Source organism: Bradyrhizobium sp. USDA 4486 (assembly GCF_054057995.1).
Genome location: NZ_JBSRZV010000001.1, coordinates 4,452,085 through 4,508,709, shown reverse-complemented (window position 1 = coordinate 4,508,709; position 56,625 = coordinate 4,452,085). Strand labels below are relative to the sequence as shown.

Here is a 56,625-nt window from a genome sequence, read left to right as displayed (position 1 = left end):
TCGAGCAGGATCAGTGCCAGCGTGCCCCCTGCGACATTGTCCAGCTCGGCTTGCAGGCGCGCTTCGAAGGCGCGGCGGTTCGAAAGCCCGGTCAGCCAGTCGTGCGAAGCTTGAAAGGCGAGGCGCTCCTTCTCGGCATGCAAGGCGTCCTCGAAGGCCTGTCGCTGCAGCAGCAATCGCCGCGTGTGCCAGACCAGGAGCACGATCAGCATCACCGCGGTAACGATGTTGATGCCGGTCAGCGTCACCTTGATGGCGCGGGAGCCTTCGCCGAGAACGGTGGAGAAGCGGTTGGCATGTACCGTGAATTGAGCGTTGAGGTCCGAGAGCCGCGACGACAGGAATTGCAGGCGGCCCGTGTCCTGAACAGGGCCGTTGTCCAGCTCGGACCGGATCATCTCGCCGAAGACGCTCAGCTCCAGCAGCATGGGGTTGGTGGCAGCCCACTCGCGGATCGCTTCCCGGACGAAGCTGACGCCATTGAAGTAGCGAAACAGCCAGATCAATCCCGGGACGTCATCGGGGTGGTTGCCGCCTTGCAGGAAACCGACGCGGGCGGCTTCGACGTCGACCGGATCGCGCTCAAGCGCCCAGCGCGCGAATTCGTCGCCGATCGGCACGGCGAGCGAGGCCTGATATTGCGCGAACTGGCTGGCCTTGCCCGAATGCAGATAGAGATTGAGGAAATAGACGGCGTTCTTCTGCGAGCGCGACCACAGCGCTTCGCCTGCGACATAGGCGCGGACCGAGGACATCACTTCGAGACTGAATCCCGCGATCCCCGCCTGGAGCACGACGACCATCACGAAAGGCGAGACGAGCTTGATGACGTGAAGGAAGCTGTTTCCCTTCGTCGAAGACGCTGTTCTGCGGAGCACCCTGCATTCCCCAAATCGATCAACGACCCCAGCGGAGCGTTGCGCCTGCAACGCCAAGTAGAGGAGATGGTTGCTTAACTCGATCTGAAAGAGACAGGGGACTGCGTTGCAGGGTGAAGGCGCTGTGAAGCGGATGGGCGCAGATCGCTTCAAATGCCGGAAGATCGCAACTGGCCCTGTTTCGGCGAGCCGATGACTCGCATTCGTCGCCTGCGATTTACCCGATCGAGAGAATACTAGACCAGCACCGGCTTGCGCACACGACCGGCGTCGCCGAACACGCGCAGATAACGCTCGATCTCGGAGGGCATTCCGGTCGCCTTCTCCGGATTGTCGGAGAGCTTGACGGCCGGATGGCCGTCGACCGACGACACTTTGCAGACCAGCGAGATCGGATCGAGACTGAACGAGCCATCCGGCGTGCAGCCGACGAAGTCATTGGTGAGATTGGTGCCCCAGCCGAAGGAGAGCCGCACGCGGCCGGCGAAGTGATGATAGGTCTCCTCGATCGAGCCGACATCCATCGCGTCGGAGAACACCAGCAGCTTGTCCCTGGGATTGCGGCCCTTCTTCTGCCACCAGGCGATGATTTCCTCGCCCGCCTGGATCGGCGGCGCGCTGTCAGGACGGAAGCCGGTCCAGTCGGCGACCCATTCCGGCGCATCGCGCAGGAACGCCTTGGTGCCGAAGGCGTCAGGCAGCGCGATCAGGAGATTGCCGCCATAGGTCTGGCGCCACTGGTCGAGGATGCGATAGGGCGCCCAGCGCAATTCCTCGTCGTCCTTGGCGAGCGCGGCCGCGACCATCGGCAGTTCGTGCGCGTTGGTGCCGATGGCTTCGAGATCGTTGTCCATCGCGAGCAGCACATTGGAGGTGCCGATGAAGGACGAACCCAGGCCTTCCTTCACCGCCTCGACGCACCAGCGCTGCCACAGGAAGCCGTGGCGGCGGCGGGTGCCGAAGTCCGACAGCCGCAAATTCTCCAGCTTGCGCAGCCGCTCGACCTTGGTCCACAGCTTGGCCTTGGCGCGCGCATAGAGCACGTCGAGCTCGAAGCGGCCGCGGCCCTTCATCGCCGAACGCGAGCGCAACTCGTTGAGGATCGCGAGTGTCGGGATTTCCCACATCGTGGTGTGGGTCCAGGGTCCGTGGAAATGCAGCTCGTATTGACCCTCGACCTTGCGCAGCTCGTATTCGGGAAGGCGGAATTCGGCGAGCCAGCGGATGAAATCCGCCGAGAACATGTGGGTCTTGCCGTAGAAGGTGTTACCCGCGAGCCAGATCAGCTCCTTCTTGGTGAAGCGGATGGTGCGGGCATGGTCGAGCTGGGCGCGCAGCTCGCCCTCGTCGATGATCTCGGCGAGGCGCACATGGCGCGAGCGGTTGATGACCGAAAATGTCACCTGCTGATCCGGGTAATCCTCCCGAATCATCTGTAACATCAACAGCTTATAGAAGTCGGTATCGAGCAGGCTGCGGATGATGGGATCCAGCCGCCAGCTGTGATTGTAGGTTCGGCTCGCAATGTCGGTCACTGTCATGACCGAATTCTAGCGTGGCCGCCCGCGCCCAACCAGTGGGTTTGGCGAGGAGCAGGCCCCCCGCCGCACGTTCCGCGACGGCTTCTACATCGCGTCGAACTGTCCCGTCAGCGTGACGCGCGGACCGTGGGTGTAACGGTCCGGCGTGAAGCCGTTGTTGGACGAGCCGGCCTCGTTGAACACGTTGACGAACGCATCGAGCCGGTAGCTGGCGCCAAGCTTCAGGTTCTGGGTCAGCCAATAGGAGATGCCGACCTGGATGTCGGCGCTGAGCGAACCGGCAAAGATACGATTGCTGTCCGTCGTCACATGTTCGAAGGGTGGTGGAGGGTCAGACAAGCTCCTCACAGTGCGCTGCTGCTGCTGCCGGCCCACCAACAAGGCGACGTCGCCGTGATAGTCGAACGACCATGTGCCGGCGAATGGGACCGAGCCTTCCAGACCGATGAGTGGTCCCGCGCCCAGGAAGCTCGCGCGCGTATCGACGAAATTCGATGTCGTGTAGGAGAGGCCGAGGCCGGTGAGAGTCTCGGCATTCGGGTCCGAGCTCCGGGCGGTGAATTCGGCAATGCGAAGACCAGCCTTGAGCTGAAGTGCATCTGGGCCGCGCCCGGCGATGTCGTGCCCGATCGCAAGATCAGCAAGCCAGTGAGTTTCCTTGTACGCGGCCCCGAAGGTTTGTGTTCCTATTACGCCGAGGGGGAAGGCGAAGTTGATCGTTCGCGTACCGTTGGTCTCGCCGCCTTCGCCGTAGCGGAATTGACCGTTGATGTGCCAGGGAGATGCGGCGAAGCGATGGTCGAATCCGATGGCTGTTTCCCAGCCGACTTTGGGGGTCAGGGCGAAGACACCGGTGACGCCAGTGATGTCGAAGTAAGTATGGAGCACGGGATCCCCGCCGCTCCAGATTGCGCCGCCTTCCACCCAGGCTCTGAACAGTGCCGGGCCGGCCAGCGGCGGCGCCTTGACCGGGAAGTCCGCGGCATAGGACTGCAACGGATTCTTGGCCTGTCGCGAAGCCGCCGATACGGCCGAGAACGTACCGTTTTCCCCGTGCGATCGGGCGCCGGTCCTGGCGGATTCGACCGAAGCCTGCGCGCCCTGCGATTTCAGCCGTATATTCCCTTGGTGCAGCCGCTGGTTCTCGCGTAAGGCAGCGTTTTCCTTGCGGATCGCGGCATTCTGACGTTCCAGCCGTTCGAGGCGCGCATTGACGTCTTCGAGTTCCCCGGCAGCGGCACCTGACGCCGTCAAGGCAGCAGTTGCGCCGAGCATGAGCGCAAGAATTGTCTTCATTGTATTCACCTCATTCCACCAGTGGCGCGACCGTGGCGAGGAGTCGGGGATTGCGCATCGACCGTTCGGTTGAACTCGGCCGGTTGCTACGCCTGGCGCGACATTTCCGGACGTTGGTGTGGCCGATCGGCCGCAGCGGCGCCGACTTCTGGATCAGCCGCCTGATGCGGTCGCTGCGACCGTCTCGAGCTGACTCCTGAGCCAGCGATGTGCCGGGTCTTTCTGATAGCGCTGGTGCCAGACCATGAACATCGGCAGCTCGGCCAGCGTGCGCGTGGGTGAGGCCAAGGGAATTCGCGCATACGCGAAACCGTGCATCACGCCGGACGCGAGCAGGCTCGGCATGCTCGCCAGCATCTGCGAGCCGCGCAGGAACGACGGCACGCCGGAGAAGCTCGGCACGGAAATGGCGATGTCGCGGTGGAAGCCGCTCGCAGCGAGCCGGCGGTCGAAGTCGAGCCGCTCGTTGTCGGTATAGACCACGGTGATATGTCGCGCGGTCAGATAAGCGCTCCGGCCTGACGGTGCGGCGCGTGCCTTGGGATCGAAGTAACAGACATAGTGATCGCTCAGCAGGCGCTTCTGCACGATGTCGACGCCCGACGGCGGTAGCGGCGTGATCAGGAGATCGCAGCGGTTTTCGCGCAGCATGGCGGGCGAGGGCGATTGCGACGGGATCACGCGCAGGTTCAGGCTCTTCACCTGCGCGGCGACATGATCGAAGAACCGCGGCAACAGCAGGTCGCGCTGAAAATCATTGGCGGCGATCGTCAGCGAAAGCTGCGCGCGCGCCGGCTCGAAGGTCACGCCGCCGGCAAAGCTGCGCATCTCGTCGATCAGGGCGCGCGCCTTCGCGGCCAGCGCCTGGGCATGGGCGGTGGCGACGATGCCGCGGCCGGACTTGGCGAACAGCGGATCGCCCGCGATCCGCCGCAGCTTGTTCAGGCCGTGACTGACCGCCGACTGCGTCAGGCCGAGCCGCGTCGCCGCCGCAGTGACCGAACCTTCCTCGAGCACGGCGAGAAACAGCTCGACGGCGTGGCCGTCCAGCGACAAATGATCGATTTTTTTCATGCAATACATTATAATCGATCTATTTATCTTGAGAATAGACCGGCTCATGATCTCCCGATAAGCCGCGTGCCCGACCCGGCGCCACAGAGGGAGAGACAACGCCGATGAATGCCCAGGCCCCGATGCCAGCCTTGCAGGATCCTCGCCTCAACCGTCCCGAACCGTTCACGCCTCGCGATGGCGGCTTCTTCCAGCGCGACCGCTCGATCCATCCGCCGGCACATGCGCCCGGCTACAAATCCTCGGTGCTGCGCTCGCCGCGCCAGGCGCTGCTGTCGCTGGAGAACTCGGTCTCGGAGATCACGGGGCCGGTGTTCGGCCACAACGATCTCGGCCCGCTCGACAACGACCTGATCCGCAACTACGCCAAGGACGGCGATCCCGTCGGCGAACGCATCATCGTCCACGGCCGCGTGCTGGACGAGACCGGCCGCGGCGTGCCGAACACGCTGGTCGAGTTCTGGCAGGCCAATGCCGGCGGCCGCTACCGGCACAAGAAGGATACGTATCTGGCGCCGATCGATCCCAATTTCGGCGGCTGCGGCCGCGCGCTGACCGACGACACCGGCTATTACTATTTCCGCACCGTGAAACCAGGTCCCTATCCCTGGCGCAACTTCGTCAACAGCTGGCGTCCCGCCCATATTCATTTCTCGGTATTCGGCTCGGGCTTTGCGCAGCGGCTGATCACGCAGATGTATTTCGAAGGCGATCCCTTGATCCCGGTCTGCCCGATCCTGACGACGATCCCGGACAAGGATGCGCTGGATCGCCTGGTCGCACCGCTCGACCTCAACGCCTCGACGCCGTTTGATTCGCTCGCCTATCGCTTCGACATCGTGCTGCGCGGCCAGCGTTCGACCTATTTTGAAAATCGCCCCGAAGGGAACTGAGCCCAGGAAACTGAATCATGCCGCAGCCGCTCAACTACCTCAAGGAAACCGCTTCGCAGACCGCCGGGCCCTACGTCCATATCGGCCTGATCCCGGCCATGGCTGGCTTCGACATCTTCGAGAAGAATTTTTCCAACGTGCTGGTGACGCCAAACACGTTGGGCGAGCGCATCACGCTGGAAGGCAAGGTGCTCGACGGCAGCGGCACGGCGCTGCGCGACGTCCTGCTGGAGATCTGGCAGGCCAATGCGGCCGGCCGCTACAACCATCCGGCCGATCGCTCGCCCGGCGCGCTGGACGAGGCGTTTCGTGGCTGGGGCCGCGCCGGCTCCGACTTCGAGAGCGGCCTCGTCACCTTCGAGACCATCAAGCCCGGCGCCATCACCGACAAGGCGGGGCGCAAATGCGCGCCGCATGTCAATGTCTGGATCGTCGCGCGCGGCATCAATATCGGCCTCAATACGCGAATCTATTTCTCGGATGAAGAGACCGCCAATGCCGCCGATCCCGTGCTCAACCTGGTCGAACCGCCGGTGCGCCGCAAGACATTGATTGCGACGCGCAGCGAACGCGCCGGCAAGGTCGTGTACTCCTTCACGATCAACTTGCAGGGACCGGAGGAGACGGTGTTCTTCGACGTGTGAAATCCGGCATTCGTCTCGCAGGGTCACTCTACCCGGTCGTCGCGTTTGATCGTTCCGCGCGTGAGGAATTGCGGTGACTGCCGCAGCTCCCGCGGCCGGTCGGCCGGATCGCGCCCCACTTTCGGTTTCAGGTCTGCCAAATCGATGAAGACGTCAGCCTGTCGGCGCAGCTCATCTGCGACCATCGGCGGTTGGGTGGAGAGAGTGGAGACGACCGTCACGCAGACACCGCGGCGTTGCAGGCTTTCCACCAGTGAACGAAAGTCTCCATCGCCGGAGAACAACACGATCTGATCGACGTGCTCGGCGAGCTCCATCGCACTTACGGCGAGCTCGACACCCATGCTGCCCTTCACCTTGCGGCGGCCGGTGGTGGCGTCGACGAACTCCCTGGTGAGCTTGGTGATGACGGTGTATCCGTTATAGTCGAGCCAGTCGATCAACGGGCGGATCGACGAATACTCCTGATCCTCGATGACGATCGTGTAGTAGAACGCGCGCAACAGCGTGCCGCGGCTCTGGAATTCGCCGAGCAGACGCCTGTAATCGATGTCGAACCCGAGCGCCTTGGAGGTGGCGTAGAGATTGGGGCCATCGATGAAGAGCGCGATCTTCCCAATTGAAGACATTATGCACAAATCCCCAGTTCCGCACGAAAGCTGGACGGTCCAGCCGAAATGGTGCGGTGTGTCGGCCGGAAACTCTGAAGGCGCCGATGGCTTGGCGAAAAAGGCGGCGCAGACGACCGGACAGGGGTGGCCGCCTTGCGCCAAGGTTAGGGAGGATTCATGCCACAGGCGCCAGGGCGCCGAATGCAGCCACGCTAAGGCGGGCGCAGTTCTGGCTCAATTGTACGGAGGTAAACAGCCCCTATCCGAAAGGATGGGACGGCATATACGAAGGTAAGTGGCTGCGTCGGCAACAGGCGCAATCGCGGTCCGCGGCGTGGCCCGCGACCGTGGGCGCGCTGGGTTCTTCGCGCCTGTGTCAGTCTTGATTGCGATACAGCCGCGCGCGGAATGCCCGCGGTGATGCGCCGGTGGCAGCGGTGTAGACCCGGCTGAAATAGGCGGGATCCTCGAAGCCGAGCGCATAGGCGATCGTCGAGACCGGCAGATTGGTGTAGACGAGGTTGCGCCGCGCCTCACGGATCAGCCGGTAGAGGATCAGGTGCGAGGCGGTATCGCCGGTCGCAGCCCGCGTGATCCGGTTGAGATGGGTCGGCGTGATCGACAGAGCCTTGGCGTAGTCCGCAACGCTCCAGCGCTCCAGATGATGCTGCTCCAGCAGCGCCTCGAAGCGGCGGAACAGTCCGCTTTCCGCCGTGCCCGCGCCGCCGCTCTCGCCGGTGAGCGCGCGTGCCACCAGCCCGATCATGGCCGACGACAGAGCGCGCAGCACATGGGCCCGGCCGAAATCGCGTGCGGCGTGCTCGGCAAAAATCTGCTTCATGGTCGTGCGGATCTGCGGCGTGCCGCGCACCACGGCCGATCGCGACAGCGCCCCGCGCAGGCCTTCAGCGGCGAGCAGCGCCTCGTCCAGAATTTCCGCCGCGATGGTCAGCACCCAGCCTTGCGTATCGGGCTCGAAGCGAAAGCCGTGGACATGGCCGACCGGCACGTTGACGATCTGCATCGGCCGGAGCGGCACCACCCGCCCGTCGAGCGTCGCCTCGCCGCCGCCGCGCTCGATCAGCAGCACCTGATGCAGCCGGGCGTGGCGGTGCACCGCTAGCGTCCAGTCGTGCAGCGCCGAGCGGGACGCGATCGTCTCGCAATGCACGACGTCGGGCAGATCGCCGGATTCGCCAAACAGATTATAGACCCGGATCGCCGGGACAGGGGCTGCGCGTCTCATGTTCGAATAGTACAAGACAAAGACGAAACCCTCCATCGGTTTGCGGGATCAGATCTGCAAAAAAGTGCCGACGCAAAAATGAAAGTTCAGATCTGCATCATCGGCGGTGGACCGTCCGGGCTGTTGTTGTCCCAGCTCCTTCATCTGAAGGGCATCGACACGATCGTGCTGGAGAAATACAGCCGCGATCATGTGCTCGCCCGGATTCGCGCCGGCGTGCTCGAGCATGGTTTTGCGAAACTGATGCGCGAGGCGCAATGCGGCGAGCGGATGGACCGCGAGGGTGAGATCCACGGCGGATTCGAGATCGCCCATGACGGCAAGCTGTCCCACATCGACCTGCACAAGCATTCCGGCGGCAATTCGGTGCTGGTCTACGGCCAGACCGAGCTGACGCGCGACCTCTACGAGGCGCGCGACCGGCTCGGCGGCAAGGTCGTGCACAATGCCGAGGACGTCACGCCGCATGATCTGACGTCCAACCGGCCTTACGTGACGTACCGCTCGAACGGCGAGACTGTCCGCGTCGATTGCGACTACATCGTCGGCGCCGACGGCTTTCATGGCGTCAGCCGCAAGTCGATCCCGAAGGACGTGCTGCGCGAATACGAGAAGGTCTATCCGTTCGGCTGGCTTGGTGTGCTGTCGCGCACGAAGCCGGCGTCGCCGGAACTGATTTACGTGAAGCACGAGCGCGGCTTTGCGCTCTGCTCGCTGCGGTCTCAGGTATTGAGCCGCTACTACGTCCAGGTGCCGCTGACCGACAAGGTGGAGGACTGGAGCGATGATGCGTTCTGGGCCGAGCTGAAGCGCCGCCTGCCGGACGAGGTTGCCGGCCGCCTGATCACGGGGCCCTCGATCGAGAAGAGCATCGCACCGCTGCGCAGCTTCGTCGCCGAGCCGATGAGCTATGGCCGTCTGTTCCTCGCCGGAGATGCTGCGCACATCGTGCCGCCGACCGGCGCGCGCGGGCTGAACAGCGCTGCCTCCGATATCTACTATCTCTATCACGCCATGCTCGCGCACTATCGGCGCGGCGATGATTCGGGGCTTGCGGGCTATTCCGCCAAGGCGCTGGCGCGGATCTGGAAGGCGCAGCGCTTCTCCTGGTGGATGACGATGATGTTGCATCGTTTCCCCAATCGGCTGGAATATGAGGACCGGCTGCAGCAGACCGAGCTGGAATATCTGCTCTCGTCCGAGACGGCGCAGCGCCTGCTCGCGGAGAATTATGTGGGGCTGCCGTTTTAGCGCGATCTCTCTTCCGCTCCCCTGGAGAGGAGGGTGAGAGAGGTTACTTCCCTTCCAGCGTGTTGACAGGGACCCAATCCAGCGGCGGAGGATTGACCGTCAAAGCTTTCGCGCGCTTGGCGAACAGCGCCGATGCCGGGTCGATCTTCGCAACGCCTTCGAAGGCATCAGCCGCCTTCGCGAACTCCCGCGCCCGCCAGCACGCCAACCCCTCCGCATACGCCGCGGCCACCTTCGCCTGCTCAGCGCTCTCTGCGCCCCTCTCGGCGAGCGGCTCGAACACCTTGATCGCCTCGCCGCGTCCCAAGACCCTGATCGCATCGAGCTCGCGCCATTCAAAGGTGTCGCCGGTCTGCGCGACGGTTGCCTCCGAGGCCATGATCGCGGTGCCGTAATATTTGTTGGCGCCTTCGAGCCGCGAGGCGACGTTCACGGTGTCGCTCATCACGGTGTAGTTGAAGCGGCGGCGGGAGCCGATATTGCCGACCACGGCTTCGCCGCTGTTGAGGCCGATACGGTGCGACAGACGGTGGCCGACGAATGTGGCATTGTGAGCATTCAGCTCCGCGAGCTTCTCGTGACACTTCAGCGCGGCGTGGACGGCGTTGCGCGCGTGGGCGGGATCGTCGGCCGGCGCGCCGAACATGGCGACGATGGAATCGCCGATATATTTATCGACATAGCCGCCATGGCTCTCGATGATATCGGTCATGGCGGAGAGATATTCGTTCATCAGCTTCACCAGCTCGCCCGGTGTCATCTTTTCGGCGATGGAGGAGAAGCCGCTGAGGTCGGAGAAGAACATGGTGACGTTGCGCATCTCGCCGCCGAGCTCCGGCATCTTGCCGGAGGCGACCATGGTCTCGATGATTTCGGGGGCGAGATAGAGCGCAAAGCTCTTGCGCAGGAAACGTTCGTCGCGATCGGCCAGCACGAAGCGGTAGCCGATGATCATCGCGAGCGCGGCAAGGCTCGCGAGCGCCGGCTCGGTCAGCGGCAGCGCCAGGGCGTGGACGAAAGCCCCGACGGCCACGGCGGTGTAGATGGCGGTAAGGCCGAACCATGCCATCACTGCGCCGCCCGGCGCGAGCAGGCAGGCCGCGCAGGCGATGATCGCCGCGAACACGATCGTGAGAATGGCTCGCATGGGAAAACCGAGCTCGGCCACGGCATCGCGCTCGATCAGGTTCCGCACCACGGTGGCGTGCACGAAGACGCCGGCGACGTCGCTGCGAGCCTTCCGCGCGGTGCTTGCGGGTGCGGGCAGGGCGCACCGCGCGCCCGGCGCGCCGTCATAACCGCCCGCAAGGCGCATCGATGTCAGCTTGCGGTCCTCGAAATTGAGGATAGTGCCGAGCAGCACGACCTTGCCGTCGAAGGCACGGCGGAAGAAATCGGTGTCGCCTTTCTCGACGCAGGCGCGCAGATCAGCGAACGAATAGGTCGGAACGTCGCGAGCCATCCCGCGAAAGTTTAGCGACAGTGTATTCGGCACCGCGCTCGGGATCGTGTAGCCGGACAATTCGGCTGCGCCGGACGGCCCAATTTCGACCTTTGCTCCGAGCGCACGGGCGGCGAGCTCGACCGCCATCGCGGGCATCGCCTTGCCGCCGACGGAGAAGCTGAGCGGCATCCGCCGGATGACGTCGTCTGCGTCGGTGTGGACGTTGAGAGCGCGGATATTGCTTTTCGCCGCCACTTGTTGCGCGCGGTCGGGCCGTTCCGGATGGTTATTGCTCAGGATCTCACCGAGCACCAGCTTGCCGCTATCGGAAAGCTTCCGCAATGCGATGAGGTAGTCCCGATCGAATCCCTTCAAGCGGCTGCCGAATGGCGCGTCGCCGAATGGAATCTCCGACTGCTCGATCGAGCTTTGAAAGATCACGTCGAAGCCGATCACCTTGGCTCCGCCCTCGGTGATGCTGCCGAGCACCCGGCCGATTTCGCGCGTCCAGGTTTGTGTCGGCGATCCCTTGAACGGCGAGGTGTCGTAGGTCTCTCCGTCGATCGCCACGACGACCACGGGCGAGGCCGCGGGATCGCGGCTGTCACTGGCGATCTTGCCGCGCAGCGCCGTGAGAATGTCGAGCGAGAGACCTTGCAGCGTCTGTAGCGGCGGAGACGTGAACACCGCGCCCGCAAGGAGCGCGATCAGGAACGCCGCAACGCTGTCCCGCCTGCCGATCCGTCGCATCGCCCCGTCGCTACGTCGCCTATTCGAGCCGCAGCAGGCGGCCGACGATCGGGGTCGGCGATGACGTGGCGCTGGCGTCGACCTGGAAGGCGTAACGCTTGGCGCCGAGAACGGCGAGATAGCTGCCGCCGGGGGTCAGCGACTTGCCGGCCCTGGCAAAGTCGTAGAACTTGCCGCCGACCATGATCTCGCTCTTGAGCGGCACGCTGATCGTGGGCTCCTTGCCGTCGGTGCGCTCGATCACCAGCGTGCTGCCGCTCTTGGCCTGCACCAGCGGCGCTGTGCCGTAGAGCGTCGGCAGCTTCGATGGTGCGCCCTTGGCATCGGAGCGCATCGTTCGGAAGGTGGTCGCCGCGCTCTGGTTCGCCTCGCGCTCCGACAGTTTCGCCGCGTTGGTATCGCAGGGCACTTTTTCCCGCTTGATCTCGCCGAGCTGCACGGTGCTCTGCTCGGCGCCGACCAGGACGACGCCTTCGCTGATGGTCTCGCGCTGGCATGATTTGAGATAGCTGAGCGTGATGCTGGCCTTGGGACCGAGCTTGATGATTTTGCCCGGCGCCACATAATCCATGAACGCGACGCCGTCGACCTTGCCCTGCACGTCCTCGACGATCGCGGCCGGCGTCTCGGCCGAAGCGGGGGCCGCAAGGCAGAACGCGCCGACAGCGGCGCCGATCAGGCTTCTCATGGGAATGCTCATCCAGTTCGACCGATGCTCTACCGGTCCCCGTCCTGGTCCGATGCTTAGCAGCGGTGCGCCCAGGCATGTGTGACCAGAATCACTCTTGGTATTGGTGCCACTCTAGCAGCAACAGGTTCAACCCGGCGACCGGAGAAAACGGAGCCGTGGCAAGCTGTTGGCCGAATGGATATATCAGGCCGCCGGGATGGCCGGACGGCTCTCCGCCGCACACTCTATAATAGGCAAGAGTATCGCCTCGGTCTGATATGGCGTCGCCTGTTGCCCGGCGGCGATCTCGACGACCTCGTCCCAGCGCTCGTGATAGCCTGCCGCAATTTGCGCCCCGAGCTGGATCAGCTCGCAGCTGGAGTCCGCCAGGATCCTCTCGCCGATCGTCGCATGGGTCCGGATCACCGCCATCTCCTCGTCGGTCAGCCGGCCAGGCTTGAGGAGGATGTTGTCGGGGATGGCGACCGTGCCGACGTCATGCAGGGGCGCGGCCAAGTAGATGTCGCGGCAGAGCCGGGCCGGCAGGCCGAGCTGCTCGGCGATGATGCGGCTGTACCGGGCGACCCGCAGCGTGTGCTCGCCGGTGTCGTTGTCGCGGTATTCGACCGCGAGTGCGAGTCGCAGGATGATCTCCTCCTCGCGCTCGCCGAGCTTCCGTGTCGCCGCCACGCGCAGGGTCAACGCGGTTGAGGCCGCGGATGACGGCATAGAATTGTTCTGACGTCGGCCGTCGCGCCTTTGCGCGCGCCGCCAGCAATTTGACGGGTTCGCTTTGCGGGGCATTAACCGTGGCGAAATGCTCGTCGCATCGGTCATTGTCGCGCCCCAGAGTTCGTCGCAAATACGCATGGAATTGCGACGGATGTTTTTCATGCTGAGAGACGGCAAATACGCTGCCTGGTTCAGAACCCCACGTGGCCAGGGCACCGGCGTCGTACATCTGGCCGAAGGGCGGATCTCGGGCAGTGACAGCTTCTTCACCTATGGCGGATCCTATCGCGTCGACGAGCAGCGCTTCACCGCCCTCCTGACCACCAAGCGGTATGCCGATGGCCCGCCGACCGTGTTCGGGCACGACGAGGTCGAGGTCGAGCTCTCCGGCGTGTGCAGTGGGGCGATGGCGACCTGCTCCGGAACAGCGAGGCAAGCGCCCGACGTGATGTTCGAGGCGACGTTGATCTACAGCCAGGAAGATCAACCTGCCGTCGAGGGGCGGCGCGGGGTCGTGAAGCTCAATGACAAGTTGCCCAGGGGGCTCGACAGCCGGTCCCGGCCGCGCCACTTCCCCGGACCACCCAGGTCTCCCGCATCTTAGTATTGCATTGACGCTGTTGCCTCGAAAAGACGCTGGGGCCGCGCCGAAGCAACCGTGCCTTTAGACGTGGAATCTAAATCTGAAGCCAGATAACAGTGGTGGAAAACATGCCTCAGATCTGGATGACTTATGACGAACTCGGAAGACTGTGCGACTGCGGCAGCAGTGAAGCCCGGTTGAGAGCCATTCACCTGTCACTTGACCGTCGCAAGAGCCGCGACGGAACGACGCGCGTCAAACTGGATCTGGCGTTGACAGCCAAGTTCTTCGCCTCCGTCCGCGAGTCTGATTTCGATCTCGACGGCGCCATCGAGGCGCTCCAGGCCACGCATCGGCAGATGGCCGAACTCCTGACACCGCACGAGTTCCTCGGCAGGCGCGGAGTCGTGTAAGCGATCCCAGAACCGGGCGCCAGTGCGATCGTCGGCGAGATTTATTCAGCAATACATCACGCTGGAGTTGATTGTCGGACGCAGCATGAAGCACCTGTTATCTCTGGCTGGCGGGCTTGATCGATGTCGCCGGTCAGTTGTAGGCATTCTCGATCAATCTGGAGGGCCGGACGCAACACGCATTCCGGCGCAACTGGCAACAGGCCTACTGTTGACGGCCAATTCCTAACTCTTTCTGCAATTGCGGCGAAAGTCCCATCGCGCCCTCGGTACGTCCTTGGCCGGTTCCCAGGTTTCGAGTCGACGGTGTCGGAGAGGGGGATGCACCCGTAGCGCTAGTCATCGGGGTGGGTGAACTCGACATAGTGCCGGTGTAGCCGCTGCGCACACCGCTCGGATAAGTGCCTTGGGCGATTGCCGAGTGCGATGTGGCAATGAGCAAAGCTCCACCCAGGAGCACATGAAGTTTACCGGCCATCGTTCAAATCCTCTAAACGGGGTGTGTGCATTGTGGATCAGAAGCCGCAGTTTGCCAATCTGCGTCATGCTGCGAGCTTTGAGCAGAGCGTGCAGAACGTGTCTACGATGGAGCTCTGGGCAAAAAGGCAAGAATCGTCTGAGCAAACAGGACGCCGACTGTTCCGCCTGCTGCCTTCTGCAGCACATCCACCAGGGCCGGATCGCGATCGGGCGTCAGAGCCTGCAGAACCTCGAGCCCGATTGCGACGGACAACACGAGCATGCAAGCCAGGCGGAAGCGTCCAGGCAGCAAAAAAGACAAGAGAAAGCCCAGCAGCCCATAAGCGCTGAACCGCTCGACGACGACGATCCAATAGGCTTCGTGATGGCTGACAAGCACGGGGCGACCTGCCAATTTCGCCAGGGTGGCGTAAGTTATCAGCGCGAGGCAGATGCCAGTGGCCGCAACTAGGGGTTCCGAAACATGTCAGCACCATATCGCAATTTTGCGAGCTGGTGCCGCGAAACCCTTTGCTATCGTTAAGGAGGCCGCGCCTCTCCGTCCGACGAGAGTGCTCACCGACGCTTCGCAACAACGGATGCGCCAACCTTCATCAGGCGAGGGCTGGACCGGAACAACCTGCCAGGATCAGCCGCTACGACGGCCGTTTGATGCAACCCTCGGCATCTGAGCGACATTTCCCCCGTGGGGACGGATCAGGAATTGTGGAGGCTCGGACGACTTGGAGGGGCGCACATAAGGCTTCAACTTGAGGTATTTCGTACGACGCCTCTGCGAGATGACGGATCGCGTGCCATAACCAGCCGCGAACGAAATTGCCACGATGGCAGCCAGGAGTATGATTTCGAACATGCGAGAGAACCACCATCGGAGCACTTGCGTGTCCGATACCGGTGCTGGTCAACATTCATAAGGCAGTTTTGCGGACTTCCGATGACTCGCGATCACATGAATTTGCCTGGGATGACCGGAACTTTGTCCCCGTCCGCAGAATGCTCATCGAGGAACGTGTGTCAACATCATGACCCTTGCGTCACGCCCGTTCAGGAGGCAATTCGCCTGAACCTGCGTCGGCGCCGCCGTGAACGCAGCTCGCGAATGGCGTAACCCGCGGCAAACCCAGCCGCAAAAATAGCCAATACGAAGAGCAGCGCCAGCATGGCACCACTCGAAGCATTTGCCGTGCCAGCTCGGATTCGTCAGATAAAGGCGCTTCCTTGCAGGCGGCTGCTTTCGAGCCGCATCGTCAACCTGCTGTTCCTAGGCAAACAAGCACAGCCTTTTGTGTCGTGCCCTCGAGTGCTGCCGGTCCACGTCTCTCAAATCACTTCGATCACTATCTGAGCGTGGATACCTTGGCCGACGGGCCGCGTGACACAAAGGCGCAGCACCACGAATGCAACGTTAAGGGCTAGCCAGATCGATGCCGCGACAGTGAACTAATGTGTCACAGCGGAGTCCCCGCTTCTCGGCAGATCTTGCCGAAACAGCGCGAAGAACGGGGCGTGATTCCCCAAGCGACTCAGGCGGCCTTCGCCAGCTGCTAGCTAGCCTTTCTTCGCTGCCTTCGACTTGAGTGAAAGGCCGAGGCGCAAGGCCATCCGCTTGATTGCGTCGGGCGATCGCCCGAGCTGTTTTGCTGCATCTTCCAGCGAAGTCGAAGACTTGGCCAATTGCATGAGGCGGCGGTCTTCCTTGAATGACCAGGGCTTGCGCGCCATAATCGAAACTACCCTCTCACATCGATACGACGACAAAGCCGCCAAGCGGACCCATGTTCGCTCAGCGGCTTTGCTTGGGTGGGGCCGGGCCTTGGGGGAAGCCCGGTACGACGATGGATATGCGATCCGCCGAAACGCGCAACAAAGACTGGGAATTAAGCTAACCTCTCAACCTTACCGCTACGAAGCTGGTGCCGGATCTACGTATAACCACGGGAGTTTTTCGTCAGTGACGGCGGCTTACGGACAAGTGGCTGAAACCGAGGATGCTTCCATTATGGCTTCCGCAGAACTGGTTTGTGCGAACTGGATTCAAGAGATGGCTGCTGTCGAGTTCGAAGCGCGAGTTGATGTTCCAGGCCTCGCCGTCTTTGCTCTGTTGGCTCTCTACCGGTCGTTGCTGACACAGTCGCCCCGATGAACTACTCTGCGGTTCGAATAGTCAGACCATCGCAATGCTCGCTATGAGACCAGATTTCGGCGCCATGATTGCGTTGGTCGTGACGATCCATGCGTCGTGCGGTCAAGCTTGGGCCGGCGACGGGATATCAACGACTGGTTCGATGGCCGAAAGCCAGGCTAGTGATCCCGTCGCATCCCCCGATAGTCATATTTCCCGTCAAGATTGGAAGCGCCGGATCGAGCAAGCTCGCTCGCGGGCTGAGCAGGCACGACGGGAGTGGCGGCAAAATGCGCCGTTGCGAACGTTCGTGTCAGATCCGCCGGAGAAGATCGCCACTGAACGGGTGCTGAGCGATGACACGCTGCAGCCGGGCGACATCGTCTCGACGGACAAGGGCTTCTTTGTGTTTCTCGGGCGGTCGGGAGCCGACCGACAGGCTGCGGATTTCGCGCCGATAGCTCCGCGCTAGCTTGCTCGCGGCGAGATACATTTCTCGCTCGCACTCACGCCTTGCAACATCGTGCTGATCGAGACGAAGCGAATCATCGCGCGCGAAATCGTGACGCTCGTGTCAACTCTGGTTCACAATCGATCAACTCATGATGGGCGCATGCAACGTCATCCCCGGTGAATTCTCCCTCGATGGAGTCCTGCACCTCATCTCATGAGGACGCGTCACGAGATCGTCGAATTCATTCGCTTATGATCGTGCAAACAACAATGCGAACACGCAGATGCTTCAAAAAGCTTGGACGACGCTGCCTCTCACCAAGATCAAGGAACGGGCATTCGAAGGCGCGTTCTTCAGTGTTGTGCTGATCGCGATGGCCGGCTGGGTCTATTTCATCACGCTATTGCTGCTGAGATTGATCCTGTGGTTCGTCGGCTGACTGCATGCGGATGATCGATCCTTAAGCAGATGGCTGCCCAACATTTCTCGCGCGTGAGAACGAAATCAGCAGAGCTCATCATGATGTCGACAAATCTGAAGGATGAGAATCCTGCGTCTGGGACAAGGAAACGTTCCGCAAATGGAAAGATTTCCCAATGACATCGGTCTTGATCGTAGGCTTGATCTTCTTCGCCGGCTTCGGAGTTGGCTATCTCGCGCGTGCCTGGCGTTCGCGCAAGCGCAAGCACATGCGCCAACTTTACGCGCCCTATCGCGCGCCGACATCCCGGCCGGCCGCGCGGCGAGCATTTTGAGACTAGACAACTGGAAGACAGCTAGCGTGATGACAGCATCCGTACGGAGCGACTGGGCGGCGCCCGCGTGTGGGCCTATGGCTGCCGGCTTGGCACGCTAAGCGGACCGTGGATCTGGGAAGGGGCGGCGCGTCATGACTGATCTGAGGAACAATGCACCGCGGCGATATTGCGTGGATGCGGGCGGGCGACGAGTTTTGATTGGGCTGACCCTTGAAGAGACCTTCGAGTTCGAACGGCTGGACAGCAAACCGGTTGCCGACCTATCCGAGGGCCAAGTTCTCCGCGACGGGAAGGTCCCGTGGCCGGCAGCCGGCGAGCGGCGTTGGCAGGAGCTGTACGCCAAGCACGACGGAGCCTGGAAGGCGTGGTTGGTGCAGAACCGTGGTGAACGGGCCAGGCTTTAGGCTTTATTAACTATCCGGACCCATTTTCTGGTCTGGCGCTTCCAATCGGAAAATGAACGCATGTTCCAGCTGTTCTTGCGGGGTCGCACCCACAACTTCTTGAGAGGCCATAGCCGGGGAGAGCAGGAGTTTCGTGCACGTTCGCCCGAACGCGACATGGAAACGGATCGCTCCCGGATCGGGGCCATCATGACAGCGATCGAAGATGCGCTGCACGCTGCCGAGCGTGAGCAGTCAGGCCTGAGCCGCCGCGTGGAAGACGTGCTCGCGCGGGCTGCCGTGACGTTCGGCAATGGCGATGACGAGTATCTGGAGCGCGAAGACCTGGACAATCACCATCAGGATCTCTTCGACAAGGAGATCCTGAACGGGCAGCGCAGGCTCAAGGAGCTGGGCTCCTCAATCGCGCACTTCAAATTCCTGAAGGCGGCAATGCTGAGCCGCTTTCCGGAGTTCAGGCCACCCACCGGCGCAAATTAGCTAGACTGCACCGCAGCCATTGAAGCCAACGGCAAATCGGAGCCCTGATAGCGCCTCAACCGGCGTCTGCGCTCAGGCAGCGAATCTGCGCGCCTTAGTATTGAAGCACGCGCTCCGGGAATGCGGGATTTGCATAGCGCGCGTATGTGCGAACGCGACCGTAGTAGTAGTGAGGCTCGTCCCGGGTTCGCGGATCAAAAGCGTAGGAATATGCCTGTCCGAGCGAACGATGCCGGACATGGACCACGATCGGGCAGCCGCAGCGCGGACCGCAATAAGGGTTGGGGCCGCGATCGATATAGGGAACAGCCGTAGCGTGACGAACGGCGACTGGCGGAACGGCGTAGTCGGCGGCGAGAGACGGTGAGGCGACGGCGGTCAGGCTCGTCGCAAGGGCGAGAAATCCGAAAAGAGATCGCATGGCTGTATTTCCCCAATTGGGACAATCTTAAACGTTCTCGTCCGAACCGGCAAGTTGGTCTCTGGACAGCCGGGTATCGTGCAATAAACGGACAAACTTCTAGCTGCGTAGCGCGCCGACAAAGGAGGGGTCGACCGCCTGCACGGCTTGCTCCAGGAAGACTTTGCCCTGCTTGGAGGCTTGCCGGTAGGCCCTAACGAGCGTCGCCCTCAATTCCGGGCGGCGCGTCAACATCAGGCGCACGTCGCCTCGCGCGAGGTCCGCAAGCTCAAGATCGAAAAGTGCATCGGCAGAGGTCGCGGTATAAAGCCGCAGCGGCATCAAACGAGCATCATTCGCCCCCGTGATGTAGGCCATCCTGAGCGCGCCGACCACCGCCGGACCACTGGGGTCACGTTGGGCTTCGAGAAGGGCTAGGGTCAGCCATAACTCGGCGTCATACGGCGTTACGGACAGGGCCGATATGACGCGCAATCGGGCATGATCGTTCCTCGGAGAGATTTTTCCATCCCGAATGGCATGTAGTGCTTCGATGAGCGTGTGATTGCTTTCGAGGTCCGATCTGAAGGGAATGCCACCGGGCCAACCGGGAGCTTCGTGCAGCTGTACCGACAGCTTGGGATCGTCAGGAAAAACGGGCCGCGCACTCGCAGCCAATTCCGCGGCGCCAGAGACGAAGCCGTAGCATCCTACGAGCAGCGACAAGGCAATCAGGCTGATCCGGAAGAGCATCGACGAACCCATGGCCGAGCATTGCGCTCAAAGCGCCAGGAGACTATGCCCTTGAATAGTCAACAACGTCAAATTGCCGGTTGCATAGGCGCCCGTGTCGATATTGATCCGGTTAGGACGGATATCGGGCTCCTGAACCGGTGTGTGTCCATGGACGACGTATTTGCCGAAAAAGGCTTCGCTTCGTAGAAATTCCTCTCGGATCCAGAGGAGGTCGTGCTCCTGCTGACGTGCCAGCGGGACGCCCGGTCTGACGCCGGCGTGAACGAAGAAGAAGTCCCCGCAGACAAAGCGAGGGCGCAGACCTTGAAAGAATCGATGCTGATGAAGCGGAATTCTTGCTGACAGCTCCTGGATGAGTTCGGCTTGTTCCGCTGCGCTGGGGTTGAGAGAGGGTTTGAGGCCGTAGGACGCCAGCGTCTGCAGGCCGCCGAACTGCTTCCATTGATCGAACTGGGCGGGGTCTTTCAGGACATCCAGCAGGAACTCCTCGTGATTGCCCTTGAGAAACACCGACTCATGCTTGCGGCCTCGTTCGATCAAAAGTTCGATGGTGCGGTACGAATCCGGGCCACGATCGATGTAGTCGCCGAGAAAGACATGGATCGGCCGCATCGAGCCGATCGTCGTGAGATCCTTGTCGATGACCGTAAACATCTGCTCGAGAAGATTGGCGCATCCGTGGACGTCGCTGATCGCATAGATGCGGATGCCATTCGGCAACCTCGGCTTCGGCATTTGCGCCTTCGAACGGGGCCATTTGATCATAGCGACTTGGGGACCTGTAACGCCTGCAGGTAATACGATTCGGATAACGCGACCGTACCTCCCATACTAAACAGATTCAGTAAGCAATTGTGCCCAAGTGGTATGAGCTGGTCCTATAGAGGGTATCGGAAAGGGCGGGAAGTGCGCCAAACGTCTCATTCTCGAGCCGATGGGCAATCAATCTGGCGCTATCTTGCGGGCATCTACCGGGGGCGGTTTTCCGGTCTGTTCGTGCCGTGATCCGCGTGTCTGGCCGGCGGCGACAAGCATGCATCGCCGGCCATGAGCTTGATGTTCGCCCGGTCTTCATTCGCGTTTAGCGGCCCTACACCATCACCAGATGATCGCGGATCCAAGCGGCGTCGTGGCGTAAATCGGCCAGCTGCTGAGTGGTCGCTTCCTCGACCATGGCGATAGAGGCGGTGTGTCCGGCGGCGTCCACCACGTAGCCTCCATACTGCTGATAGGCTCTCGCAACCGCCAAGCCCTCCGGCGTCAGACCAGCGTGCTCGACATCAAGGTCGGTTGGCAGGGCGAAGTGGGCTCCGACCGGGATTGTACCCTTGTAGGTGTTGACGCTCCCGCCATCGGCCGCCGCTGCAGGGAAGACGAACTGGTCGAGTTGGCTGGTCCCTGCCTTGAGTTGGGTCGGGTCCAGTTCGATGGCCCAGAGTGTAAGTGAAGTCGCGGGTGGCGTCGGCATGGGTGCGCACAGCGCTGGTGAGCACGCCGGCGGCGTTGTAGACGTCGTGCTCGGCGACGTAGGTCTTGCGGGTGATGTTCGAGAGATAGACGTCCTTGGTCTTGTCGGCATGCACTACGGTGTCGCTGGCGAGGACGGCCTGTCCATTGACCGTCGTATAGAGCTTCGTGTCGGACACGTTGGTCGAGCCGGCCGGATATTTGATCGCGCTGGATGTGTAGGGCCGAAGACGTCTCTATCGCGCGAAGTCTATCGATGGGTTCTGATCGGTAGAAACAACCAGCCATTAATCGGAAACCGCCAGCCCCGTATTTTGCCTGGCAGTCGTAGTCTTGACTTGCACGATCGCTGCGCGCCGCAACGTCGCGCTAGTGTGAGCCGCCCGTTCGAGCCACCAACCGATGCGCGCGCCGAAAAAGAACTGTGTCCTATAGTTTTGCTCGCATGGGAACCGTTAACGCACACTCGCCAAATGGCCGCCTCCCCGCGGGGAAGACGAGGTTCCTACGCGCGCTCCGGGTTGCATAGTCGGCTTGTTGACGGGTCGCGATCCGTCTCGAAAGCGCGGCAGCAGAATTCGTCAGGGTTACCGCATTCCAAAGCCCGGCCGAATTGGCGCCGAGTCTTCGATGGGCGACGACCGCGAGTATTTTCTCGATTTCGGTTCGTCTCGAGCTTGCAGTGGGGATTGGTAAATGACTCGTGTCGAAGAACGAGACCGTTTGATTCCATTTGATCGGTCGAACGGCGCAGAATCTCAAATCGTTCCATCTAGCGTGCTCCTCAAGAGTGTTGTGGGGAGTCAAGCATGCGTAAGATTTCAGCCTGGGTGGTCATGGGGGCCGCCGCGATCGCCCTCGGGTTTCAGCCGGTTCAAGCTGGTCTATTGGGGATGCCGATGGGACTGCAGTCGGCTATCCAGCACATCAAATTCGAAGCCAATGCGTTGGCTCCGTTCGCGTACACGCAATTCTGTGCTCGATATGTCGATGAATGTCGCAAGCGCCCAATGTTCCGCGGCGGTCCGGTGAAGCTGACGGCCGAGCGATGGGACCAGCTCAACGAAGTCAATCGAGCGGTCAACAGGGACATCATCCCTGAGCGCAACGAGCTTGGACTAGCCGGCGAGACTTGGCTGATCGGTCCGGATCGTGGTGATTGCAACGACTATGCGGTCACGAAGCGCCATCAACTCCTGGCTCAGGGTTGGCCGGCCCGCGCTCTGCTCCTGAGCGAGGTGGTCACCATTTCCGGGGAGCATCATCTCGTTCTCGTCGTTCGCACGAAGAATGGCGATCTCGTGCTCGACAATTTGAGCCCGAGTATCAAGCCCTGGTCCCGCGCACCCTATCGCTGGGTTCGAATTCAGACGCCAGATCACAACAGATTGTGGGCCACGATCGCTTCGCGTCGGGTATGAGCCTTAGTTGCGGCGCTCGTGCGGCCGATGCTCTGCGCCACTCCGATCCCGATCGTGATGGTTGCGAGGATCTGAACGGCGGCATTCAGGAGACCGCTGTCGAGGAACGCCTCGCAAAGCAGGACAATCAGGCCGGCAGCGGCCGTGGAAGCATAACGCGAGTCGCGTCGGCGCCGAACGGCCCCTCGGAACATCACGACAAAGACATAGGCAACCATCAGGACGATGAAAGCCAACGCCGGTTTGCCCCACTCGATTGCCATTGTGGCCGCGGCGGATGGCAGTTCGATAACCGGCGTTGCTTCGAAATCGCGATAGACGGGCTCGAGCGACTGGAACGTTCCGACCCCATTGCCGAGTTGCGGCGCGTCCGCCATCAGGCGCTGCGCCATTGAACGCTGCGCTACGTTTGCCGCCTGCGCCAAATCAACGATCGTCCACGACGCTATCCCCTGAAGGCGCGTCATCGCTGTTGCGGCCACGATCGCCGTGACGATCGCGAATAGAACGAGCGCGGGCCACCATCCGAGCTCAAGATGGCGGCTCGCGGCCACGAGGATGAGTGAGACAACTCCCAGGGCCACTGCTGTCGTCAGACCAATGGAAGCAAGACTGGCCAAGGCGGCGAGTGAGACGCCGAGCCCAACGAGAACGAGTGCGAATTGGACCAGCACTGTCGTTGACACGCCTTGCGCTACGCCGCTGCCCCAATTCCTTCCGATCATCATGATGATCGTGGCTGCGTTCATGAGGACCGACAGTGCACCCGCTGCAGCGAAGGCGGAAGCTGCGCCGTCCCTCGACGGGATCAGGCCGGGAACGCCTCCAAAGCGCGAGATCAGCACCATCGCCGACATGAAGGTCGTTACCGTACTCAATGCATAGAACAGCGTTTCAGCCCGGTGCCGGTCTCGCGTGACAATCACCGTAGAAATACAAAGCGAGAGCATGGCCAGGTAAACCATAAGGCTTCGTAGTGTGTCGTCCGGTGAAATGCTGATTCTTCCGGCGACGGGCTCGCCAAGGGCTACGGTCGTCATCCTCCAAATTGGATTGACGAGCGCAGGAAAGGGAAGGGGCGTCATCTGGAAGATCATCCATAAAGCGGGCAAGGCGAGCGAGAGCGCCAGCGGACTTATGAACCGAGCTGCACCGGATATCTCGGCCTGGTCTCTCGTGGCTGCGCATACGAGAATCATTGCAGCTGCAGCAGAAACGAGCTGCTCGACCAGGGAGATACGAATGGTTGCCAGCGCGGGGCATGCAGCCAGCACGATGATCAAAAGGCGAACGGAAATCTGCAAGCGAAAATTCTTCGTGCGAGAGTCGGGCAGACGCTATGGCCGGTGCTTATCGCACATCGAGCGAGGTGTGCCAAATACGCGGATCAGATCCCTTTCGGATGCGACTCTGCGGATGTCCGTTGCGCGTCTAGACGTGCGGAGGGCAGCGCACCGCCCGAACGGAATGATCAGCGGTTTGGCCGCTGCCTGTACAACAGAGCGACGGCCGCAGTGCGCGATCTCGTCGCAGACGGCGTTCTCAATACGGCGAGGACGTGACGGCCGACCAAGCCGAAGCCGTAGCCGATTTGTGTGAGCGCGCCGGCCAAAAAGGCCTGCGACAATGTCGACGCGAAATCCTCGCCATGCAACAGCGCGAGCAGTGTGGCCGCTATGGCCGCGAGCAGAGTAACTGGCACGAGTATCCAGACGCGAAAGCGCCATGCGAGCACCGCACCGACCAGAAATGAAAATAAGGCGACCGGAACCATTTTTGTCTCCCGGCGACCACCTTTTCACCTGGTTCCTTAAGAATCCGTGAAGCTTGACAAGGCCGCCATCTAGCGATGCGCGCAGCTTGATCGCAGCGCTCGCATCGCATTGGCGAGCCCCGCAAGAGGAATGGTGCCGCGAGTGGGTGTCGGCGTCGTCGCGATCTCGACCGTGAGCTCCGGGAATGTCTGCCAAGGGCCCGCAGCGAGCGTGGAGGCGCTCGGCGGCAGGACGATCGATTCTGCGCTTTGGTTGACCGATGCCTCGAGTTGAACGCGATCGGATCCGGCGGCCAGGGTGACCTTGGGATGGCTTGCGCGAGGCTGCTGTTCCAGCAGGGTCAGCATCACTTCCGTCCTGTCTCCGCCACAACGTAGGCTCAATCCGGCCAGATTCAGGTCGGATTTTGCTGTGTCGGCCGTGCGCATGATTGCGACGATATCCGCATCGCCATTTAGATTCTGTGTCTTGACCAACCGCCAACCTCCATCGAGAGGCGTCGATTGGCTCGATGAGTTCAGTTGGCGTGAAGCCGCATCGTCGCAGCGCTGACGCTGCTCTGGATCTGCACCCGGCACGCAACTTCGGGGCAATCGCGTTGAGTCAGCGAATGCAGAGCACGGGAGCGCGATCGCGACCACGAGAAGCAATGCGCGGAGCATCTTGAGGGCTTCCGACTAACGCTCGAACGGACCCTTGGTCTTGACGAGCTGATGATGAATTTGGCACTATTCTTATCATACGAACTTGATGCATTAGGCTGCGCAATCTTATTGCATTGCAGCAAAAAATGTTGTTTCTAACCTGTGGTTAATCTCACGTTACGACCTTCTTGCGGGAGGCGCTCTTCATGCCCCCAAAGCGAAACGTACGCGGGCGTGGGCTAGCGGAGCGCGTGGCCATGGAGACCCTCCCCATGCAAGATCAAGCTTTGCCAGAAACGAGTTCGGGAGGGGGGCGCGTAAAGATCCCTTATTCCGCTCTGCAATATTTGCTGGCGCTGGTCGACGCATCCCTGATTACGTTCGCTGCCGTTGTAGGCGGCGGGCTTTATCAGCTTCTTACAACCGGGGATTTCAGGAACGCAGACCAGTTGCTTGGTGCAGGTCTTACTGCCGCCTTGCTCTACGTATTAATCGGTCAGTCTAGCGGCTTCTACGATTTGCGCGTCGCGTTCTCGAGGCGAAGGCGGGACGCCGGGCGCATTTATGCGCAATGGGCCATGGTCAGCTTGCTGCTGACCCTGCTGGCGTTTCTCATGAAGATGGGGGCGGTGTTCTCGCGCGGCTCAATCATCTGCTTCGGCTTGCTTGCGCTGGCGTTGCTTTTGGCCTGCCGCCGCTTTTCGAAACGATTCGTCGCAGCTGCTGTCGCTGACGGCCAGGTGCAGGGCAGGCGTGCCATCGTCATCGGGACCCGGGAAGAACTTGCCGCCCTTGGGGTCGAAGAATTGCTTGAACGCTTCGGTTTGACCGAGATGGCGCGCGTCGTCTTTTCATCGGATCGCAACGGCGGATTTGCGATGACCGAAGAAGAATCGTCGTTGCTCGATCGCGCGCTGGCAATTGGCCGCGAGTCGGCGGTCGACGAAATCGTGTTGGCGTTGCCGTGGACCGATACGCGTAAGCTCGAATTGGTGCGGGACCGCCTGAGGGTGTCGCCTCTCCCGGTGCAGTTGGTGCCAGACAGGCGAATTCGTGCGCTGGCTGAGAATCCGTCCTATCGCCTGCGTCGATCCTTGTCGATCGAAATCCAGCGCGGGCCGCTGTCGCGTGCAGAACAGTTTTCGAAACGAGTGGTCGACATAGTCGGCGCATCGCTCGGTCTGATCATTCTGGCGCCGCTCATGATTTTGAGCGCCATCGCCATCAAGCTCGATTCTGCCGGCCCCATTTTCTTCCGCCAGCGCCGCAACGGCTTCAATGCCAAGCAGTTTTCGATTTTCAAGTTTCGCACCATGACCGTGATGGAAGACGGGGCCGCGGTGATTCAGGCCAAGCGCTTCGATCCTCGCGTGACCCGCGTCGGGCGTGTTCTGCGGCGTTCGAGCATCGACGAGGTCCCCCAGCTCTTGAACGTCCTCACGGGCGAGATGTCGCTGGTCGGACCTCGGCCGCATGCGTTGGCGCACGACAACCATTACGGTGACCTGCTGGCGGAGTACGCATTCAGGCATCACGTGAAGCCAGGAATAACTGGCTGGGCGCAAGTTCGCGGATATCGCGGCGAGACCGCAAGGGTCGAGCAAATGAAAGGCCGGGTGGATTGCGATCTCTGGTACATCAACAACTGGAGTCTCGCGCTCGACCTGAAGATTTTGATGCTCACCTGCCTCGAGGTTACCCGCCGGGGTAACGCGTACTGACCACATAACAGGCAAAAAACGGGCTGCGCTTAGGCAACTTTGGTCTGAGCGCGATGACGGTCACCTGTGCGGCGTTGCCGATGTAGCTGCGGCGCAACAACCTCAATCCAATTAAAGCAGATCGATAGGGATTACGTTGACTCTGTTGAGGATTCAGCCCACTTCTCGGCCCGGATTACCATTGGGGTTGGGCGTGAGATCCAGCATTACTTTATCGGCATTGCTTTCGGTCGTTCTGCTGTGTTCGACAGGTTGCGCGATCATGCCCAGCTCTGGTCCCGAGGACCACGTCATCAAGAGCGAGGTGACGAAGGCGGGGCCTGAGTACGGGCTCGTCAAGCTCACGCCGACCGTCGTCGACATTCTGAAGGAATATGGTCCGGGCGCACTGGCCGGCACCTTCCCCGACAAGTCACCCCCGCGCAGCATCAAATTTGGTATTGGCGACGTCGTTTCGGTGACGATCTTCGAAGCGGCCGCCGGCGGTCTCTTCATCCCCGCTGAAGCGGGCGTCAGGCCCGGCAACTTCGTCCAGATTCCAAATCAGAACGTCGATACCGCCGGCAACATCACGGTGCCGTATGCCGGCGCCGTCAAGGCGGCCGGTCGTACGCCCAGCGAGATTCAGCAGGACATCGTCAAGGCGATCGGTAATCGAGCCATCGAGCCGCAGGTCGTGGTCGCCTTGATCACGCAAAACACGTCGCTCATCAGCGTGCTGGGCGAAGTCAACACGCCGGCCCGCCTGCAAGCGAACGCCGCTGGCGAGCGTGTGCTGGACGTGATCAGCCGCGCCGGCGGCCCGAAGGGGCAGGGCTGGGAGACCTGGGTCACGCTCGAGCGCAATGGCAAGCGGGCAACGGTGCCGTTCGGTGCTCTCGTGTACCAGCCCGACAACAACGTGTGGGTCCACCCAGGCGACACCATCTACGTCTACCGCGAACCTCAGATTTTCCTGGCGTTCGGCGCGGCGGGACAGCAGGGGCAATTCCCATTCGACATGTGGAAGATCACCATGGCGCAAGCCATGGCCAAGGCGGGCGGATTGCTTGATGCGCAGGCCGAGCCAGCAGGTGTCTTCGTTTACCGCCGTGAACCCAGGGAGCTCGCCGAGCGATTGGGTGTGGACTGCTCGAAGTACGTCGGCCCGCTGGTCCCGGTTGTCTACAATGTCGATTTCCGAGATCCCGCCGGCTTCTTCCTGGCGACCAAGTTCGACATGCGTGACAAGGACGTGCTGTTCGCTGCAAATGCCGCAACCTACGACACAGCAAAGTTCCTGCAGTTCGTGCGCCTGATCGTGGCGACCGCCAACGATACCATCGTCACTGCGAACAACGCCCAAATCCTGAAGATCAATTCAAGGCAATAGCTGGGCTGAGCGGTCGCTGAGGCCGCGCGCCTTGCTCGGTCAGATTGGCCTCGCGCGATCTTGTCGCTGGCGGGACGATGCCTGACCTAAAATTGCACCAGCGCCGACTGAAGGCCAATGCAATCAGCCGAAAAGAAATGCATCATCCAGGGGGCCTGCGGCCCCGCCACCGGCAGGTCTGGTGCAAAGAGCGGATAGTTCATCGTCCATGTTGAGGGGCTGATCGGAACGAACGTCTCTTCGCCGAAATAAGGGTTGCTTACTGCTCATAGTGCCGCGTCGAGCCGGGCTTCGGGAGCCGAGCACTGAACGAGCTGCAACTGTCCGCGGCACCGCGAGGAAGAGCCGGAAATCCGAGATAGTTGCGCAGCCTTTGTTTGATCCAGGTCTCGTCGTTAAGGCAGGTGCAAGGCCTCTATCCTGCCCTGATGACTCTTGTTCGGCAGGCAGGAGTGTTTTTTAGGCTCGGCCTCTCGGCTTAAAAGATCCACACCGCCAAGCTTTTCAACCTGCAACCGACGTAAGTAAACTTTGCGGCCGACTACCTACTTTGAGGACAATGCTATTCATATATGGTGAGCTGTCGCTATCAATGGACGCTATGAGATGTGCTACAGACGAGGTGTCTAAAATCCAGCGCCGCTGATCTGACGTTCACATCACCAATTGAGCGGGGCTCAGCACGAGCTTTGCGAGCGTTGCTGGCCGAGCCTCACCTGTTTGGATCAGCTCTCACGTGCTTGAAGGAATGCGACGATACTTATTGCGTCGATGGACTGACGCTAGTGGTCGTGTTGTTCGTCGTAGTCGAGATCGACGAAGCGCCAGTTGCGCTTACCGTGAAGAAGTTGGTCGCCGGGGTCGAGACGCCGTTTGCCACGAACGTTTGCGGAGTTCCGGAGGAAGATGAGACGGTGGCAAGGGGATTGGCTTGACCGCCGCTGCTGCCGCTGGATACGCCGCCTGCGCCACCACCGACGGACCCGATTAGTTGGTTTCCGGTGACGGCAGCATATTGCTGTTTTGCGTCCGTTGAACTGGTGACCGCGAGCTGCGTTTGAATCTCGGCGGCGAAAGTCGGATCGGGGCGAATGCACATGTTGGCTGCAAGGCCCAAGCCCGTGCCCATCGCGCGCTGCAGATCGGGACTCGGCAGTGGCTCCGCTTTCAGCAGCGTGATGATCAACGGCAGCGTCGCCGGATCACTAACGACGAGATCGCGAACGTCCTTCGTCACCTCTCCGCCGGTGCGCGGGCCCGACGGACCATTGAGCAATGAGGACGGGCTACTCGTGAATTCTTCGATCATTTGCAGCGACGCAGTACCGGGACTACAGGCCCCGAATGCACCAGTTGAGCCTTGCGAAACCAAGCTTAGCAGGACGGACGCAAAAAAAAGCGACCTTGCGCCGCAACTTGCAGGTCGGCAAATCATTCTCGAAAATCCTAATTTCAGCCAACTGGTTCAATCTATTGTCTTTTCATTCGAGAGTCTAGCGGGGGGCACATTCTTCGCCAATGTCCGCTAGGCGCCGATTGGGAAAGGCCGACGCCGATCAAGCTCAAGATTGGGATCGAGAGCCCGGGAATTTGCAAGGAAAAGTCGATCTGGCAGTGCAGAATCGTCAGGCAGCCCGTCCAGAAGGCGAAGATCGGAAAAATCCGGTCGCGCTTGCGCTTAACCATACCCATGAAAAGGACGGTGAAGATCGCCAGCCACGCAAGCGCGACCATGACGAGGAACGGGATGCCCATCTCTGAGGCAATCTCCAATGCGGTGTTGTGCGCGCGGTCCCAGACTCCGACGATGGGGGCGCTGTCGCTTCGGTAGGAGGGAAAAACCCAAACGAACGTTCCGAGGCCTGTGCCGAGCCAAGGATAGTCATGAAGGATTTTAAGCGTAGACGCGTAAGAGCTGAGCCGCCCCTCGTCGGTGAAACCCGAGGTGTCAAATCGGTCGCTGACCCGACCACCCAGTAGAACGACAGTTCCCGCAAAGATACCGATCCCCCAAAGCAGCCCCGCGCCCATCGCGAACCAAGTCTTCACGTGGTGCCGATAGGTCACCGCGGCGGCAGTGCTAATAACGAGCAAGGCCAGCCCGGATCCCGCGCGGGATCCCGTCATGAAAGTAGCTGATAGGGTGACGAGGAAAGCGGTCAGGCACGCGACCGTCTGACGGGGCAAATAAACCAGAACCGCCCGCAGGTTGGAGTACCTCTTCACGTCATCGGTCATCAACAGAAACCAGGCGAGCGAACAGGCGCCAAAGTAAATCGCGGCGGTGTTAGCATTGATGAACGTGCCGGTCAGAACATCCCGATAGGCGGCCTTCTCAAGCCAGAGCACGCAATGTGGCGCGAAGAACGCCATAACAATCCCGAAAACTGCGTAGATCAGTCCCGAGATCGCAAATACTCGGAAGACAAGTGCGGCCGACGAGGCGTCTCGCCCGACCAGATAGCCGCTGAGGAGTGCGGTCGCACACGCTATCTGGGAGCCGGCCGACAGCAGCGGCTGATGCCGCACCGCCGTTACATAGTCGGGCAATTGCATTTCAAGAAGACGGCTCGCCTCGCGCCAGGCGGGATTGCTCAAGCCAAAGCGCTCTCCACCGCTCGGCAACAGCTGTATGGTAACTACGGCGGCCCAGCAACCGGCGAACAGCGCGAACCCGGCAATGATCTTTCTGTCACGTGCGACAAGCTCACGACAACTCGCGCAGGCGAGCACTACGCTAAGGCCGATCACCTCAACGGCAATGGCCCCGATGGAGACGGAACCAAACGGCAAAGGCGCGAGCGCCACGATCGTGCAGAGAAGCAACGCGGCAAAATACGCGAAGCTTTGCGGCATTGACGCCTTTGCACGCATTTCGGGTCGGCTATTAATTTGCGCGTCCGGTCCTGCCGTCATAATTCTTTTCCAGGGCTTTTAGTCTTTGGCGGTAGATTTCCCGAACCAGGGTGAAGTTTGCGGCTGCGTACAGGTCGAGAGCCTTGACCATCGCGCGCTGGGTCAGCAATAGATTCTGCATCTCGCGCAGGCGCGTGGCGTCCAGTTCGCCCATACGGGTGCCGAGCGGTCTCAGGAATTGTCGCTGTCGGTCCATGGCTTCGCCAATGCGAGCGACGTCCGCATTACCGAAGGCTCTCCGGTCGCTCATGGCGGCAAGCTGCCCGTAGTCCTGATAAGCCGCGTCCCACGCAGCAAATAGGCCGACAAGGAAATGCTCAAGAACTTCAGGATGCCCAGTAATCAGCTTCGAAGACGCGATGTAGACCGAACCCAGGGAATGGATGCCAAACGCGTCGGGGCTGACGGCTTGGAAACGGATGCCGGACTCCTTTAAGTCCAGTCCATCCTTCTCCCACTTGCCGACAATGACATCCACGTCCCCTCGAATGAGACGCGAGGCAAGCTCCTGCGTCTCGACAATGATGAGGCCGGATCGCGGAATTCCATTCCGTCTGACGAGCGCGTCGAAGATAGAGTTCGAGTCAGCTGCGGGGTCGTACGCGATTGCCTTTCCGGAGAGGTCGCCGGGTGACTCAATCTTCGTTAGTCGCAATGTGTAGATCTCGGTCGAATTGACGATGTATGACGCGGCGAATGCCACGACGTCTAATCCGGCTGATCGCGCGCGCAGGAAGCCGCTGGCGGACACTTGGCCAATCATGTGATCGTCGCCGGCCACTGATGCTGCGGTGTCAGCGTCGCTGGTGCCGTCCTGGACTGCGAGCGTCAGACCCGCACGGTCGAAAAAGCCCCTCTCGATTCCGAATGTCACTCCCACAGCGCTATAGTTGATGCTGGCGTTCCACTTGACGGCGTAGTGTTCCAAGTTCGCCTGCATCGCATCTGGAATGGCAAGGGGCGGCGCGTCTTTCTTGGTGACGGAGAACAGCGCGGCAAGCATCAACACGGGAAGCGCAATGACGAGACTGCGGCGCGCAAGCCGTGTCGGCTCGTCCGCACTCCGTCGGCGCCTCGAGTGTGCCGCCCACCCAGGCAATCATCCCTCACTTGGAAACGGGAGCGCTGTGCGATTTTTGATCATTGTCACGCCTTAGTCCCGGATCAGGCCGCTATTTCACGTATTCTCTGTAGGTAAACCGAAAAAACTGCGAAGGGAATATTCCGAGAATCTTTTCGACCCGCTTGTAGCCGCCTACAGACATTTCGGTACAATCATTGGTGTCGCGGTAGCAGGCCCTCAGGCGGATTTCGGCGCCGCAGCGATTTTCCAGCAGCAGGATCTGGTCATAGATGTTGGGGTTTCCAGTCTGCTTGCGCGAAAATGCTGTCACGCTCACGCAAGGTTTGCCGCTGGGATCCAGATGCGGCGGCGGCAATATGGTTGTCGAGAGCCCGGGCAGCGGCTTCAGCTCAGGTGTTTTTCCGGAGGTTGTTGCTCCCGTAATCGCGACCGAGAGTCGCTGCTCTCCGAACGCGATCTGTGCGCAGGCGTCGTGGGATCCAATGAGCAGCAAGGCGAATCCCAGTGCGCCAAAGCAGACCAATGGTGGATCGGCGGGCCGCGATCCCGAAGTCCGGCGCCAACTCCATTCGCTCATCGCTCTGCGGATCATAAGGCTCATCGCCAGCCTCGGGAGAGCTTTCGTTCCACGCCCGGGATATCCACGTCGACACCCTCGGAGTGGAGCATGTTGGAGAGATACTGGCGCATGGCGAGGCTCGATCGCTCGAGCTCAGCCAGGAGCACATCGCGCAGGCGCCATCCCGGACCCACGAGACTGCGAACTGCATCGTTGAGCAATCCCGACGAGACCAGCGCGGCGAACTCGCTACGAACCTGTCCCTGAACATCAGGAGGAAGCACATCGTACACAGCAAGCGCAAAGACGTTCCGCCTTGCCGCGATCCAGCCTTCGAACGGGCCGAGAGCATAAGAGCGCTTCAGGTTTTCGAGCAGCCTCGGCGATCCGTCGGCGGCGACGGTCGCGGTCCAGTAGCGCATGAACCACAGAAACGATTCGGTCGGTACGCAGCTCAGCGCTAGATCGATGGAGTTACGCAATTGCTTCAGTCGCGCATCGGCCGCCGCAGCATCAGATGCCTCGACCGCGTTCTCATAGAGTCGAAGTCGTACGATCACGACGCTGCGCATCTCTAGCGCGTGGCAAGGATGTCGCCGGTCGACCGCATCCAATTCGAGAGACTCGAGGGTCGGTGCGGCGAACGGTTCGCCCGCGATGATACGCGTGGCAATCGCGTTCATCCGAACAGAATCGTCCGGCCTGAGCAGGGTCAGCGCTGCCCAGAGAGCGGCGGCCCCGGACATGCACAGTATCACCGCCCGAGAGAGCATTGCTGTTATCGCGGACATCCGTCGCTAATCGCTGTAGCCGTATCTCTTGTAGTAGCGATTATGATAGTAGTCGCCGCGATAGTGGTCATACCGGCTCATCAGGGACATGTCGACCTTGTTGAGGACCGCACCCAGCAGCCGCGAGTGAACGATCGGCGTTTCGTTCAACGCGCGTTCGACCACGTCGATCTTCGTGCGGGCCCATTCGATTAGGAGGACATAGGAATCAATCAATCCCCCAGTGCCCCGCACGTCGATGACGGGGGCGAGCGGCGAAAGATCGACGATGATCCGATCGTACTGGTTGCGCAGCTCGTGGAACAGTTTCTGCATTTGCGAGGACGAAAGTAGGTCGGCTGAGTTCGAGAATCGGCTGGCCACGTTAGAAGGCAGGAAATCGAGATTGGGCTCGATGTTCCGTACCAGCACGTCTGAGAAACTCGCCTCGCCAAGCACGAGCTCGGCGAGCCCGGCGCGGGCCTCGGGGACGAGCTCGCGGGTGATCGAGGGATTTCGGATATCGGCATCGATGAGGAGTGTTCGCGTGCCCGCGCGCGCAGTTGCATAGGCGAGCGCTTGGCTAATCGTCGATTTGCCTTCGTTGGGCAACGATGAAGTGATGCCGAGGACCTTGCATGTTGTATCCATCGAACTCAGGTCGATAGCCAGCTTGATCGATCGGATCGCTTCGGCAAAGCGTGAGAACGGCGCGTTCACAACAGTGCTGGCGACGTCGATCAATGGCGAAGGCATCTCCAGCGTGCCGACCGTATTTGGGCCGCCAGGAATGTCGGGGGATCGCGACTTCCACAGCCGCCTCAGCCCGGGAACGGGCAACCGCGCCATGTTCGGCAACAAGCCGATCTGCTTCGCCTCCCTCTCGGTAACCACCGGAATGCTGGCAAGACAGCTGACCTTGAGTAGCCCTTCCACCTGCGCAGCGGTCCGGATCACCCGATCCATGAGCTCGCGCGCAAAGCCGACCATTCCCCCAAGGAGACACCCCGCGCCGAGGGCGCCGAGCAGGATCAGATTGGTTTTGGGCGAGGAGGGGCTGAGCGAGGCAGAAGCCGGCGTGATGATGCGGGCTTCGGTGATCGGGAACGACTGCTGTTGAACGGAGACCATGTAGAGCTGCAGGAAGTTGTCGGCGAGCGCGCGTGTGCTTTGCGCGTTGCTTTCGAGCTCGCGCAGCACCACTTGTGCCTGGCTGTTCCCGTTCGACGCTGCGATGGCTTCGTTCAAGCTCTTTTCAACCGACTCCTCGCGCGCCTTGGCGATCTCCGCATCGCTCTTGTAGGTCTCGGCGATGCGCTTCAGCTCGTCGCCTATGGAGTGCCTGATTTCGCGCATCTGGTTGCGAAGATTCACCACGGCGAGGTGGTTGATGCCATACCGGTTGCGCCAGTCGGCCTCGCGCTGGGCAATGTCAAGATATTGCTGGCGCAGCTTGACGATGACCTGGTTGTTTAGGGTATCGGTGACGGTGCCGAGGCTGTCGATTAGCGAGCTGCTAGTCTGGCTGGCGTCAGCCTTGGCGTCGCCATCGAGAATGCTGGTGATGCGGGCCAGGCGCGCCTCGGCCTCGGCTCGCTGCGTCCGCGCGACGGTCATCGAGCTGTTGATTTCCGCAAGTTGCTGATCGGAGAGCAGGCGGCCGCCGGCATCAACGATGTTATTTTGCGCCTTGTAATCCGCAACCGCGCGCTCCGCTGCCGAGGCCTGGGACCTGAGCTCCTTCAGCCGGTCCTGCAGCCAGACCGTGGCGCGACGCGAGGCTTGGTACTTCGATTCCAGCGTATCGACAATGTAAGCGTCGGCAACGGCATTGGCGATCTTGGCCGCGCGGTCGGGCGATAGCGACTGATACGAGATCTCGATCACATAGCTCAGGCCGACACGCTTCACGCCCAGCTTGCCCTGGAAACGCTGGAGCGCTGCGCGGGTGCGGTTGTAATCGGAAGCCGGGGTGGAGCTCGAGAACAATCCCGTGAAGGCGCCAACAACGGTCCCGATCAATCCACGGCTGCCGCCATTGAACTCGGGGTCATCGATGAGGTGGAGGTCCTTGATCACGGCTAGCGCGATCGTCTCTGACTTCAGGATCTCCACCTGGCTGTCGATCATGGCCGACTCGATCGGTGCATCAGCTCCCGGGGTGGACTGCTGCATCATGTTGGTCTTGCGGCTATCGATGATGAGGTTCGCCGTGCTGGTGTACTGCCTGGAGGCGGACAGGACAAAGAGGAACGCCAGGGCCACGACTCCCAGCAGCACTGCGACCATGATCGGGTATTGGCGCCGGAACAGCTGGCGCATCGAGGCGATCGTCTCATGCAGCGAGGCGATGTCTGATTCTACTGTGTCTGGAGCAGGATTGGAAGAAAATCGAGTTTGAAGCATCAGGTGTACCGCTACGGATTCAGACGCGCCTTATTGCCACTACGGACAAGTCAGCAATATGACCTCGGTTATGAACAGGGCCTCACGACCGATAAAGAGTGGCCGGGAAAAGCAATTCGACGACCTCTAGCAGAGTTCCCGCCGCAAGTCTTGTATAGCTCCATCGCATTCGCGATCACATGATCAACCGGCTATGCTCAAATTGAGCAAATTTTGTGCCATGTTAGGAAGATTCGTGCCATGGTCTTCCCGCCCGTCCCATGAACGTTAACGAACGGCGCCGCGCGGATGCACAGGCCGGGTTTTGCACTGCTATTCAGCCACTAGAACTTGACGTCCGATCGGGCAGTTCTGCCAGATGTCACGTCGTAGATCGAGATGACACATGCAATTGTTAGGGTAAATGGAATCGCAGGTGCACATGACCGATGTAGCCCACCCAAGATCAATTGTTCAGGCAAATCCGACGCTCGCAGGCCGCGCTCTGCTAGATACTTTTTCCGCGATTCGGATCATCAACCTGAAATCTCGCGACGACCGACGTCGAGAGGTCACTGCGGAATTTGCCCGGCTGGGCCTTGCGATCGACGGCGAGAAGATCGGGTTTCACGACGCCTCGCGCTTCAGCGATGCGAATCCGTTTCCATCGATCGGCGCAAAGGGCTGCTACGATAGCCATCTCAAGATCCTCGAAGAAGCGCTCGATCGGAAAATTGACAACATTCTCATCCTCGAGGACGACTGCGATTTCGTCGGGAACATCGAGGAACTGCTCCCACGCGCTGCCGCAGCATTGCGCCGCGAGCACTGGGATTTGTTCTTCGGCGGTCATGAGGATTTGGCCTGTGATGAAACATCGCCCGATCCCATTCAGAAAATTGAGCAGGGAACGTGGATTCGTGGAACTCACTTCGTAGCATTTCGTGCGCGCGCGATCCAGGCACTGGTGCCCTTCCTTCATGACGAGATCGAACTTCTAGCGCGCGATCCTGTCGGCGGCTCGCGCGGGATTGATGCGGCGTATACGCATTTTGGACGCAAAGTCCCTGGATATAGCTTTTTCATCGCGTGGCCGAAGCTCGGTTATCAGAGGCCGTCACGCACCGACATCTCGGCGCCATCGGCGCTTGATCGCGTTCCGTTCTTTAATTTGATCACGGCCCCCGCGCGTAGGATCAAGCGCTTCCTGAAGAAGCGCCTCACCTGATTGCCGGGAGACTAGAGACAGGGACCATAGCTTGACCAGACTTGCCGCTACTCGCCGTGATGTCCTCATTGCGGCCGCTTCGCTCGCCGCTTCTTCGCGGCTCCCTATCGCGCCCGCGCAGGCCGCCTTGTCGCGGACGGGTACGTTCGAGCGTCCGTACGATGCGCAGTCACTCTGGAACGCGCGGCCGATCGATCCCCAGCTCGGGACCGATGCTATTCCCGCAGACCACAACAATGCTTATCTCGAGCAGTCGAAGTATTCGTCGAAGCTCTACCGCGCGACCGCCTCAGACGGTCCCGTCGTTGTTCAGGGGCGCAACGGCGCCAATGGGATGTGGGTCGCCGATGAACTGCGGACCCGGAACGTGACGATCCCCCACTTCCCGGCCGGCACCGTACCGGCAAGCGGATCGGACGGCCATTGCGAGATCTTCGACGAACCCTCCGGCCTGGTGCACTCCTTCTACGGCCTGATCTTCGACAGCGAAGCCAACGTTTGGCGAGCGTCGAAGTACACGGTGACGTCCATCGACGGTACCGGGTGGGGATCGCCAGCGTGTCCGGATGGACCGCGCGCATCCGGCACGCCGTCGACCAGCGGATTGCTGCGGGCTCACGAACTGGGCCGTGACGTCGTTCCCCACGCACTCGCGGTGGCCGCCCATGCCAACGTCTTTCGATCCGGGCCAATATTTCCCGCGACCTTAGAAGATCGAGACGGGGGCAATCACTATTCGGGCCGGTTCGCGATGGGGACGCTCTTCATGCTGCCCCCCGATTTTGATGCCGAACAACTTAATTGGCCGAACACGCGAGCCATTGCACGTACTTTGAAATTGTACGGAGCCCGGCTGATCGACCAAACGCAGAATACGTTTTCGTTCGGCGGAGAAATGGATGGCGGCTGGTCTCCGCCCGATTGGCGTCGTACATGGGCGCAGGATCTGACGAAGATGAGAGACAGCCTGCGGCCCGTCGTCTCGGTGTCACGATGGCTCGACGCGAACGGAGTGGAGTTCGCCCCAAAATCCTGGGAACAGATGAATCTCCTCTCTATGCGGGGGCCTTGGACGAAAACCGAGGGCGGGGCGAACATTGACGCAGGTTACGAAACGTCTTCTAAAATGTTCTTGTTTCCTGAGCTGACAGCGCCGCTTGCCTATCGAAAGTCGATACTGGTCCGAAATGACAGGGCACGCGATCCCTGGTTTCAATGGACGGGAGGGGCTTGGTACATTAATCCGCTGCCGGATCATGAATATCGCCTTCGGGTGGAGGGTTTTGGCGAAGCGACCGCCGCATTCATGATCAGAACCTCTGACGGCGTGCCGATTGCGATGTCCGACATGAGGCCAGGTCAGGAAACCAGAATTCGATGGCCCGATCCGGCATCGTCGTTGGCCTCGATCAGTGTCCGCGCACCGAGCGGTCCGCCGTCGGGAATAAGGTTGATCTTGGAACTGGTATGATCCTGAATTGTGGGTTGCCGTCGCCAGAAAGGGGTGAATTTCGAAAATGGTGCTCCCACGTTATATATTGCTACTCATCATAGCAACACGTGCACCTTTGGAAGTGCTTTTCGGCGGAGCGAGACTGGACGGAGGAGGATTCTCGCCTGGCGCAATCCTCAACGTGGTTGCAATTTCGCTTTTTCTGTTTGGTGTAGCGATCAGGCGGTCTGCGCGTCTGGGCGCGCTGGCACTCATTTGGGGGCCGTACTTGTTGATCGCCTCTATTTCCCTGAGCTTCACGCCGGATTTTTCGGACGGAATCCGGCTTTTCTTGAGCACACTTACATTCCCCGCGGTGCTTGGATCTGCCGTACTCTTTCTCAGAACCGAGGAGCACGTCGTCCAGCTTCTGAGGTGGATCATCTATTGGTCGATAGTTCCAACTCTCGTTTCATTTTATGAAATCGCAACCGAGGGATATGGCGCCCGATTACACTCTACACTCGGCCACCCAAACATCTATGCCTTCTACATCCTCGCCACCATCTTTGCGATCTTGTACATGAGCCGCCTGCGCAGTGCGCGAGTTACCCCGTCGCAAGCGCTGCTGTTGCAAGGATACATCCTTCTCCAATTCGTCTTCCTCGTGCTCACACAGACCCGAAACGCATGGATTGCCGCTGTCGTGTTTGCTGCTTTCTATGCCATTGGCGTAAATCGCAGACTTCTGCTGGTGGCGCCAATTGTTCCCATGATCCTATTGCTGCCGCCTGTCGCGGATCGGCTGTCGGACGTCGACCCGGGTCAAACTGCTACTTACGAGGAGGTGCAGAAGGGGACTGTCGTCTTGAATTCATACACTTGGCGAAGGAAGCTTTGGGATTCCGCAATACGCGCTTCTGAGGATGATCGGGTGCTCGGGAGAGGCTTCAGCTCGTTCTCGCACGATATCCCCTCGTTCTTTCCATTGAGCGTCGGCGGCGAGGCCCACAGTGGATACGTGCAGGCGCTGTACGAATTGGGCGCGATCGGGCTCCTGAGCTACGTATGGTTGTATGTGGGTTCAGCAGTTGTCGCCATTAAGCAGGGGCAGCGGCGTTTTTCCGAGCTAACTTGGCTGATAAGCGGATTTGTTGTGGTCAACTTGATCATCAACTACGCGGATAATTTGCCCTACTATTTGCCCTACAACTGGTACTTCTGGGCCATCATTGGGGCAGATTTATCGCTAAGATATTCCGGTTCACGCGAAACCAAGCCCATCAATTCGGTCACGGTTCGGCGGAAAACTGTAGGGGCGAGTGGTTAGCGAAGTTGGTCCAACTAGCGATGGGCTGCCGGTTTAGATTGACGGCACCCAGCCAGCCCGGAGCAGTCGTCCGTGAAAGACTCTCCGAGCGGTTGATCAAGAATCGGTTCTTTAAAGCGGGACGGCTAAGATTGCAGGCTTTCGGGCTTTGACGGTCCAAAAGCTAGCAATTCTCGACAGCGCGTCACCTCTTAGTTCAGCCAATCGGCGCTGCGGCTTTGCTCGCGGACATTAGTCTCGTCCGCAAGAATTGAAGCAATGGGCGTTCAATCAAAACGTGCACTGCCACCCCGACGCCTACGGCAATCGAAGCTCCAATAATGCCGTAAATTGCGATAGATGGCGCAACTCCCTGCACCAGGCCTGATCGCTTTACCAAAGAGTTGAATACAAGGAAGGTGATGAAATGAGACAGATAGATGGAGTAGGAAGCGTCCCCTAACAGCACCAGATAGCGCGATGCGTTTTCTCTTGCGACCTTCTCGAGAGACAATCCACCAAGAACAGTTAGTGAGGCCGGCACACCCCAAACCAAAGCCCTGACCGCGAGAGTATCCGGCACTAGCCAGATCGTTGGTATGAACATCGCCGCGGCAGTTGCGATTAGAATCAATCCGGCAGACGTCGCAGGCAATCGTTGTAACTCGGACAGCCTGCCGATCGCGCATCCGACGGCAAACTCTAATAGAAGCGGGCTGGTGTACGTAAACGATACCCCATGCTTGAAATCGAAAAGAAAGCCCATTGTCACCAGAAGGAGCAGTGACAAAGTAATCGACGCGAACTGAAGCTCCCTTCGAGCGTACAGACATAGCGCGAAGAGGACGTAAAAAAACATCTCGTACATCAACGTCCACCCCAAGAAATAAAAGGCGGACGTTTTCTGGCTAAGGTGTTCCTCGTACCATGGAACAAACAGAAGTGATCGGACGAAATCAAGCGCAGATACTGGCTCGTGCTGACGAGGAAGCATCGTCACGAGGTACACCACCGAGAACAGCCAATAGAGGGGGACTATTCGGACCAGCCTATGGCAAATGAAGTCGGCCGGCTCGGTTTCTCGGCGGCGCGTGGTCGTCCACATGATGAACCCGCTGACAACGAAAAATAGGTCGACTCCGACCTCGCCCAACGTCCCTTGCAAACCGAGGCCCGCGTCGAAGTATGCTGACGAGACGAAGTGATGGATGACAACGGCTATAGCCGCGATCGCTCGGACATACTGGAGAGATACGATCGTACGCATTTAACGCAGGGTCTCACGGTTGTCTGAGATCTGATAACCAGAAATGAGCTTAGAAAACCGGCGCGAGAAAGAGATTGAGGCGCGTTCGATCGGAACGAACGCCACCGAACCGATGATGCAGATTACAATCGCAAATGCAGCCGTGATCGCTTTCGCTCCGCCTCCCGCAATGGGTAGGAGAGTTAAACTCAAGGCCGACACTGCCGAGCAGAGCAAGATTGGATGGATAAGATACAAGGGAAACGAGATCTTTCCAAAGAAACTCGATGTACGACTGGAAAGGGCATGGCGTACAAATGGCGAGAATACTGCCAGTGAAACAATCGCTGTGGCAACCAACATTTGAACGATATCTGCCATCAGTTCGAGCTGGATTTTGGGCGAAACCAGCGGAGCGAATATGATAAACAGCCCAGCGGCGACCAAAAGAAAGCCTCGTTTCCACTCGACGAACGGAAAGGAGCTCCGGCAGTCTGCGAGCACAACGCCGGCCATGAAGGCGACCATCGGTATTCTCTGCAGGCAGAGCCAAGTGATGGATACGACTAGGTAGTAAAGGAGCCTATAGCAAAGGCGCAGCCTTCCGATAACTAGCACAGTTGCAAATACAAGAAATGACCCGGCAAGCTCGATTCCCATCGTCCATGTCGCAAAGTTGTACGTGTGATCGTCATCGTAACGAAAGTACACGTCAAACAGGCCAAAACGCAAAGCATCTGCGAGACTTGGAGGAAACCCGTAGGATTTTCCGATCCATGGATTGCCGAGAGTACTTGCGGCATCGCGGTTAAAAAAAAGGTCATTTGCGGCAAGGAGGTATGCGATGAGGACTGAGGCTACGATCGGAATCGTCAAACGCAAATAACGGCGGCGTGCCTGGTCCCATATGATTGACCTGTTTCCCGGTGCTAAAGTAGCCGATCGAGAGGACGAAACCGGATAAGACGAAAAACACTTGAACGGCGAGCGCTCCGTTGGTTACGAATACGTAGAAAGTAATAAAGGCGGCTTCCGCCAGCCGTGTGGCTAGCGTTCCCATATCGGGTTGGGTCAGAAGGGCAGAGATGCTACTGAAATGAACATTCTGAAAAAGAAAGTTGGGAAACGTGTGATTCAGAAGTACAACAACAGATGCCCATCCTCTCAGCCCATCGAGGTGTGCGTAGCGCCGATCTGTTTGGGTGATTTGCATGCTGGGAACCTTTGAAAGTTAAGTTGCGGTCGCCAAATTTGTCAAGTTGCTAGTGAATATCGCGGAATCAGCGCCTGCTGTTGCAGGTCGTCGTCTTGGCGCGCACCTTGGGTGAGGATTGGAGGTTCCGAAAACATAGATTTTCAGAGTGTGTTGAAGCTAGCGCTCATTTATCCGAAGCTGGTGGAGCTCGCCCCAAGCCTTTTGCTTGGAAGCTTGATCCGGATTCTGATCCGCGGCTGTTAAATTCCCTTGGCGAGCGGTCCTTGCGTGATCAGCCCGCTTCGCTCTTCTCTTCGCTCAATTCGACCATAGGACGAAACGATGGGGCTAGTTAAGAATCTAGTGAAAGCTGAATTGTCCAGGCGGGGCTTACAACTCACTCGAATGACAGCCGAGAATGGCTCCGCTTTTGATGTTGTTTCCGCTCTGATCGAGCGGTCCATTTTGCTTGATAGATCCGGCGCCGTTCTGCAAATAGGAGCGAATGATGCCGTTTTGACAGATCCTGTTTGCGCTCTCATACGGAAATACGAATTGAGAGCCTTGTTGGTGGAGCCGCTGCCGGATGTCTTTGAACGTCTCGCGCGCAATGTGTCGGAATTCAAAAACATCAAACTTGCAAATGTTGCCGTCGGTAGATCGGCCGGGCTTGCAAAGATATATCGGATAAACCCGTCGGCTCCGGGAATGCCTGATTGGATAGGAGGCACCGCAACCTTCAATCGTGAGGTTCTTCTCAAGCATAAGCGGGCGCCCGAAGTGCCGAACGATATCTACGAAAGTTCGATCGAAGAGCTCTCTGTTCCTGTAGTTACGATTGGTGATCTATTGAGCGAGCACAAAGACTTGGGACGAGTGTCTATCGTCCATATCGATACCGAGGGTTTCGACTACGAAGTGATCAAGTCGCTGCTAGCTGCTAGTTTACGCCCAGATGTAATTAGTTACGAACATAAGCACCTCTCCCTTGCTGACCAAGTCGAATGCCGTACTCAGCTTTCTGGCCTCGGATACTCGTTCTTTTCAAACGACCACGATACTGTGGCCCAACTGAGCAAGTGTTAGTTCGAACTTAAGAGCGTGCCTTTACAGGTTCAAGTGCGTTTATCCGAGACCCTTGAGGGGTCTGCTGAGCGAAACCGGGCGAAGTCCAAGTCTGATCCACGATTGTCGGTCACAGCACTCCGTTGACCGCTTTGCCGTATCGCCATGCAAGGGCGGAGGGGCAGCAATGCGAAGCGTTGACTTTGACGCCGGAATTTGCCGCCTTGCGGTCTCATTTGAAATCCTTCGTTGCAGGGTGCGCGTGCCCGGCCTAGACGTGCTCTATCGAGATTCCAGCATTCGCTTCCTTACGCCGTGCATCTTGTACTCAAGAAACTTCTTCATCCGCGCAAGCCAAGACGCAAGTTTTATCCGGATCCTCACCCCCCGTACGATGTCTTTCATGGCTACTTTGTGGGCAAGTGAGTAGGCAGCGAGCCGATATTCCGGACAGAAGATGTAGGGGCCGGCAAAATGGCAGATCGCCGGCGTCACCTTGCCGTCATATCGCTCGAATGAGGATCCGCCGCCCAGCGGGTCGATCCGGATTTGTCCCTTCAACCCCGTTGGGGTTCGCATCAGGCGGCCGCCGTCATGATAAAGCTCTGTCAAGCCGAGCTTTGCCAGCGCGAGCGCGAAGATGGTTTCTTCTCCGGGGCCAGACTTGTCGAAGGTCTTCAGGCCATAGGCGCTATAGTCGCGGTGAATCTCCCTGGCGATACCGAACACCGAAGATGCCAGTGGCGTGTCCTTGAAGAAATAGATGCCGCCATTGAACTTCGGAAAGCTCTCGCCACCGACCATGGTCAGCGTATCCGCTAGATTAAGGACGTATTCGTCGCTTCCGTCGCGCGGCGTCACGCGTTCCATCGCGGGGCTGAATTCGAACCGCCTGATTTCAGCCAGTTCGTCGTGAAATGGCCGCGTCACGATGCAGTCAGAATCGATGAACAGCGTCTCTCCGAACGGCGTGTACTGATCCAGATACGCCTTTTGCAGCACACCAACCGGAACTCCCTCGAGCGGCGGAATAATGAACTCCGCGATGTCAGCGAGCCTCGGATTGTCGGTCACCACAGCGAGGGGAACGCCGGGCATGTTTTGTCTTAACGATAGTGCGAGGATTTCCACCTGCTGCGAATATCGTTCGTGCCCTATCGCGATCGTGATAATACCAAAAGCTTGTTTGCCCATCTGCGCGCCAGTCGGGTGGAAGATGTCAGTGGGAGATAGATTGCCCGAAACCGTTCTGATATGGCTGCCCCGATGTTAAAAGGGAAGCCGTGCCTTGGGGTGAGTAGGTAGCGAAAAGCGCCATGGATTGCAAAGAGGCAAATATCGGATGCAACTGGCAGTGACGCTGAGCCGCGTCCGACGCAACATCATCGAGGCTTCCGTCGGGCGGCAGTTCTTCCGCAACGTGGCCGTCGTGCTGACGGGCGCTGCGCTGTCGCAGGTGATCGGAATCGCGGTGTCGCCGATCGTCTCCCGTCTGTTCAGCCCGGAAGCATTCGGAGTGCTCGGCTCGTTCATGTCGCTGCTCGGATTGGTCGGCCCTGCCGTCACGCTGGCCTATGCCGGCGCGATCGTGCTGCCGCGGCGGGAGGAGGAGTCCGCCGCCGTCATCTGGCTCAGCATCACCGTCTCGGCCGGCATTTCGATCCTGTCCATTCTTGCCGTCGTCATCTATGACGTTTACGGCACGCGCGGCTGGTCGGGAGACGTTCAGAACCTGCTCTATGTCGTTCCCGTCGTGATCATGTTTGAGGCCCTACTACAGGTCACGCAGCAATGCATGATCAGGGAAAAGCGTTTTCGGCAGACCGCCCAATTCAACATCATCCAGGCGATCGTGAGCGCGGCGGCAAAGATTGTTGCCGGCCTCGTGTCGCCGAGTGCATTTTCGCTCGTGCTGGTTTCGCTAATCGCGGTCCCCATCAATGCCATTTTCTATGCGGTGGCGCTGAATAAGAACCGCTCCGGCAGCCGATGGCCGCCCGCCGCGAAGTTTGGCGACATCAGGGCGGCGGCGCGCCGCTACATCGACTTTCCGCTCTATCGGACGCCGCAATCACTGGTGAGCGCCGCATCGCTCAGCCTGCCGATCCTCATTCTGGCCTATTACCACGGCCCCGCCGCGGCGGGCTTCTTCACGCTCAGCAATTCGATGCTGGGTGCGCCGATGCAACTGATGACCAAGGCCATCAATGACGTGTTCTTTCCGCGCCTGGTGGACGCGTCACATAGACGTGAAGAAACAAGGATATTGATCCTCAAGGCGGCCTGGGCGCTTGCCGCGGTGAGCGTCGTGCCGCTGTTACTCCTGTTCCTTGCCGGGCCCTGGCTGTTCCAGTTGGTGTTCGGCGCGAAATGGTTGGAAGCCGGCGAATATGCGCGGTGGCTCGCGCTACTGACCTGCACGACGCTGGTTTTGCGATCGGCGTTGTCGGCCGCGCCGGTGTTGAAGGTTCAAGGCACATATCTCGTGTTCGAGATCGTTGGCACCCTGTTCAAGCTTGCAGCACTGTCGATCGCGGCCCTTGGCGAGTTTCAGCCGGTCGTGCCGGTTGCGCTCTATTCGATTATCGGATCGATCGCGAATGCGGTTTTCTTCTGGTACATCGTGACCAAAGCCGGACAATTCGACGACAACAATGTCGTCCGGGCGACACCATGATTAATTTGGGCTTGCGACGGCGCACGCGGAGCAGCCACGCTTTCGCGAGATTCGGCTGGGCCGGCGGCCTGTTTCTTCCTCGCACATCGCTCGCGATAGAGTAATGTACTGATCCCATCCTCGTGAGATCTCTTAGACATGCGACTTCCTAGGCAATGCGCCATTCTCGTTGGAGGGCTTGGAACGCGGCTCGGCGCTTTGACGCGCGACACGCCGAAGCCGCTGCTCGATTGCGGTGGGCGGCCGTTTCTCGGATGGATCATTCGCGAGCTGACGCGATACGGCATCGAGGAGATCCTGCTGCTGACCGGCTACAAGGCCGAAAGCTTCGAGGGCTTCGTCGCGGAGATGCAGGCTTGGCTACCGAAAAAGGTTACTCTGAAACTGTCCCGGGAACCCGCGCCGGCCGGGACAGGCGGCGCGGTCTGGCACGCCCGCGACCTGCTCGAGGAAACCTTTCTGCTGCTCAACGGCGATTCCTGGATCGACGCAAATCTCAGCCGGCTGTTTGTCGAGGCCAATCCGCACGCGATCGGGCAGATTGCATTGCGCCGCGAGCCAAACCCCGGTCGTTTCGGTGTCGTCAAGCTCGATGACCAGATGAACATCACCGGCATAATGAAGCGGGATACCGGGGAACAGCCCGCGATCATCAACGCCGGCATTTACTTGTTTTCGAAGGAGTTGCTGCAGCTCCTCTCGCCCTCCTGTTCGATTGAGGAAGACATATTTCCCGTTCTTGCCTCAAAGCGACTTCTTTCAGGCCGGCTGCTGGAGGGATACTTTATCGATATCGGGATCCCGTCCGACTATCAGACCTCGCAAACCGAAATTCCCAAACGGATGATGCGCCCCGCGGTGTTCTTCGATCGGGATGGGGTGTTGAATCATGATCTCGGTTGGGTGGGTTTCAGGAAGAACTTTCGGTGGACCGACACTGCAAAGGAGGCAGTCCGCGCCGTTAACGATGCCGGCTATCACGCGTTCATCGTGACCAATCAAGCCGGTGTCGCGAGAGGCTTCTACAGCGAGGACGACGTCCACGCTCTGCATGGCTGGCTGATCGAGGAACTGCGCAAGGAAGGAGCGAACATCGACGATATTAGTTACTGCCCGCATCATCGGGACGCCACAGTCGCGCGCTATAAGGCCGATTGCAGGCGACGAAAGCCGGAGCCCGGAATGATCGACGACCTTTGCACTCGGTGGCATGTCGACAAGAACAGGAGTTTTCTTATCGGTGACAAAGCTAGCGACATCGAAGCAGCATCGCGGGCGGGAATTGAAGGCCGATTCTTTAATGGGGATGATCTGTGTTCGTTGGTAAAGACATGCTTGACAAACAACACTTGATTGCGGTAAAATAGGATGGGTGCGGTCATCGCCAAATTCTTCCGCTTCGGGTGTGCCAGCTGATCGGGCCGGTGCAGCGGCTTATGTTTTTCTGCAAGAGTTCGTTGCGATGTAGTCCACCATTCAGTGCTTTTTAGTTGTGCTTGTCTTGAATGTTTGCAGTGCGGTAGATCCTGAAACTCGTGAGAAGTTCCGTTCTGCCTGGGAAAATCACTAGCAAGTAAAGGTCACCATGCTGCTGCAACGTAATGGATTTGCGAAGCCCGGGAATTCCTTGGCTGGCGCGGCGATAAAGAGCCCGGTGACCCCCACAGTGAAAATCAGGAGCCGTGCGCCGCTGCGGCTTGGCTTGGCCGGGGGCGGGACCGACGTGAGCCCTTATTCGGAGGATTTCGGCGGCGCGGTGCTGAACGCGACCATCGATCGTCACGCCTTTGCGTTCATTGAGTCCTCGCCCGACTGGAAGATTCGCTTTGTGGCGAGCGACCTCGGCTTCGAGGAGGTCTTTCCGCTCGATCTGGATGCCGTGCATAGCACGCGCCTGCCGCTGCATGCGGCTGTGTATCGGCGGATGGTTAGCGAATTCGGCGGCGGATGTCCGCTGGCGATCACACTCCAGAGCATGGTCGATGCGCCTGCCGGCTCGGGACTCGGATCGTCATCCGCGCTCGTCGTCGCTCTTGTCGAGGCATTCAGATGCGCGCTGGATGTGCCGCTCGGGCCCTACGACGTCGCCCAGCTTGCGTTCGAGATCGAGCGCATCGATCTCGGATTCCAGGGCGGCAAGCAGGATCACTACGCGGCGGCCTTCGGCGGGATCAACTTCATCGAATTCCTCCAGAACGACAAGGTCATCGTGAATCCGCTGCGCGTCTCACGCAGCTTCTTCAACGAGATCGAGGCCTCTCTGGTCACTTGCTTTTCGGGCATCTCGCGCCGCTCAGCCGAGATCATCGAAAACCAGCAGAAGGGCATGATCGACAAGAAGCCGAAGACGGTCGACAGCCTTCACAGCCTTAAGCTCGACTCGCACGAGATGAAGGCGGCGCTGCTCGGCTCCGACATTGTTCGTATGGGCGACGTCCTCCAGCGATCCTGGAAAGCGAAGAAGGAGACCGCTGATGCGGTCTCCACTCCCGAAATCGAGAGCTTGATCGACGCCGCACTGGACGCAGGCGCGATTGCCGGCAAGGTGTCGGGGGCCGGTGGCGGCGGCTTCATCATGTTTATCGTGCCGCCGGAGCGTCGCCTCAAGGTCATTCACGCTTTGAACAAGGCCGGAGCCATCGCCGAAGGAGCCCAGCTAACGATGGACGGTGTCGAGTCATGGATGTCGCAGAAGTGAGGTTTGTAGACGAATACCTCGAGGAATCGCAGCAGGCACTGCGGTCTTTTGTCGAGGAGGCGAACGGCAGGGAAGCAGTTCTGGCGATTGCCGGCCTCATCGCCGACTCCTTGACCGCAGGTCACAAGCTGCTGCTAGCCGGAAACGGCGGCAGTGCGGGCGACTCCCAACATATTGCCGGAGAGTTCGTGTCGCGGCTGTTTTTTGATCGCGCGCCGTTGCCCGCCATCGCCCTGACGACCGATACGTCCGTCATCACCGCGATCGGCAATGATTACGGCTTTGAGCAGGTATTTGAACGACAGGTCCTCGGCCTGGGCGTGCCGGGAGACGTGTTCATTGGCATCTCGACGTCCGGCGAGTCGCCAAACGTACTTAGGGGCTTGCACGCGGCCAAAGCCCGGAAAATGGTCACCGTCGGCTTCACCGGTGCAAAACAATGCTCCATGGATTCGCTTTGCGATCGGGTGCTGCACGTGCCATCCAGCCGCACGGCGATCATCCAGCAGATTCACATCGTTGCCGCGCACATGATCTGCGGACTGGTGGAAGCACGCATGTTTCGGGATAGTTCGTCGCACGTCAGGCAATGAACAGCGGCTTCAAATGGCCGCGCCGGTTTCGCGCCGAACCGCCGAGCGCATTGGAGATCGATCTTTCAGATGGATGCCCTAGCCCGCCACGTTGATCCGCTTCGAAACGACGAAATGCCTGTGCGAGGAAAGCTCGCATACATCATCAGCGAATATCCGAAGATCAGTCACAGCTTCGTGCGGCGAGAGATCCTCGCCTTCGAGAGGCGGGGGTGGACAGTTTTGCGTTATGCCGCTCGCGGGTGGAAAGACCACGTGGTCGATCCGGCCGACGTCGCGGAGCAGAAGATCACCACCTATGTGTTGAAGCAAGGCTTCGCGCGGCTGCTGTTGGCAACTGTCGCAATCGGCGCATCGAGGCCGCTGCAGTGGTTTCGAACGGCGTTGCTCGCGGCCAGGATGATGCGGCATTCGGACCGCCCGGCCGTCCTGCACCTGATCTACTTCATCGAGGCGTGCTGGCTCGCCCGCCAGCTGCTGAATGAGGAGATTGGGCATCTTCATGCGCATTTCGGGACCAATCCAGCCGAAGTGGCGATGCTCGTCGGCGAGATCTCGGGCATCCCGTTCAGTTTCACTGTTCATGGGCCCGAAGAATTCGACAGGGCGAGGGGCATCCATCTCGCGGAAAAGATCCGCCGATCCCGGTTTGTCGTTGCGATCAGTTCGTACGGCCGCAGTCAGCTCTTCAGATTGGTCGATTATCCAGAATGGTCGAAGTTCGAGGTCGTCCATTGCGGCGTCGACGCGCTGTTCACGACGCAAGCGCCTGAAATTTCCGCGAACTCGCAACGGTTGGTCTGCGTTGGTCGGCTCTGCGAGCAAAAGGGTCAGGCTCTGCTGATCGCCGCCGCGGCAGCGTTGCGCGCCGAAGGATTGAAGTTCAAGCTGGTCCTGGTCGGCGATGGCGAACAGCGGCCACTGCTGGAGGATCTGATCCGGCAACATGATCTCGCCGACACGGTTTCAATTACCGGCTGGGCGGACGCGGCCACTGTTCGCCGTGAGATGATTTCATCGCGGGCGGTAGTGTTGCCAAGCTTTGCGGAGGGGTTGCCGGTCGTTCTCATGGAAGCGATGGCGCTGGGGCGACCGGTGATCACAACCTATGTGGCCGGTCATCCCGAGCTCGTGATCCACGGCCAGACCGGATGGCTGGTGCCCGCAGGATCAATCGAGGACCTCTGCGACGCGATCCGAAGCTGCATGGCTGCATCCGATGAAAAAGTGCGCCGCATGGGATCGGAGAGCCGCAAACGATCGCTCAGTCGACACGACGTCGATATCGAAGCCGAAAAACTCGAGAAGCTGTTCGAAAGGTCGCTTCGATGCTCAGTCTCCTAGGCGATGCGCTGCACGCCGTTCTGGTCACGGCGGCAATTCTGCTTCTCATCCCGGCCGCGGTGCTGCTGTTGCAGGTGTCGGCACCGTTTCGCCCACCCCCGGCCCGCCGTCGCGCGACCGCTCGGCCCAGCGTCGGCGTGATCGTGCCGGCTCACAATGAGGAAAGGTGCATCCGCGATACGCTGAGCTCGATCTCTTCGCAGCTCGGCGAACATGATCGATTGCTGGTTGTTGCCGACAATTGTTCCGATGCGACGGCACAAGTTGCCCATGAGTGCGGCGCGACCGTTGTCGATCGACGGGACACGTCGCGGGTGGGAAAGGGCTTTGCGATCGATTACGGGCGCGATTGCCTCAAACAGTTGGGGAGTTTCGACGTTGTCCTGCTGGTTGATGCGGATTGCCGTCTGGGCAATCGAGCCGTTGAATTGCTCGCGACACAATGCATGGATACCCTTGGGCCGGTCCAGGCAGCCTATTTGATGCGACTGCCGAACGGATTTCGATCCAACTTTGGCTCCATCAAGATGCTAGCCTGGAGAATCAAGAACTACGTTCGCCCGTTAGGCGGCCGCTTTTGGGGATTTCCTTGCCAGTTGATGGGATCGGGAATGGCGTTTCCCGCCGACGTGTTCGCGAAGGCGGATTTGGCGACTGGCCATATCGTCGAGGACTTGAAACTGGGCATTGATCTCGCACTTGCCGGCTATCCTGCGACGTTTTGCCCAGACGCAATTGTTTGGAGCGAATTTCCAATCCAAGAAGCCGCTGTGGAGAACCAACGCAAGCGATGGGAGCACGGCTATATCTCCTCGATGGGGCAGTACATCCCCGTGCTCCTTTGGCAAGCCGTGCACCAGCGAAGTCTCCCATTACTGGCAATCGCAGTCGATTTGTCGGTGCCGCCCTTGGCGCTGCTGGTGCTCTCGAGCTTGGCATCGATAGTTGTATCCTTCGTCCTCTTCCTAATATCCGAGCGGCTAGTTGCTGTGGCGCTCAATGGCGCTCAGCTGGCGATGCTGGTGGTGTCCGTCTCAGTGATCTGGGTTCGTCATGGTCGGAACTTGGTCTCGCTGGATGAACTGTACCGGTTACCCATGTATGTCTTGTCAAAGCTGCCGCTTTACCGTTCCTTTCTTTTCAATCGCCAGATGTCCTGGGTGAAGACCGACCGTGATAACGTATCAGTTGAATAGCATTGTGGGTGATCATCGAGCCGTTTCCGCTCCCGACTATAACCGCCGCGTCCATTGCTTGATGGGTATCCCGGTTGATGCGCTTCAGTTCCGTGACGTGACTGCGACTCTTCTCGAGACATTGAGGTCGCGGCGCAGGATGGTCTGGTCGACGCCAAACCTGAACAATCTGGTGGCGAGTCAGACTGATGCTCGCTTCAGGGAAATGCTGTCGTTGAGCGATCTCTCGACCGTCGATGGGATGCCGCTGGTGCTGCTTGCGCGGGTGCTTGGGATTCCGATCTCCGAGCGGGTTGCGGGATCGAGTGTATTTGATCACCTAATGTCCGAGGAGAGGGCATCAATTGGTGTTTACTTCTTCGGCGGGACCGACGCGATCGTGAGACAAGCAAGCAAACGCCTGAATAGTCTGTCCCGGCACATGCGATGCGTTGGCTTCTTTGCTCCCGGTTTCGGCTCGATCGAGAGCATGAGCTCCGAGGAGATTCTGAGCCAGATCAATGCCGTGCGTCCCGACATGTTGGTGCTGGCACTCGGCACTCAGCGCGGTCACGAATGGATCCGGCTGAATGGGCACAGGCTGAACGTCCCTCTGCTTTCGCATCTTGGGTCCGTCATCAACTTCGCTGCCGGCACTGTCACTCGCGCGCCTAGATGGATGCAGGTCCTGGGATTGGAGTGGCTCTGGCGGATCATTGAGGAACCGCATTTGGCTCCGCGTTATGCGAACGACTTCGTGGGGCTTCTACGCATCGTTTGGTCGAAGTTGCTGCCGGCGGTCTTTCTCCGTATCTTGGCTGGCATATCAGGTGAGAGTCGCGTAACTGCCCAGCTCAACGTGGACATTGCATCAGCTGAGATGATTTTGCGCCTGAAGGGAGCGTGGCATGGCAGAGACCTGCAGCCCCTGCGTGACGCGCTTTCGGATGCCGCCGTAAGAGGACTGAACCTCAGGTTCGAGGTTTCCGATCTAACTCATGCCACACCTGAACTGCTGGGTTTGCTCCTTGTGGCGCGAGGCCATCAAGCGCGGAGCGGGCTGTCCTTTAGTGTCGCGGCGGCCAGCCGCTGGATAACAAAGCTGTTCCGGTTCAATGGAGTAGAGCACTTGTTAAATACAGAATGATCTTTCAACCGCTGAGGACATCGCCCCCCGGAGATTAAGCCTGGGAATTTCCTAACGTTAGATTGGCCATCGCAAGTTATGGACAAGCTTATCAGCATCTACCTGCCCACGCATAATCGTCGGATGCTTCTAGAGCGAGCGATCGCATCGGTGCTGCGGCAGACGTATGCCAATTTCGAACTCATAATAGTCGACGATGGGTCAACGGATGGTACGTCCGGCTATTTGACAGAGTTGGGCAAAATCGAGCAGCGGGTGACCATTGTTGCCAATCCGAAGCCCTTGGGCCCATCTAAGTGCCGCAACATGGCGGTGCGACTTGCCAAAGGTGAATTCGTGAGCGGGTTGGACGACGATGACGAGTTTACACCGGATCGGCTTGAGCGCTTCGTCGCTTATTGGCACGAATTATCCCAATACTCGACGGGCCCATTCTGCCTGTTCTCGCAAAGCGTGTTCGTCAACGGTGACAACCGAAGGATAACCCGCGATAGAAAAGACCGCGTCCGCTTTCAGGATCTGTTTCAGCACAATTACATCGGAAATCAGGTCTTCTGCACCAAGCACGATTTGATGGAGGTGGGCCTCTTTGATGACAGCTTAAACGCTTGGGAAGATCTCGATCTCTTCATGCGTCTTCTGAGGCGGCTACCTGAGGCTCGGCTTGTCGACTCGGCGACCTATATCTGCGACGTGTCGACCAATCGGGACAGGATCTCGAGAAACGAGCCTCGCATTCGGCGCGCCTTCGAGACTATATCGGCGAAATATGCCGATATGCCACCGGCCGCCCATCAAGGTCTGTTCCTTCAGATGTTTTCCCATTATCACGGAATTCGTCCCTCCTTGTCGGACTACCGCCGTTTCTTGTCGTGGGGAATTAACATTGAAGGTCTCGCTCGGCTGATGAAGGTTTCAGCAAAGTCGGTCGCGCTCCCTGGACGGAGATCCCGAAAGCTGCATGCCATTCGTTAATCCTGACTCCGGGGACGCACTTGCAAGCGTTAGCGATTTGCAGATTCGGCCTTATGCATAGGTCTCGGCTTCTTTGAGTAACATCAGCATCAATGCGCCCGATGCGATTGCACCATATCGTTCGATCATCACCGCGAGGGCGATAGCGCGGAGGCTCGTTCCGCATCCATCCTCGCGCCGGAGGCACGTGTATCCTGCATCCGAACCGTTCGCGCGGCAACCCAAACGGTGCATTGGTCGATCAAGGATCTTGGACGCCTCATGATTAAGGCCCGGCGTTCTGCTTTTTTCGACGATCGAAGTCGATATCAATTCACAATGGATTTCAGGTCGACTCGAAATTTGTATTCGTTTTGTAAAGGGAGTCACATTGTCGGCGTCTGCTTCATATTAGTTCTGAGCAGGTGAATTTCCCTCCCTGCAACGGAGAGCCATCGTGCCTGTATCGCCTTCGTCCGACCAGATTGCATCCGAGGATCTCGTCGCGTCTCAAGAGCGCGCTATATGGGTGGAACGAGCAGTGGCGATCGCCTACGGCTCTGCGGTATGGGCAGCGATGCTCGGCTGGCTCTACGCGTTGGGGCTGGCACTGCGCGGCGGTGTCGGCTGGATGCTGTCATGACTGCATTTCGCAGCCGCTATTCAAAGGCAATGAACGCGAAACACTCTGTCGGATCGAATTGCTGAACGGATTGTTGCCCGGCTGAGTGGCGACCGGAGATTGATTGGGTGATGTAGCTTTGGGATCATTCCTGTTTTGCTGTGTACCTTGCAGCTCGTAAGGGCCGGGCCCAATTTCGACCGCCAGTTCCTCGTTGTGCAGCTTGTACATCTCCGCATTGTCCGGGTGTCAACGCCGACATATCTGACCCACCTTCGCGGAAGTCGCCGAATTAATTCTGACCCACCCCGGCGCCGTATTGTGCTGGCCAGTTGCGGAGGGCAGAGCCCGTAGCGGCTGGCCAGCACAATATCCTATTTTTCTCCGGTAACCCTCCTGGCGGCCTGATCGGCCTTGCGTTTGTCGCGCAGGCGAGAGCTTTCACCGCTGACCTGGACGATGTGGGCATGATACAGCAGGCGGTCGAGCATGGAGGCCGTCAGCGTCTGAACGGCGGCCGGCCGGGCAGCAACTCGAGCTCAGCAAGCTACTTGTCGTCGATTATGGCACAGACGCCGTAATCCGGGGGAGGGAGTGGGTTCAGTTTCGCGGGTAAAGCGGCGCGTTACGGCCGCCTGTTGAGTCGTGGACCTGTCGGTCCTGGAGCGTGAGATGTTTTGCCAGTGAAGGCACAGCCGCTCCCGTTGCTGGATCGCGAGCACGGCTGTGCCGGCTACGAGCAGCAGCATGGCCGCGCGCCTGATCACGGGCCACGGCGGATCACGTGCGCCGATCAAGCGGCCGTCGAATCTGGATTTCCGCGCGGAGCGCGGGCGGGAGCTCCCGAACCCTCATCAGGTGCGGAGGAGGCGAATTGGAGGTCGCGAGCGCGGATGGGCGCTGGGGTGCCCGACGGCGGCAGGCTGACCTGTTGCCGCGCAAAATAACTCGACGCCGAGGATGGCAGTTTGAATTGTCTTCGAGCTTGTAACTGGCGAGATCATAGACGACCTGACGCAGTGCTCGGGATGGTTCTGAACCGTATCAAGCGCTACGAGCGCGAACCGGGACTTCGTTGGACGCTGGCTCGCCACCATCCTCAACGGTAGGTCGCAGGTCGCTCGAACTCATCTTTCAGCTTGCCCGATTTACGCCGCTCACGCTTTTGGTTCTGTAATGCGAGGCCCAAGAGCAATGCTGTTCAGAATGAAATCCGGTGCCGTGGTAATCGCGTTGAATTGTCTTGCCTGTGGATTGGTGCCTCAGCCCGCCTTTGCGATCACGGCCGAACTGGAGAGAACCTGCAGTGCACTGACAACCAACAGTTTCCAGTCCGGGGGACCGGGCTATCCGGCCGCGGGAAGTGGCTAAGGGAACTGGGCGCGATCAGCCAATTTCAAGAAATGGCGGGGCGAACAAAGGCAAGATGGATGACAGCAGCAAGTAGCGGCGCGCGGACGGGCATGCGGTTTCTCACTGCGCTCATCTTGACCGAACACAGCCGCTCATAAGAACAAACGACTTAGGAAAGCGCATGCACTGTTTCGCGACCTTGCGCTTGGGCCCGCAAGGGCAGGTGAGGGAACGCCAATACGATCGCCTGTTACTAATCTGACTTCCTTGTCTGAGACAATTCGCGCGGAAGGGCACGGCGTTCAGCCACGAATTGTGGGGCCAAACTAGGACCGGCGGCTACTTTACTTTTCGGCATGCCCAGCAAACAAGTCTCTTTCATCAAAGGCAAATTCGCACCGGATTGGATGTCCGAGCCGCGTCCCGGCGCGATTCCATGCGCGGCCCGCGCTGGTCATCGCTGTGGATGAACAGGGCTTGGTTGCAAAGCCGGTGAATGGCGAAAACACTGTCGAATTTGTTTCTGTAAATCCGCCAGTCTCGGCTATTCCGTTGCGGGCACCCGTTACTCGTCCAGTGATTGGACCTAGATG

Annotated in this window: 53 protein-coding genes and 2 pseudogenes (1 of these 55 only partly in view); 25 read left to right on the top strand and 30 right to left on the bottom strand. The window is 59.6% G+C overall.

From position 1 onward, the window contains the following. From ACVWY3_RS21880 to ACVWY3_RS21865, 4 genes are all read right to left on the bottom strand, one after another. Window positions 1-878, bottom strand: the 5' portion of a protein-coding gene (locus ACVWY3_RS21880) for a GGDEF domain-containing protein (protein WP_456840334.1). 430 nt of this gene lie to the left of the window's left edge; only the first 878 of its 1,308 coding nucleotides appear in the window; the start codon lies at window positions 876-878; its stop codon lies off the left edge, out of view. A 236-nt stretch (window positions 879-1,114) separates the two neighbouring features. Beyond that, the gene (gene pncB / locus ACVWY3_RS21875) at window positions 1,115-2,419 is read right to left on the bottom strand and encodes a nicotinate phosphoribosyltransferase (protein WP_456840333.1); all 1,305 of its coding nucleotides are present in this window, start codon (window positions 2,417-2,419) and stop codon (window positions 1,115-1,117) included. Window positions 2,420-2,503: 84 nt separating this feature from the next. Continuing rightward, on the bottom strand, window positions 2,504-3,715 hold the full coding sequence (locus tag ACVWY3_RS21870) for an Lpg1974 family pore-forming outer membrane protein (protein ID WP_456840332.1): 1,212 nt from the start codon (window positions 3,713-3,715) through the stop codon (window positions 2,504-2,506). Between the two features lie 153 nt (window positions 3,716-3,868). Next, window positions 3,869-4,798 (bottom strand): LysR family transcriptional regulator, encoded by a 930-nt coding sequence (locus ACVWY3_RS21865; RefSeq protein ID WP_456843422.1) that lies wholly within the window; start codon window positions 4,796-4,798, stop codon window positions 3,869-3,871. A 95-nt stretch (window positions 4,799-4,893) separates the two neighbouring features. On the opposite strand from ACVWY3_RS21865, the gene pcaH reads away from it, so the two are divergent. Together pcaH and pcaG are read left to right on the top strand one after the other, a co-directional pair. Next, complete coding sequence (pcaH, locus tag ACVWY3_RS21860; protein WP_456840331.1) at window positions 4,894-5,682, top strand: protocatechuate 3,4-dioxygenase subunit beta; 789 nt, start codon at window positions 4,894-4,896, stop codon at window positions 5,680-5,682. A 17-nt stretch (window positions 5,683-5,699) separates the two neighbouring features. Next, the gene (gene pcaG / locus ACVWY3_RS21855; protein ID WP_456840330.1) at window positions 5,700-6,326 is read left to right on the top strand and encodes a protocatechuate 3,4-dioxygenase subunit alpha; all 627 of its coding nucleotides are present in this window, start codon (window positions 5,700-5,702) and stop codon (window positions 6,324-6,326) included. 23 nt (window positions 6,327-6,349) lie between these two features. Here the strand turns inward: pcaG and ACVWY3_RS21850 are convergent, their stop codons facing one another. Further along, the gene (locus ACVWY3_RS21850) at window positions 6,350-6,955 is read right to left on the bottom strand and encodes a LabA-like NYN domain-containing protein (protein ID WP_456843421.1); all 606 of its coding nucleotides are present in this window, start codon (window positions 6,953-6,955) and stop codon (window positions 6,350-6,352) included. 358 nt (window positions 6,956-7,313) lie between these two features. After that, a complete protein-coding gene (locus ACVWY3_RS21845; RefSeq protein ID WP_456840329.1) occupies window positions 7,314-8,219 on the bottom strand; it encodes a helix-turn-helix domain-containing protein in 906 nt (301 codons plus the stop codon). A 42-nt stretch (window positions 8,220-8,261) separates the two neighbouring features. On the opposite strand from ACVWY3_RS21845, the gene pobA reads away from it, so the two are divergent. Then, window positions 8,262-9,434, top strand: coding sequence for a 4-hydroxybenzoate 3-monooxygenase (pobA, locus tag ACVWY3_RS21840; RefSeq protein ID WP_456840328.1), 1,173 nt, complete (start codon window positions 8,262-8,264; stop codon window positions 9,432-9,434). Between the two features lie 43 nt (window positions 9,435-9,477). On the opposite strand, the gene ACVWY3_RS21835 is transcribed toward pobA, so the two are convergent. The 3 genes and pseudogenes from ACVWY3_RS21835 to ACVWY3_RS21825 form a co-directional block, all read right to left on the bottom strand. Further along, window positions 9,478-11,628 carry a CHASE2 domain-containing protein gene (locus ACVWY3_RS21835; protein ID WP_456840327.1) on the bottom strand — a complete coding sequence of 717 codons (2,151 nt, stop codon included), beginning with the start codon at window positions 11,626-11,628 and terminating at the stop codon, window positions 9,478-9,480. A gap of 19 nt (window positions 11,629-11,647) precedes the next feature. Next, a complete protein-coding gene (locus ACVWY3_RS21830; RefSeq protein ID WP_456840326.1) occupies window positions 11,648-12,316 on the bottom strand; it encodes a hypothetical protein in 669 nt (222 codons plus the stop codon). 186 nt (window positions 12,317-12,502) lie between these two features. Further along, a pseudogene (locus tag ACVWY3_RS21825) lies at window positions 12,503-12,985 on the bottom strand (HD-GYP domain-containing protein); the annotation flags it as partial. Between the two features lie 205 nt (window positions 12,986-13,190). Between ACVWY3_RS21825 and ACVWY3_RS21820 the strand changes: the two are divergent. Both ACVWY3_RS21820 and ACVWY3_RS21815 read left to right on the top strand, forming a co-directional pair. Beyond that, complete coding sequence (locus ACVWY3_RS21820; RefSeq protein WP_456840325.1) at window positions 13,191-13,634, top strand: hypothetical protein; 444 nt, start codon at window positions 13,191-13,193, stop codon at window positions 13,632-13,634. Window positions 13,635-13,741: 107 nt separating this feature from the next. Continuing rightward, a complete protein-coding gene (locus ACVWY3_RS21815; RefSeq protein WP_456840324.1) occupies window positions 13,742-14,026 on the top strand; it encodes a hypothetical protein in 285 nt (94 codons plus the stop codon). Window positions 14,027-14,606: 580 nt separating this feature from the next. Here the strand turns inward: ACVWY3_RS21815 and ACVWY3_RS21810 are convergent. Continuing rightward, window positions 14,607-14,939: a VanZ family protein gene (locus ACVWY3_RS21810; RefSeq protein ID WP_456843420.1), complete on the bottom strand. Its 333-nt coding sequence runs from the start codon at window positions 14,937-14,939 to the stop codon at window positions 14,607-14,609. 1,115 nt (window positions 14,940-16,054) lie between these two features. Further along, window positions 16,055-16,228, bottom strand: a complete 174-nt coding sequence (locus ACVWY3_RS21805) for a hypothetical protein (RefSeq protein WP_456840323.1) — start codon at window positions 16,226-16,228, stop codon at window positions 16,055-16,057. A gap of 485 nt (window positions 16,229-16,713) precedes the next feature. Between ACVWY3_RS21805 and ACVWY3_RS21800 the strand changes: the two genes are divergently transcribed. The 4 genes from ACVWY3_RS21800 to ACVWY3_RS21785 all read left to right on the top strand — a co-directional run bounded on the left by ACVWY3_RS21800 (window position 16,714) and on the right by ACVWY3_RS21785 (window position 18,724). After that, the gene (locus tag ACVWY3_RS21800; protein ID WP_456840322.1) at window positions 16,714-17,100 is read left to right on the top strand and encodes a hypothetical protein; all 387 of its coding nucleotides are present in this window, start codon (window positions 16,714-16,716) and stop codon (window positions 17,098-17,100) included. 265 nt (window positions 17,101-17,365) lie between these two features. Further along, entirely contained in the window at window positions 17,366-17,521 is a 156-nt protein-coding gene (locus ACVWY3_RS21795) for a hypothetical protein (RefSeq protein ID WP_456840321.1), read from the top strand. A gap of 450 nt (window positions 17,522-17,971) precedes the next feature. Further along, window positions 17,972-18,244 (top strand): hypothetical protein, encoded by a 273-nt coding sequence (locus tag ACVWY3_RS21790; RefSeq protein ID WP_456840320.1) that lies wholly within the window; start codon window positions 17,972-17,974, stop codon window positions 18,242-18,244. A 60-nt stretch (window positions 18,245-18,304) separates the two neighbouring features. Then, on the top strand, window positions 18,305-18,724 hold the full coding sequence (locus ACVWY3_RS21785; protein WP_456840319.1) for a hypothetical protein: 420 nt from the start codon (window positions 18,305-18,307) through the stop codon (window positions 18,722-18,724). A 94-nt stretch (window positions 18,725-18,818) separates the two neighbouring features. Here ACVWY3_RS21785 and ACVWY3_RS21780 read toward each other — a convergent pair whose 3' ends face one another. From ACVWY3_RS21780 to ACVWY3_RS21765, 4 genes are all read right to left on the bottom strand, one after another. Further along, window positions 18,819-19,145, bottom strand: coding sequence for a hypothetical protein (locus ACVWY3_RS21780; RefSeq protein ID WP_456840318.1), 327 nt, complete (start codon window positions 19,143-19,145; stop codon window positions 18,819-18,821). Between the two features lie 99 nt (window positions 19,146-19,244). Beyond that, a complete protein-coding gene (locus tag ACVWY3_RS21775; RefSeq protein ID WP_456840317.1) occupies window positions 19,245-19,889 on the bottom strand; it encodes a hypothetical protein in 645 nt (214 codons plus the stop codon). 15 nt (window positions 19,890-19,904) lie between these two features. Beyond that, window positions 19,905-20,615, bottom strand: a complete 711-nt coding sequence (locus tag ACVWY3_RS21770) for a metallophosphoesterase family protein (RefSeq protein WP_456840316.1) — start codon at window positions 20,613-20,615, stop codon at window positions 19,905-19,907. A gap of 355 nt (window positions 20,616-20,970) precedes the next feature. Then, window positions 20,971-21,348 (bottom strand): hypothetical protein, encoded by a 378-nt coding sequence (locus ACVWY3_RS21765; RefSeq protein WP_456840315.1) that lies wholly within the window; start codon window positions 21,346-21,348, stop codon window positions 20,971-20,973. An 808-nt stretch (window positions 21,349-22,156) separates the two neighbouring features. Between ACVWY3_RS21765 and ACVWY3_RS21760 the strand changes: the two genes are divergently transcribed. Continuing rightward, window positions 22,157-22,768, top strand: coding sequence for a transglutaminase-like cysteine peptidase (locus tag ACVWY3_RS21760; protein WP_456840314.1), 612 nt, complete (start codon window positions 22,157-22,159; stop codon window positions 22,766-22,768). Here ACVWY3_RS21760 and ACVWY3_RS21755 read toward each other — a convergent pair. From ACVWY3_RS21755 to ACVWY3_RS21745, 3 genes are all read right to left on the bottom strand, one after another. Beyond that, window positions 22,726-24,072, bottom strand: a complete 1,347-nt coding sequence (locus tag ACVWY3_RS21755) for a hypothetical protein (protein WP_456840313.1) — start codon at window positions 24,070-24,072, stop codon at window positions 22,726-22,728. The two genes, ACVWY3_RS21760 and ACVWY3_RS21755, sit on opposite strands and share 43 nt — an antisense overlap. Before the next feature lie 167 nt (window positions 24,073-24,239). After that, entirely contained in the window at window positions 24,240-24,542 is a 303-nt protein-coding gene (locus ACVWY3_RS21750; RefSeq protein WP_456840312.1) for a hypothetical protein, read from the bottom strand. A 69-nt stretch (window positions 24,543-24,611) separates the two neighbouring features. Then, window positions 24,612-25,019, bottom strand: a complete 408-nt coding sequence (locus ACVWY3_RS21745) for a hypothetical protein (protein WP_456840311.1) — start codon at window positions 25,017-25,019, stop codon at window positions 24,612-24,614. 440 nt (window positions 25,020-25,459) lie between these two features. Between ACVWY3_RS21745 and ACVWY3_RS21740 the strand changes: the two genes are divergently transcribed. Beyond that, window positions 25,460-26,908, top strand: a complete 1,449-nt coding sequence (locus tag ACVWY3_RS21740) for an undecaprenyl-phosphate glucose phosphotransferase (protein WP_456840310.1) — start codon at window positions 25,460-25,462, stop codon at window positions 26,906-26,908. Window positions 26,909-27,089: 181 nt separating this feature from the next. After that, window positions 27,090-28,280: a polysaccharide biosynthesis/export family protein gene (locus ACVWY3_RS21735; RefSeq protein WP_456840309.1), complete on the top strand. Its 1,191-nt coding sequence runs from the start codon at window positions 27,090-27,092 to the stop codon at window positions 28,278-28,280. A gap of 760 nt (window positions 28,281-29,040) precedes the next feature. Here ACVWY3_RS21735 and ACVWY3_RS21730 read toward each other — a convergent pair. The 6 genes from ACVWY3_RS21730 to ACVWY3_RS21705 form a co-directional block, all read right to left on the bottom strand. Then, window positions 29,041-29,589, bottom strand: coding sequence for a hypothetical protein (locus ACVWY3_RS21730; RefSeq protein WP_456840308.1), 549 nt, complete (start codon window positions 29,587-29,589; stop codon window positions 29,041-29,043). Window positions 29,590-29,750: 161 nt separating this feature from the next. Beyond that, window positions 29,751-31,196: an O-antigen ligase family protein gene (locus ACVWY3_RS21725; protein WP_456840307.1), complete on the bottom strand. Its 1,446-nt coding sequence runs from the start codon at window positions 31,194-31,196 to the stop codon at window positions 29,751-29,753. Continuing rightward, a complete protein-coding gene (locus ACVWY3_RS21720) occupies window positions 31,168-32,199 on the bottom strand; it encodes an ABC transporter substrate-binding protein (protein WP_456843419.1) in 1,032 nt (343 codons plus the stop codon). The genes ACVWY3_RS21725 and ACVWY3_RS21720 overlap by 29 nt, the downstream gene beginning before the upstream one ends. 169 nt (window positions 32,200-32,368) lie before the next feature. Continuing rightward, entirely contained in the window at window positions 32,369-32,881 is a 513-nt protein-coding gene (locus tag ACVWY3_RS21715; RefSeq protein WP_456840306.1) for a hypothetical protein, read from the bottom strand. Beyond that, on the bottom strand, window positions 32,878-33,585 hold the full coding sequence (locus tag ACVWY3_RS21710; protein ID WP_456840305.1) for a hypothetical protein: 708 nt from the start codon (window positions 33,583-33,585) through the stop codon (window positions 32,878-32,880). The genes ACVWY3_RS21715 and ACVWY3_RS21710 overlap by 4 nt, the downstream gene beginning before the upstream one ends. Before the next feature lie 51 nt (window positions 33,586-33,636). Beyond that, window positions 33,637-35,931, bottom strand: coding sequence for a polysaccharide biosynthesis tyrosine autokinase (locus ACVWY3_RS21705; protein ID WP_456840304.1), 2,295 nt, complete (start codon window positions 35,929-35,931; stop codon window positions 33,637-33,639). A gap of 505 nt (window positions 35,932-36,436) precedes the next feature. Here ACVWY3_RS21705 and ACVWY3_RS21700 point away from each other — a divergent pair. The 3 genes from ACVWY3_RS21700 to ACVWY3_RS21690 all read left to right on the top strand — a co-directional run bounded on the left by ACVWY3_RS21700 (window position 36,437) and on the right by ACVWY3_RS21690 (window position 39,984). Further along, on the top strand, window positions 36,437-37,222 hold the full coding sequence (locus ACVWY3_RS21700; protein WP_456840303.1) for a glycosyltransferase family 25 protein: 786 nt from the start codon (window positions 36,437-36,439) through the stop codon (window positions 37,220-37,222). Window positions 37,223-37,253: 31 nt separating this feature from the next. Then, on the top strand, window positions 37,254-38,693 hold the full coding sequence (locus ACVWY3_RS21695) for a hypothetical protein (RefSeq protein WP_456840302.1): 1,440 nt from the start codon (window positions 37,254-37,256) through the stop codon (window positions 38,691-38,693). A 103-nt stretch (window positions 38,694-38,796) separates the two neighbouring features. Continuing rightward, a complete protein-coding gene (locus tag ACVWY3_RS21690; RefSeq protein WP_456843418.1) occupies window positions 38,797-39,984 on the top strand; it encodes an O-antigen ligase family protein in 1,188 nt (395 codons plus the stop codon). Between the two features lie 196 nt (window positions 39,985-40,180). Here the strand turns inward: ACVWY3_RS21690 and ACVWY3_RS21685 are convergent, their stop codons facing one another. Genes ACVWY3_RS21685 through ACVWY3_RS21675 form a run of 3 tightly spaced genes read right to left on the bottom strand, consistent with a single transcriptional unit; the run spans window position 40,181 to window position 42,422 of the window. Next, entirely contained in the window at window positions 40,181-41,230 is a 1,050-nt protein-coding gene (locus ACVWY3_RS21685; protein WP_456840301.1) for an acyltransferase family protein, read from the bottom strand. Further along, window positions 41,231-42,085, bottom strand: a complete 855-nt coding sequence (locus ACVWY3_RS21680; RefSeq protein WP_456840300.1) for an acyltransferase family protein — start codon at window positions 42,083-42,085, stop codon at window positions 41,231-41,233. Beyond that, window positions 42,030-42,422, bottom strand: coding sequence for an acyltransferase family protein (locus ACVWY3_RS21675; RefSeq protein WP_456840299.1), 393 nt, complete (start codon window positions 42,420-42,422; stop codon window positions 42,030-42,032). The genes ACVWY3_RS21680 and ACVWY3_RS21675 overlap by 56 nt, the downstream gene beginning before the upstream one ends. A 324-nt stretch (window positions 42,423-42,746) precedes the next feature. Between ACVWY3_RS21675 and ACVWY3_RS21670 the strand changes: the two genes are divergently transcribed. After that, window positions 42,747-43,490 carry an FkbM family methyltransferase gene (locus ACVWY3_RS21670; protein ID WP_456840298.1) on the top strand — a complete coding sequence of 248 codons (744 nt, stop codon included), beginning with the start codon at window positions 42,747-42,749 and terminating at the stop codon, window positions 43,488-43,490. A gap of 261 nt (window positions 43,491-43,751) precedes the next feature. Here ACVWY3_RS21670 and ACVWY3_RS21665 read toward each other — a convergent pair whose 3' ends face one another. Continuing rightward, a complete protein-coding gene (locus ACVWY3_RS21665) occupies window positions 43,752-44,663 on the bottom strand; it encodes a hypothetical protein (protein ID WP_456840297.1) in 912 nt (303 codons plus the stop codon). Between the two features lie 148 nt (window positions 44,664-44,811). Here ACVWY3_RS21665 and ACVWY3_RS21660 point away from each other — a divergent pair, with 148 nt between their 5' ends. The 9 genes from ACVWY3_RS21660 (at window position 44,812) to ACVWY3_RS21620 (ending at window position 54,700) form a co-directional block, all read left to right on the top strand. Continuing rightward, complete coding sequence (locus ACVWY3_RS21660) at window positions 44,812-46,146, top strand: oligosaccharide flippase family protein (protein WP_456840296.1); 1,335 nt, start codon at window positions 44,812-44,814, stop codon at window positions 46,144-46,146. A gap of 138 nt (window positions 46,147-46,284) precedes the next feature. Continuing rightward, window positions 46,285-47,499, top strand: a complete 1,215-nt coding sequence (locus ACVWY3_RS21655) for an HAD-IIIA family hydrolase (RefSeq protein WP_456840295.1) — start codon at window positions 46,285-46,287, stop codon at window positions 47,497-47,499. A 370-nt stretch (window positions 47,500-47,869) separates the two neighbouring features. Then, window positions 47,870-48,844, top strand: coding sequence for a GHMP family kinase ATP-binding protein (locus ACVWY3_RS21650; protein ID WP_456840294.1), 975 nt, complete (start codon window positions 47,870-47,872; stop codon window positions 48,842-48,844). Then, window positions 48,826-49,437: a D-sedoheptulose 7-phosphate isomerase gene (locus ACVWY3_RS21645; RefSeq protein ID WP_456840293.1), complete on the top strand. Its 612-nt coding sequence runs from the start codon at window positions 48,826-48,828 to the stop codon at window positions 49,435-49,437. Before ACVWY3_RS21650 ends, ACVWY3_RS21645 begins: the two co-directional genes overlap by 19 nt. A gap of 69 nt (window positions 49,438-49,506) precedes the next feature. After that, complete coding sequence (locus ACVWY3_RS21640; RefSeq protein WP_456840292.1) at window positions 49,507-50,781, top strand: glycosyltransferase; 1,275 nt, start codon at window positions 49,507-49,509, stop codon at window positions 50,779-50,781. Beyond that, a complete protein-coding gene (locus ACVWY3_RS21635) occupies window positions 50,766-51,977 on the top strand; it encodes a glycosyltransferase family 2 protein (protein WP_456840291.1) in 1,212 nt (403 codons plus the stop codon). Before ACVWY3_RS21640 ends, ACVWY3_RS21635 begins: the two co-directional genes overlap by 16 nt. Before the next feature lie 139 nt (window positions 51,978-52,116). Beyond that, entirely contained in the window at window positions 52,117-53,103 is a 987-nt protein-coding gene (locus ACVWY3_RS21630; protein ID WP_456840290.1) for a WecB/TagA/CpsF family glycosyltransferase, read from the top strand. A 78-nt stretch (window positions 53,104-53,181) separates the two neighbouring features. Then, on the top strand, window positions 53,182-54,078 hold the full coding sequence (locus tag ACVWY3_RS21625; protein ID WP_456840289.1) for a glycosyltransferase: 897 nt from the start codon (window positions 53,182-53,184) through the stop codon (window positions 54,076-54,078). 436 nt (window positions 54,079-54,514) lie between these two features. Next, complete coding sequence (locus tag ACVWY3_RS21620; protein WP_456840288.1) at window positions 54,515-54,700, top strand: hypothetical protein; 186 nt, start codon at window positions 54,515-54,517, stop codon at window positions 54,698-54,700. On the opposite strand, the gene ACVWY3_RS21615 is transcribed toward ACVWY3_RS21620, so the two are convergent. After that, a complete protein-coding gene (locus ACVWY3_RS21615; RefSeq protein WP_456840287.1) occupies window positions 54,695-54,910 on the bottom strand; it encodes a hypothetical protein in 216 nt (71 codons plus the stop codon). The genes ACVWY3_RS21620 and ACVWY3_RS21615 overlap by 6 nt on opposite strands. 143 nt (window positions 54,911-55,053) lie before the next feature. After that, a pseudogene (locus ACVWY3_RS21610) lies at window positions 55,054-55,188 on the bottom strand (ATP-binding protein); the annotation flags it as partial. Between the last annotated feature and the right edge of the window lie 1,437 nt (window positions 55,189-56,625).

Coding starts and splice junctions, on each gene's coding strand:
- ACVWY3_RS21725 (WP_456840307.1), bottom strand. CDS start 31,196: ATGACGGCAGGACCGGACGCGCAAATTAATAGCCGACCCGAAATGCGT.
- ACVWY3_RS21635 (WP_456840291.1), top strand. CDS start 50,766: ATGCTCAGTCTCCTAGGCGATGCGCTGCACGCCGTTCTGGTCACGGCG.
- ACVWY3_RS21790 (WP_456840320.1), top strand. CDS start 17,972: ATGACTGATCTGAGGAACAATGCACCGCGGCGATATTGCGTGGATGCG.
- ACVWY3_RS21780 (WP_456840318.1), bottom strand. CDS start 19,145: ATGCGATCTCTTTTCGGATTTCTCGCCCTTGCGACGAGCCTGACCGCC.
- ACVWY3_RS21805 (WP_456840323.1), bottom strand. CDS start 16,228: ATGGCGCGCAAGCCCTGGTCATTCAAGGAAGACCGCCGCCTCATGCAA.
- ACVWY3_RS21765 (WP_456840315.1), bottom strand. CDS start 21,348: ATGCCGACGCCACCCGCGACTTCACTTACACTCTGGGCCATCGAACTG.
- ACVWY3_RS21835 (WP_456840327.1), bottom strand. CDS start 11,628: ATGCGACGGATCGGCAGGCGGGACAGCGTTGCGGCGTTCCTGATCGCG.
- pobA (WP_456840328.1), top strand. CDS start 8,262: ATGAAAGTTCAGATCTGCATCATCGGCGGTGGACCGTCCGGGCTGTTG.
- ACVWY3_RS21820 (WP_456840325.1), top strand. CDS start 13,191: ATGCTGAGAGACGGCAAATACGCTGCCTGGTTCAGAACCCCACGTGGC.
- ACVWY3_RS21720 (WP_456843419.1), bottom strand. CDS start 32,199: ATGCTTGCCGCGCTGTTCTCCGTCACCAAGAAAGACGCGCCGCCCCTT.
- pcaH (WP_456840331.1), top strand. CDS start 4,894: ATGAATGCCCAGGCCCCGATGCCAGCCTTGCAGGATCCTCGCCTCAAC.
- ACVWY3_RS21660 (WP_456840296.1), top strand. CDS start 44,812: ATGCAACTGGCAGTGACGCTGAGCCGCGTCCGACGCAACATCATCGAG.
- ACVWY3_RS21700 (WP_456840303.1), top strand. CDS start 36,437: ATGACCGATGTAGCCCACCCAAGATCAATTGTTCAGGCAAATCCGACG.
- ACVWY3_RS21670 (WP_456840298.1), top strand. CDS start 42,747: ATGGGGCTAGTTAAGAATCTAGTGAAAGCTGAATTGTCCAGGCGGGGC.
- ACVWY3_RS21760 (WP_456840314.1), top strand. CDS start 22,157: ATGCGTAAGATTTCAGCCTGGGTGGTCATGGGGGCCGCCGCGATCGCC.
- ACVWY3_RS21675 (WP_456840299.1), bottom strand. CDS start 42,422: ATGCAAATCACCCAAACAGATCGGCGCTACGCACACCTCGATGGGCTG.
- ACVWY3_RS21870 (WP_456840332.1), bottom strand. CDS start 3,715: ATGAAGACAATTCTTGCGCTCATGCTCGGCGCAACTGCTGCCTTGACG.
- ACVWY3_RS21640 (WP_456840292.1), top strand. CDS start 49,507: ATGGATGCCCTAGCCCGCCACGTTGATCCGCTTCGAAACGACGAAATG.
- ACVWY3_RS21655 (WP_456840295.1), top strand. CDS start 46,285: ATGCGACTTCCTAGGCAATGCGCCATTCTCGTTGGAGGGCTTGGAACG.
- ACVWY3_RS21715 (WP_456840306.1), bottom strand. CDS start 32,881: ATGAGCCTTATGATCCGCAGAGCGATGAGCGAATGGAGTTGGCGCCGG.
- ACVWY3_RS21740 (WP_456840310.1), top strand. CDS start 25,460: ATGCAAGATCAAGCTTTGCCAGAAACGAGTTCGGGAGGGGGGCGCGTA.
- pncB (WP_456840333.1), bottom strand. CDS start 2,419: ATGACAGTGACCGACATTGCGAGCCGAACCTACAATCACAGCTGGCGG.
- ACVWY3_RS21710 (WP_456840305.1), bottom strand. CDS start 33,585: ATGTCCGGGGCCGCCGCTCTCTGGGCAGCGCTGACCCTGCTCAGGCCG.
- ACVWY3_RS21750 (WP_456840312.1), bottom strand. CDS start 24,542: ATGGTTCCGGTCGCCTTATTTTCATTTCTGGTCGGTGCGGTGCTCGCA.
- ACVWY3_RS21625 (WP_456840289.1), top strand. CDS start 53,182: ATGGACAAGCTTATCAGCATCTACCTGCCCACGCATAATCGTCGGATG.
- ACVWY3_RS21785 (WP_456840319.1), top strand. CDS start 18,305: ATGTTCCAGCTGTTCTTGCGGGGTCGCACCCACAACTTCTTGAGAGGC.
- ACVWY3_RS21775 (WP_456840317.1), bottom strand. CDS start 19,889: ATGGGTTCGTCGATGCTCTTCCGGATCAGCCTGATTGCCTTGTCGCTG.
- ACVWY3_RS21800 (WP_456840322.1), top strand. CDS start 16,714: ATGATTGCGTTGGTCGTGACGATCCATGCGTCGTGCGGTCAAGCTTGG.
- ACVWY3_RS21815 (WP_456840324.1), top strand. CDS start 13,742: ATGCCTCAGATCTGGATGACTTATGACGAACTCGGAAGACTGTGCGAC.
- ACVWY3_RS21795 (WP_456840321.1), top strand. CDS start 17,366: ATGCTTCAAAAAGCTTGGACGACGCTGCCTCTCACCAAGATCAAGGAA.
- ACVWY3_RS21705 (WP_456840304.1), bottom strand. CDS start 35,931: ATGCGCCAGCTGTTCCGGCGCCAATACCCGATCATGGTCGCAGTGCTG.
- ACVWY3_RS21730 (WP_456840308.1), bottom strand. CDS start 29,589: ATGATCGAAGAATTCACGAGTAGCCCGTCCTCATTGCTCAATGGTCCG.
- ACVWY3_RS21615 (WP_456840287.1), bottom strand. CDS start 54,910: ATGTACAAGCTGCACAACGAGGAACTGGCGGTCGAAATTGGGCCCGGC.
- ACVWY3_RS21865 (WP_456843422.1), bottom strand. CDS start 4,798: ATGTATTGCATGAAAAAAATCGATCATTTGTCGCTGGACGGCCACGCC.
- ACVWY3_RS21685 (WP_456840301.1), bottom strand. CDS start 41,230: ATGCGTACGATCGTATCTCTCCAGTATGTCCGAGCGATCGCGGCTATA.
- ACVWY3_RS21850 (WP_456843421.1), bottom strand. CDS start 6,955: ATGTCTTCAATTGGGAAGATCGCGCTCTTCATCGATGGCCCCAATCTC.
- ACVWY3_RS21770 (WP_456840316.1), bottom strand. CDS start 20,615: ATGCCGAAGCCGAGGTTGCCGAATGGCATCCGCATCTATGCGATCAGC.
- pcaG (WP_456840330.1), top strand. CDS start 5,700: ATGCCGCAGCCGCTCAACTACCTCAAGGAAACCGCTTCGCAGACCGCC.
- ACVWY3_RS21830 (WP_456840326.1), bottom strand. CDS start 12,316: ATGAGAAGCCTGATCGGCGCCGCTGTCGGCGCGTTCTGCCTTGCGGCC.
- ACVWY3_RS21845 (WP_456840329.1), bottom strand. CDS start 8,219: ATGGAGGGTTTCGTCTTTGTCTTGTACTATTCGAACATGAGACGCGCA.
- ACVWY3_RS21630 (WP_456840290.1), top strand. CDS start 52,117: ATGGTCTGGTCGACGCCAAACCTGAACAATCTGGTGGCGAGTCAGACT.
- ACVWY3_RS21665 (WP_456840297.1), bottom strand. CDS start 44,663: ATGGGCAAACAAGCTTTTGGTATTATCACGATCGCGATAGGGCACGAA.
- ACVWY3_RS21645 (WP_456840293.1), top strand. CDS start 48,826: ATGGATGTCGCAGAAGTGAGGTTTGTAGACGAATACCTCGAGGAATCG.